The organism is Ligilactobacillus araffinosus DSM 20653, assembly GCF_001435375.1.
Classification (GTDB): Bacteria; Bacillota; Bacilli; order Lactobacillales; family Lactobacillaceae; genus Ligilactobacillus; species Ligilactobacillus araffinosus.
Genome location: NZ_AYYZ01000002.1, coordinates 1 through 57,671, shown reverse-complemented (window position 1 = coordinate 57,671; position 57,671 = coordinate 1). Strand labels below are relative to the sequence as shown.

Sequence of the window (57,671 nt, the reverse complement as noted above, 5' to 3'; positions counted from 1 at the left end):
GACCGTTGCCCACATTGCTCCATTAAGTCCCCAAAAATCAATAAAAATAAAGTTTGCTACAAAGTTAAAAACAGCGCCTAAGACAATTGAAGTTGTAAATTTCTTTACTTGATTAGTTGGAACAAGATACTGTCTTCCAATTGTATTACTCCAAGCAATTAAAATAATAACTAGTGATTCGATCATCATTGCAGGACCAACCGGCCAGAACCCTTTCCCATAGAAAAAGGGGGCTAGATTCGTTGAAATTGCTGCAATTCCAAACGTCATTGCAAATGCTAAAATTGAAAGAATATCAAATGATTTATATAACATTTGATGCATCTTTTCTTTATCGCCTTTCACAAACGCCGCCGACATATGCGGTAACATTACTGTACCTAAAGACGTAGCTAGTGATAAAACCATTTTAACTAAGTTATCAGAATTTTGATAAAATCCGGAATATTTAGTTCCCATCATAACCCCAAGCATTGTTTTATTCAGTTGCAAATAAACTGACGTTGCAATCTGCGGAATAAATAAACCAATTGTCGGCCATAAATGATGCCAAATATGAATTGACGTGAACTTTATTGGAACAAGCATTTTTCGCAAATGTGGCCATAAAGTTAAGTTTCCTAGCACATTAGAAAATGCATTAATAAAAATATAAAGGCCTACATCGCTTGGCTTTTTAATTAAAATAAAAATTAATGCTAACGTCAATAATCTAACTAATGTATTTCGTAATACGGTTCGTTTAAAGTCCTCAACCCCTTGATATAACCATGATACGTCAAGAGCGGCTCCAATAACATTCAATGATTGAATCCATAAAAAAATCGTATAACGATCATAAACATGCAGAAAAATTACGAATACAAAATACGCAAATGTCGTTGTAAAGAACTTCAAGCATTGAATTTCCCAGAACGTTTGCGACATTTTCTTCGGATCTTCACGCACATAGGCAATTTCCCGTTGACCATACATCGCAATCCCTAAATCAGCCATCAATACGAAATACTGAATAATTGAGTTGGTATATGCATTGTACCCAACCCCCGCCGGATGAAGAACACGGCTGATGTACGGTGCCGTAATCAACGGTACAATCAAGGCCAAAATCTGGTACCCAGCATTATATAAGTAATTCTTTAAAACTTTCATCTAATCACCTATAAAAGAAGAGAGCGCGGTAAGCCCACCTACTCTCTTCCTTAATTTTATTTTCAAATCAATTATTTTCCAAATTCTTGTTCGACAGTTACTAAAGCAGCACCAATAACTTGGTCCATATTGTAGTAACGGTATTGACCTAACCGACCGCCAAAGATGACATTGTCAGCTTCGTTTTGAGCAAGTTCAACGTACTTCTTGTACAATGCGTTGTTCTTGGAATCATTGATTGGGTAGTATGGCTCGTCACCACGGTGCCATGTTGCAGGGTATTCCTTGGTAATGACTGTCTTACCCTTGTCACCCCTCCCAAATTCAAAGTGCTTGTGTTCAATGATCCGAGTGTAAGGCGTTTCCTTATCTGTATAGTTAACAACGGCATTTCCTTGATAATTGTCAACATCGAGTTCCTCGGTTTCAAATCGCAAGCTCCGGTATTCCAATTCACCTAACTTGTAGTCAAAGAACTGATCGATCATTCCGGTGAAAACGACCTTATCGTAATCCTTCAAGTATTCATTCTTCTTGTCGAAGAAGTCGGTGTTTGTTTCAACCGTGATATTGTCATCATCTAACATCTTCTCAACGATTTGCGTGTAACCGCCGATTGGAATTCCTTGATATGTATCGTTAAAATAATTGTTATCGTATGTAAACCGAACTGGGAGCCGCTTGATGATGAACGGTGGTAGTTCCTTTGCATCCCGACCCCATTGTTTTTCAGTATATTCCTTAACAAGCTTCTTGTAAATGTCCGTTCCAACAAGTGAGATAGCTTGTTCTTCCAAGTTTTCTGGCCGCTTGCCGTTCAAGACTGCCCGTTGTTCTTCAATTTTCTTTTCAGCTTCTTCAGGTGTGATTACGCCCCAAAGCTTGTTGAAAGTATTCATGTTAAATGGCATGTTGTAAATTTCGCCATGGAAGTTTGCAATTGGGCTGTTTGTGTAACGGTTAAATTCAGCAAACTGGTTTACATAGTCCCAAATTTCCTTCTTTGAAGTATGGAAAATGTGAGCTCCATATTGATGAACTTGAATTCCATCAACTTCCTTTGTATAAATATTACCTGCGATGTGGTCCCGTTTTTCGATTACGTGAACTTTGTGACCGCGTTTAGCTGCTTCATGAGCAAATGTTGCGCCAAAAAGGCCGGCACCAACAACTAAATAATTTGTCATTGAGTTAAATCTCCTTCGTTATTGTTTTTTCACTTATCAAGACTAATGTAATACTAAGTAATTATTGATAATCTTGCTTGCTTTGTCAAGATTTCTCAAAAAATTTAAAGCTTTTTGGAAATAATTAGAAATTAAGATGCACATTTTTAGGTTGAGTTTCAACTAAAACTTTTCCATTTCGAACTGAATATAAAACTTCAGCATGTTGATTTAGTACATCATAGAAATTTGGACCATTAACGATCAAGAAGTTTGCTGGTTTACCAACTTCAATGCCATAATGATCGGTAATATGCAATGTTTTGGCCGCATTCGTCGTGACAAACTGATAAGCATTTTTCAATTCAGTATAGCCCATCATATGACCAACGACCATTCCCATATATACCGGGTCAAGCATATTGCCGTCACCCATTGGATACCATGGATCTTTAATGTCATCCTCCCCAAACGAAACATTGATTCCAGCATCCCGTAATTCCTTAACGCGGGTCATTCCCCGCCGTTTAGGATATGTATCGAACCGACCGCCTAAATGCGTATTAACCAATGGATTAGCAACAAAATTAATATGCGAAAGTTTAAGCAGCTTAAATAATTTGAACGTATAGGCATCGTTGTATGATCCCATCGCCGTTGTGTGACTGGCAGTTACTTTGTCGCCCAATCCAGTTTCATAGGCCAAAGTTGCTAAGGTTTCCAATCCCCGCGCTTGCGGATCATCAATTTCATCACAGTGAACATCGATCAATAAGTCATTTTTAGCAGCCAAATCAGCAATAAAATGCAATGATTCAACCCCGTATTCACGGGTAAATTCATAATGAGGAATACCGCCTAGCGCATCCACGCCCATCTTAACGGCTTCTTCCATCAACTCTTTTCCATGCGGAAATGATAAAATTCCTTCTTGCGGAAAGGCAACCAATTGCAATTCTACAATATCCTGCATTTCTTCCTTAACTTCAAGCAATGCCTTTAAAGCCGTTAATTGCGGATCGGTTACATCCACATGACTTCGCACAATCTGAATTCCATTTGCAACTTGCCGCCGAATTGCCTTTTTAGCCCGTTCCTTAACATCTTCAATTGATAACGTTTCTTTGCGTTCAGACCAAATGTTGATCCCTTCAAATAACGTCCCAGTCTCGTTCCAACGTGGCTGACCAGCCGTCATAGTTGTATCCAAGTGAACGTGTGAGTCTATGTACGGAGGTAAAACTAAGTTTCCATTTCCGTCAATCACCTGTTCATTTTCATTCGGTTTTAATTCCGCTTGAATCGCGATAAATTTTCCATCTTCGATTCGCAAATCGACATTCTCATTTTTTTCCGCTAACTTAACGTTTTTAATTAACATCGATCATTATCCTCTTTTCTTTAAAATCCACTGCTGTCCAATTCCATATAAAAGTCCACTAATGATCATTGCAATAAAGGTTGCCCCCGTAACATTCATGATCACTGGCACATGTTGAAGAAAATTGTAAATTACAATTCCTATAATCCATACCGCAAAGGCAAAGTAATTAACTCCGCCATGATACCAATTCTTCCCGTTAACCTTTGTTAATTCATCAATTTCGTATTGTTGATGGTGAACTACATAGAAATCGGTAATCATAATGCCAATCATCGGTCCTAAGATCATGCCAATGTAATTCAAGAACGCCTCAAATGTATCCAAGAAACTGCCAACAATCAACGGAATAAACGTTACAAAGGTAGCAAGAATCGTAACGATCCATAATGCCTTGCGTAATTTGATTTTATGGAAAAGGTTATTTAACGCCGAGGCCGCTGCCATCAAGTTGGCTGCATTTGCTGTCATACTTGTTAAAACAATGACGATCATCGCTAATATCCCTAATCCAAGCTTATTTGCAATCGTACTTGGATCAGAATTATTCGGATTGAATTGACCTGATGTAATCGCAATGCTGATCGTGGAAACGACCCCGATCAATGCAAACCACAGAACGCCAATCAGGGCACCCCAGAATGAAGCGTGCGTTGCTGCCCCTTTCTTGGCCGTAAACCGGGTAAAATCAGCACCGGCTGTGACCCAGGCAAGGTTAAAGGCCGCTAAAATATCCATTGCATGCCCAGTTTTCAATTGTTCTGAATGCGGAACAACCCAGGTTACCAGTTGGTGAAATGAAACCGTCCGGAAAACAACGATCGATTCCCAGATCACAAAACCGATTACAAAGATGATTCCAATCCGTTCGATAATTTGGACTGAGCGTTCTCCCATTGAAACACTGATCAGGTGCAAGACACTCATTACTAACACTCCGACAATCACGCCGAAAATTCCCGTATTTGAAGTTGCATTATACGTCTTCCAGCCAAAGAAATCATGGAAGAGAATACTTAACGATGTTGCCGCAATAAAAGTATTTACCGCTGTCCAACCGACAAACTGAATCACATTGATCACCGATGGCACGTAACTGCCACGAATTCCAAATGAACTGCGGGTCAATGCCATTGTGCTAATGCCGGTAATGTATCCCATTAAACCAACAAGCGAAAGTAAAATATATGACAACACAGAGGATGCAATTAAAACTTTCGTTGCAAGCACAAGGCCGCACGCAGCAACAACCCCGCCAATGTACCACGTGCCATTATTTGCATTCGCACCGATCCACGTTGCAAACATATCCCAGCATGACATATGCCGGTTCTCAATCGGAATCTGTTCAATCGGATACACCTTCTGTTTTTTCATTAATTAACCATCCTTTCTCATTAAAAAATCGGACTACTGGCATTCAAATCCAATAGTCCGATTAATTAGCTAAATATTTATTATTCGTCTATGTTGTAAAATGAATGCTCACTGACATCCTTTATTTTGCTTTACGAATTATTATTTCATTTTTTATTTTAAAATTCAATTATTATTTTCGTTTCTTTGAAAAGAATGCTCTTCCTGAAACGATCATAATTGCTAACCCCACTAGACTGTATACCCAAGTATACGAATCCATCCGGGTTGCTGGTAAAATACCTTGAATCGGTAATGTGATCCGGCGAACATTTGAACCCGGATGAGCCGCATTCCAATGTTTCAGCGTCAATCCTTGCTTTGAATTGTTTGGAGTTGCCGCTGATCCATGGATTGTCCCATGAAGCGCTGATGTATCCAACTTCTTTACAGCCTCAGCTGCTTTTGAATTTGAAAAATGCATCTCATGCTTTAATGATCGAATCTGTTGTGGATTCAAATGAAGACTGCCATTTTGCTGTGAAACCTGCCAAACAGCACTCTTGGTTGCTTGTTTCTTTGGCAAACCAGCAACGCTTTCCTTCCACGCCAAATGCGATTCAACCTTGACATTCGTTTTAACTGCTTTGACTGTTTTGGCCTTTGCAGGCTCATCTTTTGTCTTAGTATTCTTGTGCGCTGGTTTTACCTTTTTGGAAACATTTGGCAATTTCTTTGAAGAATGATCGATCTTTGCCGGAACCTTTAACATTGATGAAGAATGATTTAAATTAATTGAAAGCGAGTTTTCCTTTACCGGTCCTGGTTCAGGAACCGGAACAACGATAATGATACTTCTGCGCGAATGGTGCCCATTTTCCCTCACTGAAGATGAACAATTACTCCGACTGGTTGATTTTTCTGAACACCAGCCCGAATGACGATGAGGATCTTTATCCGTACTTGATGCAGAAATAAGTGATGAACTCGGACTTGACTTCGAGTTTACTGAAGAGGAAGACTCTTGTCCCGGCCCGTAATCAATGATAATTTCTTTTCCATGAGATGATGAGCTCGAAGACCGTGAAGAGCGATTCGCTGTTGAACTCAAAGATGAAAAACTCCGGGTAACGACTTTTCCATCTTCTTCATCTGATAAACTTGAAGAAGATGATCTTAAGTTTAATGACGAGGTTGCCTTAATTGATGACGAGTGGGTGTCAATCGATAAACTTCCAAGGTTGTTATCATTTCGGTTTGATAATGAACTTGAGAAACTGATACCCGGTGCAACTGGAGCCTTTGATGCGGTGTTCCCGATGCATCCGCCTGTCATTCCGCCACCAATATCGATTGCGTCGCCAGCACTGACTGCTCCAAAGTCCATGCTACCAACGTCAGCAATAATTTGGGCAACTTGACCGCTATTGGCATCGGCCATAAACGTAATTATTCCGTAATCGCAACCACACTCGACAGTTAAGGTTGCGATTTCTTCTTCATGGTCAACGATCTTGATGGTCAACGTTTTTCCAGTGTATTTTCCATTTGGAAGAAGAATCTTGACCTGATCACCTTTCTTAAAGTTACGAATCCGAGGTGACCACAGAATACATTTCCCACTCTCTGAATTTTCAATATTAGCTTCGTTTAACGATGAATTTTGAATTAATTGACTAGCTGTAGAAGGCATTAAGTCAGCGTTTCTACTTGAACTATTTACACTTGCAGCATTTGTGCTACCAACGACCCCAATGATTGATAGTAGCAAGGTAAAAAGAACAATTTTAGTTTTTTTCATTCTAACCATCCTTTTTTACCGTTCAACTCTCTATCATCATTTTACCCATATTTGTTGATTTTGGAAACTTAAAATTCGAGTTTATATTTTTCTTAAGAAATTTTACCGATTAGAAACGATTTCTTCACTTTGTTTGTAAGTCGCATATTCATATAATCCTCACCCAACTAAGCCAAAGAAAATTGGCCCGAATGCTGTCCACAAGGCAGTTGAATAATCATGTTGCAAAATCAGCTCAATACATGTAAAGATAATACTTACCACAATTACGATTCACACGATAATTAAAACGATCCATGTTGTTGATTGCTTTTTACAGAAAACAAACGGACCGTTGATGTCCTTCTTCATCTTAAAGAACGGGAAAGCTCCCATCAAGAAGGGGTGATGAAATATTCATCATGTCTGTCAAAAAAGTAAAAAGTGTACTGGCTGCATCTCCACCAAAGGTAACAAATAAAATGATGTCAATTACCACAACGGCTTGCAACCACATGTCGTTTAATCTTGTCAATTTTTCAGCAATAAATACGTATCGCAACCGAGAACAAATGACTTGATTGGTGAATAAGTCATCATAAATGCTCCGCGATTCCAACTAAAACATCAGTTAATCTGGCAAAGTAAGCAAACGCTAAGCCAATTCCTTGAATTCCGCTGGCTGACATTCCAAATGCTTCGCCAAATTCAATCCCCTAAGTTGTTAATAAAGATTGCATATACAAAAAATGAAATGATTGTTGCAATTGGGCTTTGGAAACTGGCATTCGATGAACGCAAAAGGTTATTCGTCCCCGGAATGCTTTAAGCCTATAACCCTTGGATCAGCACAAAAATACTTAATAGACTAAATAAAATCGAAATCGCAAATGCAACAATCCCACCAATACTTGCAACCTTGGCAATCTTGTCAATCCCGCGGCTAGCCGCAAACGTAACAACTAAAATGAGCATCCCCACCACTTCGGTTGATGAAACCAGCCAAATAACCCATGAGGCAAGCCAAATAAACGCCCCAATAAAGACAAATTTTTCATTTGTTAAGCTGCTTAACCATGAGTAGATTTCACCTTTTGCTTCCAGAAATGAAGCGCCATATTTAACAAACATCAACGCTGACGGCAGGAAAAATAAAAGCTCTGCTAAAATATACTAGATCCCACTGGAATATCCCATCTGGTAAAACGCCGTGAGCGAATTACTGAATCCAAAAATTGCTGAGAAAATTATTAAAAAAGCTGCCATACTTAATTTTATTCTGTCCGGAATTGTCGACTATTAAAATCATTTCCTACTTGACTAAATTTTTTATATTACGGTTGTAATCTGTTTTTAATCTTTTTGAATATTTATCTAAATTTATTGCAACTTGCTTCAAAATCAAATAGTAATTCAATTTTACTTGTGCTAAAATCGCTTTATGACTTAAAGGAATAAAGAGGGATCCCTTATGCAAGCTGTCTTAATTTTAGCTCATAAGAATTTTGATCAAGTTGCTCAGCTTTCAAAACTATTGCAACAGAAATTTGAAATTTATATTCATTTTGATAAAAAATACAAACTGACTGCTCAGCAGGTTGAGTGGCTGCAAAAAAATTCGATTCATTATATTTCAGAAATTGAAGTCCACTGGGGCGGATGGTCGATTGGCGAAGCTGCTTTTCGGTTAATGAGACTTGCTTTAAGCAATCCACAAATTACTCATGTTCATTTAATCTCCGGACAAGACTGGCCAGTAATGAATATTGATGACCTATATAACTTCTACGAAAATAATGACCATATTTACTGTGTCTATCACAAAGCCAGTGAATATCGGATCACCAACGAGCTACCTGAATGGTGGCAAAAGTTCTACTTTAACTACGACACCGTGAACCGGCGAACATTCTTCGGCAAATTTTACCATCGTTTCTTACTATATGGTCAAATGTTGTTCCATATTAATAAACTCAAGAAGCTTGGAATCAACTTAGAACTTTATCACGGCGCTAACTGGTGCGACTTGCCCCGTGATGCGGCTCAGTATTGTATTGATTATATGGATAACCATCCTGAATTTATTAAAATGCTTAAAACTGGTGCATTTTCAGATGAATTCTGGGTCCAAACAATTTTGTGTAATAGTTCTCAATTTCAACCGCGAATCGTAAATGACTTCCATCGGTATGTTAAATGGGAGCATCAAAATGGCGGTTGGCCGGCAAATCTTGATAACCGTGATTTTGAATTGATTATCCAAAATCCTGATTACCAGTTCGCCCGTAAATTTGAACCAGAATATTCAACCGAGTTGATTCAAAAACTAAATCATTACTATCATAACGACTAAAAAATGATGTTGGACATTTCCAACATCATTTTTTAATTATTTTGGTGTGCTAAATCTTCAACCTTACGTAAAGCCGTCTTCGTATAAAAGCCATCACGTAATTTAGTTGCTAAGTTTTCAGCATTATACTTCAATTCTAAATACTGATCTTTCGTTACGTTTGCCAGCACATCATCGATCTGATTCAAATCATCAATTACAATTCCAACATTGTGCTGTTTAATAAAATCAGCAATTGCGGCCTGACTCCATGTAATGACTGGAATCCCTGAACTCAAATAAAGCGATGTTTTATGTGGATTATTATACCGCATATAATTTCCATCGATTCCAGAACATTCAGTCAGTGATTCACCATCCCAAACAAGGCCAAAGTCTTCATTTAAGAAAGCAGGAATCTCTTCAGGAGTCTTACTACCGCGATATTCAATCGAATCACCGTATTCTAATGGATTAACCCCGTAAACAACAAACTTGGTCTTCGTATTCAACTTTGTCAAAAAGACCGGTTTATATAAATTACCTGCAAAGTTAACATTCTTATCAAAGTTCTGCATTTCATTGATTGGTTGTGGGTTAACGTAGTCAAAGATTTCAAGGGAAATCATTGGAACTTTGACACCATTATCTTGCAGCCACTTTTTCATTTTTTCGTTATGAACGATCAACCCATCAAACTTATTAAAGAGAGTGATTTCATTCTTTGAAAAATCTCCCTGATTTAATTTAGCCGTTTCATTTGTCCGCAAGGTCTTAACATCGTGAACCAATAAATAAAACGGACAATTATTGTATTTTTTCAGTTCGTGCAGTGCAATGTAACTCATAAACCGATTATATCCAGAATACTGAAAGACAATTAATTCCGGATCAAGTTGGTAAAATGACTTTAGCTGCCCACTGATTGCTCTAAAAAGGTATGACAACCGCGCCTTCTTCCCTTGAGGATTTTCAACCACGATACTTTGGTAGCCTTGATCTTGCGCAATCGTAATAATGTCATCTTTGGCCTTTGAGCCTGCTGTATTAGCCTGGTTCGTTTGTTCTTGAACTGTTACTAAAATCTTCGTCATTTTACATTCTCCTTAATATCAGCTTTTTTAATTATAGTTAATTATTTAGCAAAAGAAAAGAGGTGCAACATAATGTCACACCTCATTTTTATTCAAATTAAATCAAATTTCCAACCCGATCAAAGGTATATTTCTTATCATCGATCGTAATTGTTGTGTTTTTAACTTGTGCACCCGTTACCGGATCAAAGTATTGTTTATGGCCATCAATTACTTGCCAACCATAAACCATGTTACCAACGCCATTGTAGTAAACTTCTTTATTTTGATTGGCAATCCAAACATATTGGTTCTTGGCTTGCGCACCGGTGACTGGATCGAAGTATTGCCACTTACCATTGATCTTTTGTTGGCCGTAGACCATGTTGCCTAAACCATCATAGTAGACTTCCTTGTGTTGGTTACCGATCCAGACATATTGGTTCTTGGCTTGTGCACCAGTGATTGGATCGAAGTATTGCCACTTGCCGTTGATCTTTTGTTGACCATAAACCATATTACCTAAGCCATCGTAGTAGACTTCCTTGTGTTGGTTACCGATCCAGACATATTGGTTCTTGGCTTGCGCACCCGTTACCGTGTCAAAGTATTGCCACTTGCCGTTGATCTTTTGTTGACCATAAGCCATGTTACCTAAGCCGTCATAGTAGACTTCCTTATTTTGATTTGCAATCCAAACATATTGGTTCTTAGCTTGGGCACCCGTTACCGTGTCAAAGTATTGCCATTTACCGTTGATCTTTTGTTGACCATAGACCATATTGCCATTGCCATCATAATAGACTTCTTTATTTTGGTTACCGATCCAAACGTATTGGTTTCTTACAGCCTGACCGTTTTTATAGAATTGCCAATGACCATTTACAAATTGTTGACCATTCAATGCTGCTTGACCGCCACGCGCAAAAATACTTGGATTATAGCAGTGACTTAAATCAAATGTATAATCAATTCCTGGGCAATGACCATTATCGCTATATTGCCATGCTCCATATTGACTATTCCAATAGTTCGTTGGTGCATACGGGTACTGCGCCATCCAAATCTTATTATGTGCAATTGTATTTAATACTTGCGGATACTGACTTGCATAGCTTTGATAGGTATAAAGAACCTGATTCGTATAACCGCGGTTACCCAATTCTTTCCAGAAAGCACTCAATGATGAACCAACTTGGTCATTCTTCGTGTAGCCTGATTCCAAGTCACAAATAACGGCCATGTCCTTTGGAACATTTAATTTTTGAAGAACACCTGCTAAATAGTCAGCTTCTTGAGTTGCCTGGTCCGGGTTAGCAAAACCGGCATAATGGTAAACTGCAACATTTAATCCAGCCGCTTCAGCATTTTGAATCTGCTGAGTAGCATATGGATTAATGTAATTACTGTATTGTGATGTCTTAACAATTACATTTTTAATACCATATTTTTTTAACTGCTGGAAATCACTAACTGACATATTTGGCTGATAACTTGAAATATCAACCGTATCAGGAGTTACGTAACCTTGATTTTTGCTAATATCGATGGACAGTGTACCCGATGCAGCGAATGAAACTGGCATAACCTGTTGAGTTTGCGTTGCTGCCTGAGTCGTACTTGTTGAATTCGTTGTTGCCTTTACATTTGAAACTTCAGTCGATGTACTCCGTTTCAATTGAGCATCATTTGCAGGAGTCAAGTTGACTGGAGTTGCTTGACTAACCTTCATGTTTGAATCATTTGAAACTGAAGTTGAATTCTTAACGGCTGAATTTTCACTTTGAATTGACTTTTCAACCGGTGTATTTGAAACTGATTGCGAACTGCTCTTGGCATCCTTTACTAAAGATGATTGCGCAACCTTTGGAGTTCCTTTTGAGCCATTCTTAACCGCTTGGCTGCTTGCCTTTGAAACTTGAGTTGTTGACTGTGTCGGTTGAACCGCAAAATTCATTACTTGAACCTTTGAAGGTGATGAACTAACACTTGTCTTTGCTTGAGAACTTGAAGATTCCCGATTTGCTGATTGATCATTTTCAATTGGAATTGAAGTCTTAGCTGAAGTTAAGGTTGTTGAAGTTTGATTTTTAACATTTGAAACTTCATTACTTTTTACGGTTGCAACAGGTTGACTATTACTTGAACTAACCGTCCTTTCTGAATTGCTTGAACTGTTTGTTAATGAAACTGATGATGATTGAATTGCTTGTTGCTTTTCATCATCAATTGATTGAATCTGTTGTTGGCTTGAAGAAGATGGCGTAGCAGATTGAACCGTATCAGCAGATGCAGAAGTTGTTCCAAGGACCGATAATCCGAAGAAAAAGATTGGGGCAAAGACCCACTTCTTCCCTGCTTTATACATTTTAAAACGTTTCTTTTCCATCATGGTCTCCTCTCACTCTTTTTTTACATATCAGTATTTATTATAACAAAAAAAGCCGATTCCTAAATCGACTTTTTTAATCTTTAATGTTTTTTATGACTGGACATCTGATGAAGTTTCTTTAAACCGTAAAACTTAAAAAATTCGAGAATAATCATTGTCAAAATTGCAACTAGGCTTACAATCGTTCCAATTTTCAATCCTGGAACAACATATTTTAATTGAATGTTATGTTTTCCTGGAGTTACTTTAATTGCAATTAATCCATCCAATGCTTTTCTTACCTTGACTGGATAGCCGTCAACCATTGCTTGCCAAGCCTTATCATACGGAACTGAAGCAATTAAAATATGCCGCTTAAACGCTGCCGTCGTATTCATTTTGATTTTCGGACCATCAACGTTAATTTTCCCAATCCCAGTTACTGCATCTTTTCGAATTTGATGCAACATCGGCTGATTTTCAACTGCAACGTAGATTTTATCTTTGGGTAATGTCGGGTCTTTTTCAGCATTTTTAATTTGAATGTTTAAATGATCTCCCTTATTGAAATGGCCAAGGTAAATAACACCATTTTCACCATAAACATTGCGGTTACTGTAACGGGCAACTTTCCGTCCATTAACTTCAATTGGAAGATATTGCTGATTTCCCGGAATCACATTTTGCGGTTTTGTAATGTAACAATAAACTTCCCCACTACTATTTAAATATCCTTGAGCATAAGCCGTTTTCGCATGTTTTCGAGCAATCAACTCAAATCCTGGTTGGATTCCATACAGCCATTGCTTACCGCTTAGCCGTTTAAACATCCATCCATATGCAATAAATGGATTGCTTTCTGGAACATACGCATACTTGCCATTAAATACAGAATCATGGCCATGCCCATCATAGGCACCAAAAACTAGCGGAAAGGCATTGGGGTTTTGATAAACCACCGTATGTTTGTTTTCCAAGACCGGTTTCAAAGCGGGAACGTTCGCCTGGTTATTGTACGTTGGCATCGACTTGATTTGCTCAGTAGCCTTCAAGATCAAATTATCTGACTTAATAATATATTTGATTCCTAACAAATCGTTGAGCATGCCAGTCGAACCATTATTAAATGCACTCCAGCGAATCCATCCTTGTTTTTGATAAAAGCCTAACGCCGATAAATAATCCGTTTCAGAAGTCGGTTGTTGTGACAAATAAGTTTGGACGCCATTATACCCATATAACAGCGGATCGCACTCGTTGATTTGAGCAGTCGTTCCTACCCGATAAAATGAATGATCATACTGTTTCAACGCATTAGAGACTGTTTGGTTTTCACTGACAACTTCTGAATAAGCATTATTTGGAACCGCATTAAAATCTTGAGTTTGAATCTGTGAGTTATAGGCCAGAATATTTACCAAACTGACACCCATTGCAAGCCACATTCCGGCCGAAATTTGTTTCATCATCAAGCTGAATCCAATTCCAAAAATCATAAGGATCAGGATAATTTGAAGTGCTTGATTGCATTTAAATAATCCAGGTTCCATTCCTTGCAAGCTAAGAATCAGTACTGCCATTGCAGCAATAATTGGTAACAATACCTTTAGCGGTGAATGATTTTCAAAAACCAGCAACCCACGGTACGCAACACAAATCATAAAAAAGGTCAGCACAAATGACTCCCGTTGTGCATAGCCGTTCGGCATTGATAATGAGTGCCAGATCATATAAAAATACAGGAAGTAACTTGAGGCGATCAGTGCCGCCGTTAAAATTCCAGTCAATACTTTCTCACGAATTGTGACTTTTTGAGCAAAAAAGAAGCTGAAAAAAAGAACAACTACCAGTAACCCTGTAAAAATTAATGGGGCTAACTTTCCATCCGGCGCAAGATTTCCGGCTAATAACGAACTCCAAAACGATTGAAATTGATAAACCGGTTTAAATAAATTCTTAGTTGGCATTTGGGCCTGCGCAACATTTTGCTGGGCCAAGAAACTTGGCCACATGACAACTCCTGCTCCTAAAATCGATCCGACCGTCAATCCCAGGACCGTAAGTCCCTTTTTCAAAATTTTCATCCAATTCAACTGACAAAGCTGGTCGATCACCCAAAATAGGGTTAGCAAAAACAGGAAGATCAAAACAATTACTCCGATATAGTAATTGGAAATTAGAAGATACGTTAAGCCTCCCCAATAAAGCCAAGTTGAATTTCGATTACCGTATAAGATTCGATCCAAGCCTAAAACAACCAGCGGCATCAGCACAATTGCATCCGACCACATGACACAGTGCATGTAGTTCGCAAAGAAGGCCGAAAATGGAAAAAGAGTTGCCAAGAAGAGACGCCACTTTTCCACCGTTCCCGTTTGCGGCAATTTTTGATTAAGAAAAACCGACTTCTTTAAATACGTGTACGTTGTGAGTCCAATCAAACCAACATTCACAATCGTATTAATTGCATAAAACAACGGAATATATTTCTCGGGAAATAAAAGCGTAAGAAAATTAAATGGACACATTAAATAATATGCCAGTACTGAGAAAAAATTGCCTCCAATTGAGACTTGATACGAATATAAAAAATTTTGCGGATGCAAAATATTATGTTTGAAGTATGTCATAATCGCGAGATACTGATTGGCCATATCTCCCGTTGCAATCGTATGGTTCCCCAACGGGAATACTTGATGGAAAATATAAAGTCCAAGAAGTAACATACTTGGAAAGATAAAACTTAATAAATATCCATGTTGTCTTCTTTCCTGTTTTCGATGCATCATAACTCGCCCTTTACTGATTATTAATATTAGTTATTATAACCTATATCTAAAAAAGATTGTGACCAATGTCACAATCTCTCATCATTTATTTTTCTTTTTTGGAACTGCCTTCTGAGTCAAGATCGTCAAATTCACCTAACAGCATTGCAGCCACCGGGATCAAACAGACGATATACTGAAAGACATACTGACTCTTGGTTTCCCACATTAGATGAAAAGCCATTCCTCCCATTAAGTATAGGATCGCAAAGGTAGCATATGGATTTAACTTTGTCTTTTTATATAAAATAAGTCCTGCCGCCAGTACCAAAATCGTAACAACCACAATATTGCACCATGCCGAAATTGGCTTCATGGATTTCTGATACCATTTAACAATGCGCGGATGTTTCAATGAAAAACGATTGCCATAATAAATGTTATTTAAAATTGCCGTTCGCGGTCTTGCAAAGTACGGTGCGATCCACACTGATTCAAAAGTTGGATCGGCCCACGTTGAAACAAATTTATCTTTAAAGAATTGGCCTGCTTCACGAGTGTTGTTTGAATAAGACTTCAGCTCATCTTTAATTTTAGCTTTAGCTGCTTGAATCGTTTTCTTCGAATCAAAATGGTTTGCAACATACAGATTAATCGTATAACCATCGTACCATCCTGCTCCGCGTCCCTGATTATTTTGCGGCTCTAATCCCATTGCTACATACGTGATCATTGGAAGCCCCTTCGAAAGATGAAGTCCTGATTCAGCCTCGTAAGCCGCGGTAACAAGCTTATTTGACCCCAACATCAAGGCAAACGTGATCAACGGCATCGCAATCAACTTGTAACGCCGATACTTAATGGCATGCAAAACAAATACAATTCCTAATGCAAGAACTGCAATTTGATAATTACTCTTTAATTGATATGCAAGCACAAATAACAAGACACACCATAGCCATGTAAAACGTCCATGTGAATCATCCATGATCAGTTTTAATCCAAAATAAACGGCTGCCAAACATGCGCATAAACCAGGAATATTACCATAAATAAACAGGACAAAAAATAATTCTGGTAAGAACGCAAAACTTAAAAGCAGCGTCCAGTTCATAACAAGCCAATTATTTTTAGTAACAAGTTTTACGATCCGATATAAAAGATAATTAATAAGAAGAAATATTAAAACATTTAGCAAGTAAAAGAATCGGATATTCGTACTGAAACATTCTAACAATCGTAAGTAAGTCACGTATCCCAACTGAAATGGATAAATTGCCAAATATCCGCCAAGATTCTTTTCAAACGGTAAAACCGAGGGGTGAAACTTATCTAACTGCAATGAAATGAAGTTTCCATGATTCATCTGATTAGCAGCCTTTAATGTAAATAACTGATCAGCTTCATTTAACTTTGTCGGCATATTGATAACTAAAAAGAGTCCTGCAATCAAAAAGGCGCCCGTAAAAACCAAAAATCCCCGGCGCGGATCAACGTTTTTTAGTAGTTTACGTCCCCAAATAATGATTATGATTGTCACAAGCGTGCAAAGAATAAATCTGAAACTATTCTTGTGAATATACGGCCACTCTGAGTAGGCTGCAATAAATTCTCGTCTTAATAATGTTGTAAGAACTAACAACATAAGTGCTGCAAACCCTAGCGTTATTATTGTGCCTTTTATTACTAAATATAAATAGCCGTTGCCTTTTTTTAAAATACTTGTTTGTAATTCATTTTTCATGTCATTATTCACCTAATTTTAAGACTCAAGTGTTATGTTAGTTTACAATTAAACTTTAGTCAAATTATGAAAGTAAAAGAATTGCTTAAATGTTGATGAAATATCTCCAATACATTTAAAAACTAACAGCATCATAAGAACTGCCAACATTTTAACCCAAAAACGACAAACTCTTTCAGTAAATAATTTAAATACAAATTTCAAAAACGTTGACCTCTTCAAAGAGCGAAGAACATCGCTATATAAATATTTGTGATGAATACTGACAAGACTATAACTTATGAATCAACATAAATTGTTGAACAAAATCTTTGAAAAGTAAAAAAAACGGACTTCTTTCATGAAGCCCGATTTTATATCTTTTTCAACTAACCAACAAGGTTACCTAACTTATCAAATGTATATTTCTTACCATTAATTGTAACCGTTGCATTCTTTATTTGTGCGCCAGTTACTGGATCAAAATATTGCTTCTTACCATTGATTGTTTGCCAACCATAAACCATGTTGCCTAAACCATCATAATAAACTTCTTTATTTTGGTCACCAATCCAGACATATTGATTCTTAGCTTGCGCACCAGTCGTTGGATCAAAGTATTGCCATTTCCCATCGATCTTTTGTTGGCCGTATACCATGTTGCCTAAGCCATCATAGTAAACTTCTTTGTTCTGGTTACCGATCCAAACGTATTGGTTCTTAGCTTGCGCACCAGTTGTTGGATCAAAATATTGCCATTTGCCATCGATCTTTTGTTGGCCATAAACCATATCACCATTTGCATCATAGTAAACTTCTTTATTTTGATCAGCAATCCAAACATATTGATTCTTAGCCTGTTTTCCAGTAGCTGGATCAAAATATTGCCAGTGACCATTTACAAATTTCTGACCGTCGTCAACTGAAACTAGTTGACCATTTGATGGATCAAAATAGTAATTCAGTCCATTAATCAATTGCTTACCTAAAGCCATTGAACCATTTTGATTAATATAATACTTAGCGTTACCATATGTGTGCCATCCTGGTTGGGCTGAGTCCTGAATCCAATACTGTTCATCCGTCAATGATTTTGGCAATGTTGTAGCGAATGTCGTATTACCATTACTATTTAAATAATCATAGGTCCCATTAGTCTCACGCATTAGCAAACCTGTTCCAAGGTCTTGTAACGTTGCCCCGTTCTCGTATTTAGCTGACCATTGTTTAATTTTAACACTTGGGTCAGGTGCAACACCCGTTGAAATGGCCTTGGTTGTAAACAAATCTGGGTAATCCTTCTTTAATTGATCAAGGAAAGCACCACCGTACTGTTCTTGCCCTTGGCCACCACCAATTGTATACATTTCAATTAGTTGGTTAGTAAGCGTTTTGCCATTCATTGTCATTTGTTTTCCGAAACTATCTGTCCGAGTTCCAGTAATAACTTCTTTTCCTGAAAGACCCACTAATTGATTTGGAACAAAGTCAACTTGACATTTCAAACCTGCTTTGTGTAATGCAGCAACTGCAGCTACTAATTGATCACCTGTACCGTATTTAGTAGGATTCTGATCTGAACCTAAATCGTAGCGATCAGTTACTGAATATCCTTCATTATACCAGCTCATTGAGAAATTCCGATATGGTGGAGCAAACCAAAAATCAGTAATTCCTAAGTCAGCAAACTGTTGTGCATTCTTAGCGATTTGTGCATATGCATCGTCGTTTTGTGATGTTGGCTCAGGCATGTACAAACTAAAGTCTTGATAAATAACATGTGAATCTAAAGCTGCATTTGATTGATATGTGTCACCGGATTTATTAGTTGAAGTTGAAGCAGTCGTTGTAGCATCTTGATCGGCCGCAGCACCTTCAGGAACCCATACACCTAAATATCCGTTCACATATGGATTTGCATATCCTTTAACTGTAACTGTTAAATTACCACTTGCATCAGTTGTAAGAACACCATTTGAATTATAACTCAATCCAGAATCAGTTGTATTAATTACATTAATATATTTTTGGTTAGCATGTTCTTTACCCATGGTAAATGTGATTGTCTTCTGTCCCATTGAAGCGTTATTGCCAACCACAACTGCAATTCCTGAAGTCCGTGCAACTGAATCAGCTGACGTATCATTAGCAGACATTACCCCTTTACCAAAACGTACACTTGAAAGAAGATCGCCACCATCATAAGTTCGCATTTGTTGGCCACCGCTTACATATTTTTTACGTAATTTGAGCAATGTAGAAATTGCATCATAGTACATACTCTTTTCTGACATGTACGGTGCATTTTCAACATACATGTCGCCATAATAAACTGTCGGAATTGTATCTTTATCTGTCAACAAAACTGCATATTCTGACGGCACGTTATAAGGTGCATATTTTTTAACTGTTTGTCCTTCATCCTTAACAAATTGATCCATCGCTTCATTTGCGTATTCTTGTTTGTATCCAGTACTCATTACATTTGGATCATTAGGATGTTCATCAATAATCATTTGTTTAATAGTATCACCACGTTGATCATGGTTCATTACAAATGACCAGTTTGGAACGGCCTGGTTTTCGGTAGTATCATTTGCACGATCAACCACTGAATAACCTGAACAGATCCCACCTTTAACTAATTCTTCCAAATTGCCTCGTTTTCCAGGTTTATTACCAAGTGCATCTTGGTTTTTATAGAACATATATGTATCGTAATAGATGTCTTTTTGACCATGGTCTTTATAAAATTGTGCAACTGTCGGATCCCATGCTTCTGTATATACTAGATGATTATCAGCATTAGCATCACTTTGTTTTGTATGATACATATCATTGAATAGCTGAGCCATTTGATCTAATACATCAGTATCAATATTATCAGGAGCATCTACACGTAAACCATCAAAATTACCATCAGGATTGTTGCTATGAATTGAACCATAATGCATCAGATAATATTCCCAGTTTAATACTTCAGCTTGAACAACGGGATTAGAATTGTCAATATCGTTACCAACAATCATTTCATCATTTTTAGGCTTTGTCGTTCCTTTTTGGTTAGCAAAATTACGATCTAATAATCTCCATGCACTATCTGCGTACGATGTATTTCCTTGCTTTTGATTTTTTGAATCATTATTAACAAATTTAATTTGATCTTTTGCATCGGTTCCCATGTTGGTTACTTTAAACCCTGGTTGATCTTCAACAGGTAACAACGAAGTCCGTGTAAATGCTGGAATTGTAGCTATAAATCCTTTTAACGTGTTTGAAAGGCCAGTTGTTGAATAATTTGCTTTTGTAATTTGCTTTTCAATCGAATCACGCATATTTTTAGCATAATTATTTAAAATATCCACCGGTGTCTTCCCGGACAAGGCTTTAACACTGTCAGGGGTTAACCCAAGTGACTGATCTTCATATCCATGATTTGTGAAGTATTGAATATACTGTGCTTCAATGTCTGTTGACGGCCAAGCGTACATTAAGTATGGGCGCCAATCTGTCACTCCTGACTTAACCCACATTTTACCATCTTGGTGATACTGAACTGGGCGGAACCATCCATCCCAACTTAAGTAACCATTAATTTCATTCATCGAGCTTGAATCGTAAGAAGCAGGAAGTTCATTTCCTTGATACGTTTCAAGAGCACCAGTTACCGTATTGAAGTAATAATTCCCGTTGTTGATTGTTTGCCAACCATAAACCATATTACCAAGACCATCATAATAAACCGTCTTATTTTGGTCTTTGATATCGACAAATTGATTCTTAGCTTGCGCACCAGTTACCGTATCAAACCATTGCCATTTACCATTGATCTTTTGTTGACCATATACCATGTTTCCGAGACCGTCATAGTAAACTTCTTTGTTTTGATCAGCAATCCAAACATATTGATTCTTAGCCTGGGCACCAGTTACCGTATCAAACCACTGCCACTTACCATTGATTTTTTGTTGACCATACACCATGTTACCAAGGCCGTCATAGTAAACTTCTTTATTTTGGTCGGCAATCCAAACATACTTATTCTTAGCTTGCGCACCAGTTACGCCATCAAAGTATTGCCACTTGTCGTCAATCTTTTGTTGGCCGTATACCATATTACCTTTATTTGGATCATAATAAACTTCTTTTTGTTGTTCTGCAATCCAATAATAACCCAGTTTCATAGCACCTGTAATCTTGTCAAAGTAGTACCATTGGTTATTAATCTTTTGTTGACCATAGACCATCGCTGAAGTTTCAGGATTATAATAAACAGTTTTATCCTGATCCTTTATATATTGGAAACCAGTATAATTTTGATGTGTTTTTCTGTTTTGGAGATACCACTGACCATTTTGTTTAATTTGAACAGCATCATCATGTTCTTGAGCCTGTTCGACTTTTTGAGATTTAATACTGCTTGTTAATGAACTTGTACTTGCTGTTGCATTAACTTTTTTATTTGCACTAGCAACGTTACTACTCTGCTTACTACCATTTACATCAGCCTTGGTATTGTTTGTATTAACTGTTGGCTGAGCAGTTTGTTGTTTATCATTTACAGGAGTAGCTGCAAGTTCTTGTTTCTTGTTTGCATCTACTTTAACAGATGAACTTGTTGTAGCCGTTTTGCTACCATTTGAAGATTGTGCTTTGGCTGGTTGAACCGCAAAGTTAGTTGTTTCAACTTTGGGTGTACCAGTATTTGTTGATGAAACGCTGCTCTTCAAAGCAACTGAACTCTGACTGCTTAATGAATTATTTTTCGAATGTTGAGCCGTTTCATTATCAGCTTTTGAAACTGATGAAACGTTATCTGCTTTAACATTAGCTTGGTATCCAAGCCCAGCTGTTAATCCTAGAAAAACAATTGGTGCAATAACCCAGTTTTTACCAGACTTGTACATTTTAAAACGTTTTTTTACTTCTTTATCCATATTAGTAACTCCTTAAAAATAATTGAACAATCACTTATGCTTTTATTATATACCTTCTAATCTGTATTTGAACTTAAATTAAACAAAAATTTATACTATTTATTATAAATTAAAAACAAAGTATAAAAATATAACTTAAGGATAATTATGTGGTCTCCAGTTAAGTTTCAAACAATTTAATTTCATACTGGTATATTATTAATTTGAATCATAGTTATAAACTATCAAAAAGACTGTGATCTTTATCACAGCCATAAATTCAATTATTAACTTCGATGTTGATCGCCTTGACGATATACATAATAGTATGGACAATCGTCTAAGTGCCAGTACCAATTATATGGCAATTCTTGAACAGCTGTTCCTGGTTGACCATTTGTATAGTAACAGGTCGAAATACATTGGGCATCATTTCCACCTTGCGAAATTACAAGCGTATGACCCGCTGCACCACCACTTGCACCTTGACGACCCCAAATAATAACATCTCCACGTTCAGGTGTAAAACTACCATTAGCTGTTACAAGGTAGTACCCATTATTGCGTAAATAACCATGTAATGAATCCGTATTGTACAAATGTGAATATGGTCCCGCACCGGCATCACGAATTGCTTGCGTCATCGAACCTGAGCAGTCAGCCGTTCTGTCCGAACCGTTGCGTGAACCGTACATTGAATATGTTAAATGGTTCTTTCGACTTTCAAACCAATTAATTACCCGTTGATTAAAATCGAGGCAATGTCCTTGATTATCAAAATTGTACCAACGCCCGTCAATGTTATGACTTCCGCCGATGTATTCTGCACCAGTTACATTATCAAAGTAGTAATTATACCGGTCAGTATCTAACCAGCCGTAGTGCATTGTTCCATCTTGGTTGTAGAAGCATTCCTTGTTTTGACCATATGGAGCCAAGCTTTGCCAGCCAGTTAACCGCGCCCCCGTTACCTTGTCAAATAAGTACCAGTGACCGTTAATATTTTGTTGACCATATTCCATTTTGCCATTTGCTGGATTGTAGTAACATACTTTATTTTGACCGTATGGAGCTAAGTTTTGGAAACCAGTTTGCATTGCACCAGAATCCTTATCAAACAAGTACCAATTATTGTCAATTCTTTGTTGACCTGTCTGGACTTGGTTATTGATTACATCATATGTGTTTCCTTGAAATTTAATTAAACCATTTGCCATTAATTGGCCAACAACAAGCTTACCCTTTGAATCTGCAGCTTCTTGTTCCGTCGCAAAATGGTATGTTTGATCACTACTATTATACGAGCCTGTTACTAATTGACCACCATTATCATAGAATTCAAGAGCGTGTCCATGATTATAATCAACATATGTTCCGCGATACATCGCACCCGTTACATCATCAAACAAATAATAATTATCATTGATCCTTTGTTGACCATATTCCATTTGGCCATTTGCTGGATTATAATAACATGTCTTATTTTGACCGTAATTACCAAGCCACTGGAAACCAGTTTGCATCGCGCCCGTTACCTTATCGAATAAGTACCAGTGACCATTGATCTTTTGTTGACCGTAAACCATGTTACCCAAACTATCATAGTAAACAATCTTGTTTTGATCTTTAATATTTACAAATTGGCTCTTCGCTTGCTTACCAGTTTGTAAATCAAACCATTGCCACTTGCCGTTGATCTTTTGTTGACCATAAACTGCATTGCCTAAGCCATCAAAGTAATATTCACCATTTGTATTTTTATCCCAAATGTAACTGTTCTTAGCTTGTGCACCTGTCACTGGGTCAAAGTATTGTTTCTTGCCTTGGATAGTTTGAAGACCATAAACCATATCACCGTTTTGGTCGTAATAAACTTCTTTATTTTGGTTACCAATCCAAACATAACTATTCTTAGCTTGCGCACCTGTAGTTGAATCGAAGTATTGCCAATGACCGTTGATCTTTTGTTGACCATAGACCATGTTACCAACGCCGTCATAGTAAACCCACTTGTTTTGGTTACCGACCCAAACATATTGGTTCTTACTTTGTTTTCCAGTCTTTGAGTCGAAGTATTGCCAATGACCGTTGATTTTTTGTTGACCATACACCATGTTACCTAAACCATCGTAGTAATATTCGGCATTGGCATTTTTATCCCATACATAACTGTTCTTGGCTTGAATACCCGTTACGGGATCAAAGTATTGTTCTTTACCATTGATCTTCTGGTGACCATACACCATGTTGCCTTTATTCAGATCATAGTAAACTTCTTTATTTTGATCACCGATCCATTGATAACCAAATTGTAAAGCTCCAGTTACCTTGTCAAAAAGGTACCATTTGTTATCAATTTTTTGTTGACCATACACCATCGCACCGTTTGATGGATTATAATAACAAATCTTATTTTGGTCAGCAATCTTTTGGAACCCCGTTAAATTTTTGCCGTTTTCTTGCAAGTACCAGTTGTTGTTTTGTCTTACTTGCTTTGCTTCCGGGTGACTTTCAGCAAAAGTATATTTATCAAGTGAGCTCGATTGTTGAGCTTGTGAACTTGATTGTTCTTGAACTGATTGTTGGTTTTTAACTTCTTGTTGATTATTTGCCTTTGATGAAGAAACTGGATTGCTCTTAGGTGCCGTTTGCGTTTGGTTGGTTACCTTGGTTGGTTGAGCCGCAAAGTTCGTTACTTCCGGTTGGCTCTTTTGAACTGTAATTTTAGCTGACTTATTTGTTTGAACGTTTGATTGTTTTTGAACTGGACTAGCTTGTGAACTGCGTGAAGGAACAGCTGCAAAGTTCGTTACTTGAGGTTGTTCCTGGACTGTCGTCTTAGCTGCAACTGAAGATGATTGTGATTTTTGACTGCTCTTTAATACCACCTGCTGTGATGGTTGACTTGATTGTTTTGATTGAACGCTTGATCCATTCTTTGGTTGTGTATTTTGAGAAATTGATTGAACATTATTGGCATGTGTTACTGCTCCCATGTTCAACCCCAGTAAACAGGTCGCAGTTGTGATGGCGCCAAAAGCCCAATTTTTACCACTTTTGTACATCTTATAATGTGTCTTTTCATCAAACATAAAATGAATATCCCTTTCCTTTTTGCTAACGGTTAAAAGTATAACATACAAGTAAAAAATTTAATATTATATTTTTATAGAAAATACCAGTGCTAAGTTGAATTAACACTGGTATTTATCACTTTAATGATATGGTTATGTCATTATCTTTTAATAATTTGAATTTAACACTTTAGCATGAGGATTACTCGACTGCTGATTTTTCCGATGAAAAACAATTCGTACAAAAAGCAGCAACCACGCAATCAGTGCAATTCCTAAACCAATAAAATAAGCCTTAGAAGGCTGATAGCCAACCTCGATCTGATAACTTCCAGGCGCAAGATTCAGCTCGACCGTTCCACGTGAACTCAATTGTGGCGTAACCCTTTGCCCGTTAACCTTCAATGTTGTATGAACGTAACAAATCACTGGTAAATTTACCTTACTTTGATGATGAACCTCAATTCCATATGTTAACCGATTAGGACCAGCAACCGGATCAACGACCAGTGACTTCCCATTGATATATGCTTTCCTCAACAGTAAATCATTTAACGGCTTATCCCGTGTTAAAGCCTGTTGTGGCTGTAAGACCGTATAATCAAAGAAATGGCCGTGGTCCAAAACCGTTGTTGGAAAATAATCCGCCGTTCCAGTTGCTCCCCAATATGCAAACTGATCTTCATAATTTTCATTTGTAACAATCTTATTCATCAATACCTGATGTTGGTCCGGTTTCAGTTTGTTTAATATTAACGGTTTATTAACCTGGCTATTTTGCAATTTAGTCGTCATTGAAAGAATTGAGCCAAAGTAACTCATTGTCCCTACAACCGCTAGAATTATCATCACTAACACAGGAATCCTAACTCTTGTAAAGGTAAAATGCTTATCTAAAATTTTTACAATTCCTTGTGAGCCAACAATAGCAGCAAAAAAAATTGAATAAGACAAATAACGAACTGGTAACTGCATAATCGTTAACGGAGTGTGATTAAAACTTTCCCACGGAAAAACAGATGAGGCTAAGATCAATAAAACAACTGATGCAATATACATTGACATTTCAGGAGTTTTTTGATCAACCCATTTCCATCCTGTTAAAATTACCAATAGTAAAACTAACCCGATACTTCCATTGGTCGCTATGTTTCCAATCGAATCAGTCATAATTGTCCCCAGTTGCTGAACAATTCGCACTCCTGAGTACGTTCCGGTAAGGCCCTTGCCAAAGAAATCCGTAATCAACGGAATAATAATTGGCAAGGCAAGAATCAGGGTAACGATTCCCGCTTTAATCAACGCAATCCATCGTTCAAATTCCATTCCCTTTCCCTTAATAACCCGACAAATTAAAAATGCTACTATAATTTCGCAGGTTAAAAAAACACTCAAAATATGGCAATAGAAAATTAATCCAACTCCACAAGTCAGAACATACCATTGGTGCACATCGCCTATTAGAACTTCGTATATTCCTAAAAAGGCAAGTGGCAAAAACGCATACGCAACAAATTCTCCCAAAGCCCAATTTACTGGGCTTAAATATAAATGGTATGGTGCAACAGTATATAGTATCGCAAAAATGAAACTCCGTAATGGTCGATGAGCATACTTTTGCATGCAAAGGTAACTAATCATTAAGGTCATAAAAAAAATAATTCCAACCCAAACATAATATGCCGTTACCGGTGAACAAACAAAACGTAAAAGTGCCCAGATATACATAAAAGCATCCGGATAAAAAAGAAATGAGCCAGCACCCGTTTTACCAAACGTCGACGTCGCAATATATGTAAATGATACTCCTGCTTTTAAATTACGATAAATTTGTTCAATCCGTGAAGAATGAAACCACCAGTCAATCCCCACCGCAATCTTCCTTGTTCTAATCAAGGGCATGACCATTACAATTGCCATAATGAAGAAAATGATAACCGCAATTAGGTTATTAATTCGATTTGAGTTGTTTTTCTTTGCTTCGTCCATTTTAAATTTCCTACCTAAATAATATTCTGACTTATCGCTTAGAAGTATATCATAAAGAAAATAAGGCAGATACCGCAGATTGTTTTAACATCCAAATTACGTTATATTTTTAATATTAAAAACAAAGGATGGAGAAATGATGAACAATTCAAAAAAGCGCTCTTTTATCGTGACCATTATCACGTTCATTTTGATAATTGGCGGTATTGCATTACAACCAATTCACGCCGAAGATGATGGTCCTGAATATACGATCAGTAAACTTAACATTAATTGTCAAATTGAAAAAAACGGAGCAGTGCGATTAACGCGAACTGTAACCTATCATTTCAATGACTATGCAGATGGCTTGACCTATCAACAAGAACTACCGAAAACCAATTCACCGTATCATGTCGAAAAAGTTGAGGTTGCAGATAACAACGCCAAACTCAAACCAATCCAACAAAATGATTCTGAAAACAATAATACATACACTGTTACCCAGGGAGACAAGGACGATACTTTCTTAATCAAGACGTATCACTCTGTCAAGTGTGATAACAATGTTACGATTCGTTATGTCTTTACAATGGACGATGCCATCACCAATTACGCGGATGCTGCGCGCTTAAATTACAAAGTGATTGGAAATGATACTGATGTAACGCAAAAAAACATCCATATTAAATTTAATTTTGGTCAGAAAAGTCTAACTCCATTTAAGGCCTGGATGCATTGCAATGCATCCCATACCCAAAATATTTCTGCTAAAGATGGAACTTTGAGTCTTGCTATTAAGAAACTTCCAGCTAATACATACGTTGAAACAGATATTCTTTTCCCGAAATCAGTTACCGCCCAAAATCCAAATGTTAAAAACTCGAAAATTATTAGCAAAACGATTGCGCAAGAAAAGAAAATCACCCATGAACGAGAACTTTTATTTTTCCTGAATTACTGTCTGCTTCCGCTCATTATCATCGGATACGCTGTTCTTCGTTTCTTGATCGTTAGACGAAAAGCCCAAAAAGCACGGATTCTTAAAGTTGGTGAAATTCCGCATAACTTTGATATTCCAACAATGCCCGTCGGAATGGCCAATGCCTTATTAAAAGAACGCGGATCTGTTTTCACCGGCGAAACTGTTGATAAATTTAATACTTTTATTGGTGAACTTCTTCAACTTCATAACGAGGGAAAAATTAAAATCGAAAGTATCGTTAACAATTATGAAGTCCTTTTAAAGAAATCCGGTCCCCAAATAAAGGATGATAGTGACTATCAAATAACGCTCAAGGATTCTTCAATTATTAATGGAAAATTTTCTAAAAAAGAAGATATATACAGTCTGCTATTTTACGTTATCGGTGATGGTCATAAATTTACTCTCAATCAATTAAGAAAAATAGCATCAGGAAATCGACAGCGAGCAAAAGAATTCTTAACTGCTCTTGATAATTGGTTTAATGAATATCTTTCAACCGTTGAAAAACAATACACCATTTCATTTGCTGATAAAATTTCCAAAAACAACCGAAAATATTTAATTGCTACTTTAATTATTTTAAGCGTGTGGGTAATCATTGAAGTCTCAATATTCGACAGTGGAAAAATTATCGCCATTGCACTCTTATGTTTAGCTATTTCACTGCTTTCGGTTTTTACTTATCATCGTAATACAAATTTTAATACAGAGGGTTTGGAAAAATATATTAAAATTTCCGGTTTTAAAAAGATGCTTCACGATACAAGTAATTTCAAAAATTCAAAGCTTGATGATTTAACTTTATGGAAAGATATTTTGCCATATGCTGCAGGATTTGGCCTCGCACCGAAAATTCTTGATCGTCTCCATCAAAGTTTTTCGGAGGCAGAATTTATTTCGTCTTTTCATGGTAATGATTTTTATTATGAAAAAACAGACGGAAAATATTTTTACGTCAAAGTTCGCATAACATTCTCTGATGTTAAAAGCTCTGCGTCCGGCGGAGACTCCTCTTCTTCCAGCAGCGGATTTGGAAGTTCTGGTGGCTTTGGCGGTAATTCCGGCGATGGTGCATTTTAAAATAAAACAAAAAGAGGTTGTGACATAGGTCGCAACCTCTTTTACCATATTCGCATAATTGGGTTTCAAAACAAACGGGAGAGTGATGACGTAAAACTAATTCAAAATCTCCGAATCTTTGCTCCGCGATTCGTTCGCTTTTCTGCTTCCACCATGCTCATTTTAATGTCTTATCCCACCTTTTTTATTTAACCTTTGCCAAGAAGTATTTCTTCTTTCCGCGCCGGATAACAACATATTTACCGTCAAAAGCAGCGGTTGGATCAAGTTCATATTCAAGATCTTGAATCCGTTCACCGTTGATCCGGATCGCACCATTTTTAACATCTTCCCGGGCTTGCCGCCGCGATGGTTCAATGCCATTATCAACTAACCAAATTACAAGGTTTTGTTTTTCACGTGAAACTTCAACGGATGGCATTTTACCAAAGACTTGTTCAACTTGTTCAGCTGTCAATTCTTTGATGTCACCGCTGAATAAAATTTCAGAGATTTTTTCGGCCTCATGCATTGCGTCCTCGCCGTGAACAAAAGTCGTTACTTCACGGGCTAATGCGCGTTGCGCTTCCCGCTTTTCGGGTTGCGTCTTTACCTTTTCAGCTAATACATCGATTTCATCATGGCTTAAGAAGGTGAAGTACTTCAAATATTTCACAACATCGCGGTCATCTTGATTTAACCAGAATTGGTAGAATTCATATGGTGATGTCTTCTTTGGATCAAGCCATACAGCGCCGCCAGCAGTCTTTCCGAATTTAGTTCCATCAGCCTTCAGCATCAATGGAATCGTCAGCCCGAAGACTTTTGCATCCTGGCCTTCTTTTTTGTGGATCAAATCAATTCCAGCAGTAATGTTGCCCCATTGATCTGATCCGCCGATTTGTAATTGCACATCGTGATCACGATACAATGTCAAAAAGTCAATCGACTGCAAAATTTGATATGTAAATTCAGTAAATGAAATCCCGTTTTCCAACCGGCTGGCAACAACGTCTTTCCGGATCATGGTATTAACGTTGAATTCTTTCCCATAATCGCGTAAGAAATCTAATAAATTGAATTGTGAAAGCCAATCAAAGTTATTCACAAATGTTACGTGTCCGCTGCCACCAAAAAGCCGGGTAACTTGTTCCGTTAATGCTTGCACGTTGTGTTCAACCTGTTCCTTGGTTTGTAATTGCCGTTCTGTCTTGCGGCCACTTGGATCGCCGATTGAGCCCGTTCCGCCCCCGACTAAAATGTATGGATGGTGCCCGGCCATTTCAAACCGCTTCAACATGATAAACGGAATCAAGTGACCAATGTGTAAGCTATCACCAGTTGGGTCCGTTCCACAGTATAATGAAATTTTCTTTTCGTTTAATAATTCGCGTAAGCCTTCTTCATCAGTTTCCTGATTGATTGCGCCGCGCCATTTTAAATCTTCTAAAATGTCCATGTTTTACCTCCATTACCTCGCATCCAAATAAAAAGTCCCTGGAAATTACTCCAGGGACGAACTCAGTCGTGGTACCACCCAACTTTACACAAACGTGCCTCTTACTGGAAAACGCCAGTCCGGTGCATCACTAAAATGAAAGTGTAATTCGATTCTCACCATGGATTAGCTTCCAGCAACCGCTAACTTTCTGAACCAGTGGGTGATGCTCTACTGAATTTTCGATGCTGATATTCTGCTTTTATTAAAGCATGATTTCATTTAACGGTCAACATCAACAATCGCGATTCTATCAACTATTTTCACATTATGATAGAATTTAGGTATAAGTTCAAAGGAGGAATTATCCATGACTGTAAATATTTATGATTCAGTAAACCAAGTTGCAAGTGACTTACCACAAACTCAACAATTTATGGCTGTTCAAAACGCATTTGCAGCTTTAAAACAAGACCAAGTTGCATTCAGCATGTACAAAGAATTCAGTGAATTACAAGAAGTTTTACGCAACGCTCAATTAAATGGTCAACAACCAAAAGAAGAAGACGTGAAAAAACTTCAAGAATTGGCTAAAAAGATGAACGATATGGACGCCGTTAAGAACTTAATGGCTGCTGAACAATCATTAAATCAATTATTAAACGACATTAATTCAATCATCATTAAACCAATCAATGACGTTTATGATTTAAACGACTAATTAAATTTTTCAAAGGGGACAGCGGTTCAGGCCGCTGTTCCTTTTTTAGTTGAAGTATAGTAAGATTACTGAAGATATTAAAAAGAACGAGGTTTCTTAATTATGGAAAAAATAATCGCAACAATCAGCGAAAGTGCCGTTAACGGAACAAACGCTGGCTCTAAAGCGAAAGACGATATTATTCAGATTTCCCAAAAAGCCGGGTTCAAACCAATGATCATTACTAACCCGCCTTCACATTTAAGCAAACTTGCATTTTTAATTAAATCTTATTGTGGTGGATTGAAAAAGCAATACCAAACTAATGCTGATTTGATTGTTTTCCAATATGCCGGTTACTTTAATTTCACAACCGATATTTCGTTGAAGGAATTACGCAAATATAATCCCAACGCCAAGCTTGTTTTGTTAATTCATGACGTTGCGGCATTGCGTTATCAACAAGCTAAGGATTGGCAACGCGAGTTGAAAATTTTTAATTCCGTTGATGGACTGATCGTTCACAACAACAAAATGAAACAATGGCTTGAAGATCATGGAATCACAACGCCAATGGTCACCCTTGAAATCTTTGATTACTTGACCGCCTTGCCAATCAACGATAATGCCTTTAACCGCAACGTTGTTTTTGCAGGCAACCTGGAAAAATCAACGTTTTTAACGAAATTAACCGTTAACACTCAAATTGATTTGTTTGGTCCGAAACCGGCTGAACATTACCCACAAAATATTACTTACCAAGGAGTTAAAAAGCCTGACGAGCTGGCAAAATTTCTTACTCAAAGTTTCGGACTTGTTTGGGATGGCGATAGTATTCACGAATGCGATGGATTAATGGGAAATTACGAAAAGTACAATGATCCGCATAAAATTTCGTTGTACTTAAGTTCAGGTCTTCCAGTAATCCTATGGAAACAAGCTGCTTTAGCTGATTTCATCATTGAAAATAACCTTGGGATCGTAATTGATGATTTAGCTAATTTAGATAATGAAATTGCTCAAATCACGCCAAAACAATACAATGAAATGAAAAAGAACGTTCATCGAGTTGCGGAAGAGTTAAGAACAGGAAAGCATACATTGGAAGCGTTGAAAAATATATAAAAAGCATAAAAAGTACAGTTTTGAACTAACAAAACTGTACTTTTTATATTCACTCCTTAATAATTCTTAGTTCTAAAATAACTTCGAATCATTAAAACCATTAAGACAAGAAACGAGATGACGGATATCAGCTGTCCCGTTCTTGCAAATTTTGTATATTGACTTGTAATTTCAATCTTTCCATTTTGAGGAACATCTAAAATTTCAATTGTTCCTCTTGATGATTCTTTGACTGAAAGCTCTTTATCGTTAATTGTTACCTTTTCACCTTTATAATATAAAACTGGCGTGTTAATTATCGCTCCTTTATATGAATGTAAATTAATTATGTATTTCGTCGAGGTCTCTGTGTGAGCCAATTTTATTTTTTTGTTATTCCCATTAAAAAATTGGTGCTCGTTTATACTGTGATTATTTACAGCTTTTTGAGGGACATAATCAGAGGTATCATAGGACAAAATATTAGTGATATTTTGGCTTGACGCCTGATCGCTTGCCTTGACTGTATTCTCGACACTGCTTGCACTGAAATAGAAAAACATAATTGAGCAAATAATCAGTCCAACCGATTTAAAGCTCTTCGAACTTAGCATAGCGGAAACACCGTACATCAGTAAGAAAATCGAAGCAGTTTCGAGGAATCTCCACGGAAATTGCAACAACGCAAAATGCTTTTGAAATAAATTCCAGGGAAACAGTTTGGTTGATAAAATCACGCTAATAAGTCCTAACAGGTAAATCATTTTTTCAAATTTTGTATTTTTAGTTTTAACAATTCCAATTATTAAGAAAATCAAACAAACAATTCCCAGCGACGGAATCGTATATAGACTATCGCCCCAAGAATTACTCAAAGAATTATTGAATAAATTTGTTACACCTAAGGCCAGTTTAGACAAATTTTCAGAAGAAGGCGGGTTTATCCCGGATTTCATTTGTTGGAAATATGGGAACAAAAATCCCAAACTTAACAAGCAAACTGCGCCAATACTTTTAATTAACTCAACAATTGTAAATTTCCAATTTTTTTCATAATTCCAAGTCAAGACTAACATTAAGCAGCACATAATAACTGTAATTATCGCTGATAATAAATGGGAATAAATTATCAAAGCCATTCCTAATGATAATGGTATCCATGTCTTCGCTTTCCCCATTATTAACTGATATAAGGTACTAAAGACAACAACCATAAATGTCATTGCGATATACTCTCCAATATCAGCTCTCCGGTATAAATCCAATCCACGATAAAATAAGAAGAGATACAAAATTGAAAAAGTTAAAGATTTCAAATTATTTTTATATATTGGTTTTATAGAATAGTACGCGATAACTCCCGTTATTGTATTAAATAATACCAGAAATAACATATAACCAACTGCAATCGAATGCGTCAGTTTCATTAGCCAAATAATTGGTAAAATCGTTAACCATGGATAAAAATAATTTACTCCTAATCCTAGCTGGTGAAACACTGTATAATTTATCGGATGAGTGAGAACATTTTCTGTTCCAATTATTCGATTAAGGTGAAAAGCTAAGTCTGAATTATAAAGGGTTAAACATCGCCGGCCGCCGCCAACGATTATAAAGATTACTGAAAATACCGCCATAATTAACAATACTTTAATAAAACTAACGATTTTTCCTTTTCTTTCCATATCAATTCTATATCTCCTTAAAAATATATCCATCTTTACCAAAATCAACGGTAATAAAAAATCAATTGTAATTCATCTCCAAAGTGAATTACAACTGATTTCTATTCATCTGATTTAATTTCTAAATAGTTTGACCATAATAATATTAACATTAAAATTAACCATCCATAAAGAATCACACTTGAAATTGGGACAACCTTTTTATTTTGGAAGAAATTATAACATAAATAATTTTCTTTACTTCCAGATATTGGATTTCCTAAAACATCCAACGGTGAACTTTTTAGAATTCCAATTTTAATCGGTTTCGTCCCATTATTTTTTATGACCACATTATAAGTCCCCGCAGGAAAATAATGTTTTGCTATCCCATTTTTTACCTTTACATCTGATGAATTTTTTCGTTGAATAGCCATTTCTAATTTCTTATCATTAGGAACATTAAGATTAACCTGATTAAACCAAGTATTCACGGTATTGGATTCCGTTATTCTTTCTCCCGGCTTCAGCTCAATTGAATCTGTTGGGAAATTGTGGCCATAAACAATCTCTGTACTTTGAGTATTATTTGTTAATGGAAAAGAATTAATTGTCCCTAATACTAATCCAATCAATATCATTCCAGTACTTGGAAGCAAAACATGTTGTTTTACTGAAACTTTTCCCATTGAAATCTTTTCTAGTCCTAAGCACGCCATAATAATTAATGGTAATAACGCAATGAAACCGTATCTTTGTTGAACTTCCCACATACAAATATGAAAACAGAAAATTCCAATAATAAAAAGACTTAATATAAGTGAAGATATACCATCTTCATTTAAGTTTCTGACCAAAAAAACAGTTTCAATAATAAATCCAACCAGAAAAATCAACCAAATAATCTGATCAATAAAGAACAAAAAATCTCTTTTGTTACCATACAAATACTCATAGATCGGGAAATAGTTACTTCGAGTCGAATAACTTTTTGTTTCTACTCCATTTGTTCCCATTGAATATTGCTCATTAACTTTTTTTGAATACAAACCAAGGATGCCACGAATTCCCATTTCATGTATTTCTTTTTTTATTAAGTAAACATCATGGAGATTTTTCTCTTCTTTTGTTGCAAAGCGAGCAGTATCACTATTCGGATCTGGAATCGACGGTGAATTAGGTTTCCATGTTCCATTTGTCCCTGGGTTTAATCCCAAGGCTATCCAATATGTATATGGGAAATTCATTGATTTTATCATTTGAAAGTTATCAGCTTTTTTTAAAGTTTGCTGTGTTGCCGAAGTAACCCCAAAAACACTCAAAAATATTCCTAACGTAATAATGGCTTTTTTAGGTTTAAGCGCCAATAAGATCGTTAATATCGATGCAATTAATAAAATAATTGCATTTTCTTTAGTAAAGGAGGCCCACGCAATAAAGAAAGCTGATAAACCAAGCCATAAATACTTTATTTTCCTTTTTTCCTTCAAATAAAAAATAAACAATGTGATTCCTAAGATACAAAACATAGCTGAAGGAACATCTGCATACATAATAAATGCCATTAAGACAAGGGGGCTAAAACAATTTACCAATACAAAATAGATATCCGCAGCTTTAATATGCTTTAATTTCCTTAAAATTATCCACCCACATACAATTGCAATGTCGATGCAAACCAAATTGAAAATATTAATGGCGACACCTGTGGAAAATCCTAATAACTTAATAAATCGAACACACCAGGTTGCAAAAATAACCACTCCAATATTATTGGGAGCATACGAAAAATAGGGCAACCATGAATACTTATTTTGAAGAAGTTTTCCTATTTGTAATCGTACATGAATGTCATCAGTTCCCAGTACTCCAATCATATGAAAAGCCAAATAACCTTGAATAGTAACTTGTAAAGCAACAACTATTCCATAAATAACTTTTCGATACTTGAATTTATTGAAAAAATTTGAAAAACGTAAGATTGAAATAAAAAGAACAATTGCAGAACAAATTATTAATAAAACATCTGGTAAACTGCGATTATCCCCATAAATTTGGCCTGGATAAAAACAAACATTGTAAAAAATAATCACGCCAATAACAAATGCTAGTATATAAATTATTCTTTGAATTTGGTTCTTTATTTTCATTATTTTCTCCTATCCCAACTCAACAAAATAAACCCGATACTTGATACCAACATTAACAAACAGTACCAGCTATACGGCACAATCTGCATTGGTGAGATCTTCGCCAACCCTGCAGCGACTAGTAATTGCCCACCATACGGAATCAATCCGTTAAAGGCACATGAAAAGGTAACCAGGTCACTTGCAATCCGCGGAGCCGAAATTCCAAATCGATTACCAATATCTCTAGCTAATGGTCCAGCTGTAATAATCGAAACAGTATTATTTGTAGTAATAATATCCAGTAAACTTACCAATCCAGCAATTGCAAATTCGCCGCCTTTAGCAGACTTAATTCTGCTGGTCAAAACATCAATGATCCAATCAATTCCGCCGAGATAATCCATTAAGGCAACTAAACCGCCAACTAAAATCGCAATTAGGGCCATGTCTTCCATGCTTATCATCCCGTTATGAATAACCGTCATTGATTTTACAAGTGAGAAGTCGCCATGAAAAACACCAATTATAACTCCTGTTAGAATCCCGATAGTTAAAACTAAGATAACGTGCATCCCCGTAAATGAAAGAATAATAACTAAAATATATGGCAAAAGATTCAATAGATCGTACGGATGACTACCACTTAAATGGGCTCCTTGACCGATAGGCTGAATTGATAATAAAATCAAATTCGCAATGATTGCTGGCAATAGCATTACAATATTAGTTTTAAACTTCTTCATCGTACTTACATCTTGAGTACGTGTTGCTGCAATAACTGAAGCAGAAATCATTGACAAATTATCGCCAAACATTGCACTTCCAACGACCGTACCGCAAAATAATGCCATGTTTCCATGAACTTTTAATGCCAGCGATACTCCAATCGGCATTAATGCCGCAACAGTCCCCATGGATGTCCCCATCGCAAAACTAATGATACAACCAATTAAAAATAACCCGGGTAATATTAATTTCACGGGTAAAATATCTAGCCCTAGATTCGTAACTGCATCAACGGCATGCATACCCTTGGAGACCCCATAAAACCCGCCGGCAAGCAAAAAAACAATCACCATTAGAATCAGGCCGTCATCGCCCCCACCAACGCAATATTTAGTTACTCGCTCGGCAAACGTCGTTCGATTAACTTCACCCTTTTTATGCATTATTAAGGCCACTGCTGACGCAATTAAAATTCCAATCATTAATGGCATACTATTAAAATTATGCGTTGAAACACCGGTAATGATGTACAACACCAAAAATGTAAGCAATGGAACAAGTCCCCAAAAACTTCCTTTATTACGTTTCGGTTCCATAATATTACCTCTTTGCTTTTTAAATCACCTTTCTTATTATCGCCTAAAGCATAATAAAAAAACAAGACCTGTCAGCAAGTATTCAATTAATACTTACCACCAGATCTTGTGAAAAGGAAGTATATTTAGGATATTATTTTAGGATTGTAATTTCATCTTCCATCGTTTCAAGAGGGATAGAAATCAATGGAATATATTTATGAATTACTATGCCTATAATACTAAAGATGACCTATGAATTATCTGTGAACGTTTTGCTATGAAACCATAACTTTTTCTTGGAATTCAATAAATATAGCTTTCACAATTAATTATTAAATTCAAGCTATGGGTCAATGTCCTAATCTCTCAACCCGCTTAATTCCGCTTTTTTTCGTGGGTTATCTAACGAACTCATCATTTCATCCTTTAATGCGGCATAAATTGGCCGACCACCAAGCCAATCATTAATCACGTAAGCAATTAAGGTAACAACTAATAATGGCATCATATGCTTAATACTTCCAACCATCTCAGAAATAAGTACTACCGCTGTGAAAGGCGCTTTTTCAATTGCACCAAAGTACGCTGCCATGGCATAAATTACAATGTTCAGGAAATATCCCTTTGCCAGTAAGCCGGCATGAATCATTATACTTGCATATAGTGCACCGCTCGTCGCTCCTAAAACTAAAATCGGCATAAAGATCCCGCCAGGTGTTGATGCCCCATATGATATCATCGAAAATACAAACCGAATAAGAAGCAATAGCGCTACAAAAATAATTGCAGACATGTGTCCGCCAATTGTTGTCATATGGCCATTACTTGTAGGCATATGACCGCTTAAGTAATTAATAAAATGCGGACTTGTTAAGTCTAAAATAAAATCATGACTTCCACCTAAAATTTTAACGTAATACAATCCAATTGGAATAACTAATAGTAACGGTACAATACTATGCCAAGCTTTAGGAATAATCTTTAATTTTCCATACCATTTTGGCAAGCTTAAAATTACGCGTTGATATAAATTACCAAACAATCCAAGAATGATTCCTAAAATAATTAGTTGCCAGTAATCTTTAACTGGAACACTATAATCATAAATAAAATGTAAACTTGGAGTTAACCCAAAAAATAAAAGCGTAACTAAATCAGATGCTACTGCTGCGGCCAAGGCAGCTAACCAAACAGTCGCTGAGGCAAATCCAAGGGTAATTTCTTCAACCAAAAACAGTGCTCCTGCAACTGGAGCGCTAAAAGCTGCTGATAGTCCTGCAGCAATTCCGCAAGCAAGCATAACATTCCGATCTTGCTTATCACCATGAAAAACTTCTTCGGAAAGCCCTTGCCCTATGCAAGCTCCCATTTGGATACACGGACCCTCTCGGCCAAGGAATAACCCTGGACAAATCGCAAGTAAACCACCAACAAATTTACGCCATAATACAGCCCACCAATGCATTTCAAGTTGATCATCCATTACCGCTTCAATTTGTGGTACTCCAGATCCTTTTACATAAAACAACTGGGGACGAATGATAAATCCAAGAATAATACATAAAATAATCGTTGCAATTACATATAGGATAATTGTCTTTGGATGATTTACCATATAAGGATAAACAAAATATAATCCCTTCATCGTTTTATCTATAATCAGCCTAAAAACACTTACAACTACTCCTGTTATTAAACCAACGAGAATTCCTTTAAACACATACAGTAAGTTGCGACTTGTAAAAGGCTTGTGTAAAATTTCCGTTACACTTAATTTACCCATAACTGATCCATTCCTTTTCCTATAGCATCCATTCTCTATTCTAAAAGATATACCAAAATATTTAAAATATTTGTCTATCACTTTGCATAATAATTTTTAATCTGTCATTATTGACCAATAAAAAATAAGAATACGGATAATTCCGTATTCTTTCTAAAGTTTAATTTCTTTTTTGGATAAATTGTAATTTATTTTTAATTGTGGTTTTCAAATTTAAATTTGCTCCATGGCTTGATGTAATCAAGCATAAAAATTTCATTTTCAGAAATTCGTCCGACCAAATTTTTCCGCGAATCTTGGTGAGGTTCAAGGACAATCTGCAATTCATTTTTATACCTCCCGAACTCATCATTACCGACAACAATATCCCCGCGTTTGAATGGGTATTCGTTATCATGCGGTGGGTTTGATTGGTCAGCATATTTCACCCGAACTTGCGTTGACCGGATCGTCATTGCCGTAATGTCACCCCGACGAAAATGCAAATTATCTTCCAAAATCTTCTTTTCAATTGGATTGACTTCCGGAACATAATCAACATCCAAAGTAATACAATAGCGGTCAAGCGCTGCTAAACTTTCAAGTTCCTCATCTGAAGCATAGCAGTTACCAATGATGACCGTATCGATTAGTCCCGTTGCAAACAAATGATTTGCTTGAACTGCTAATGGTAAATGACGGTGCATTTCAAGAGTTGGCAATCCATCATTTACGTTCCACGGACCGCCTTGAGTCAAAGCGTCCTGGCTTGTAATAAATGCCGATGTCTTGATTCCGTGTTTTTTGAACCGTTGACTGCATTCAACGAAGAAGTCATATGGCAATCCGCTGCCTTCTTGCGGATAAAAGTTATGGCAACCATAAATGTACGGGACGTTTGCTTCATACGATAAAATATTATCCAAGTAAGCAACGTTATTGCTCATGTTCAATTCAATGTTTAACCCATATGGATTATATGAAATCAGTGATTCCTTTAAGCCATCAAAACCTTCATCAAGCCGGATTCCACTGGCGCCAAGATCAGCAAAAAACTTTAAATCATCATATGAAATTCCAAGTTGCTCAAAAATTCCCGGATTAATATCCAAAATGACTTCAAATCCTAAATCACGAGCAAAACCAATAATATTTTTGAATCTGGCTGCCGTTGCTTCTTCTCCCCCTTGAACTTCAAGCATACTCATAAATAACCGCGTAAATCCTAAGTCAGCTGCCTTTTTAATATATACCTTATCCTTTTCCGGATCACTATGATCGGGATAAACTGAAATCCCCAATTCGCGTTTCATGCGAAAACTCATCCTTTCTTAACGAAAAAGGTGCAGTTACCCTTTATCCCTGCACCTTTTTGTGATTTTTATTTTTCTAATTTTGCAATTCGTTCATACATGTCAACCATTTCACCAGCAAGATCCCGGAATGTGATGGCATTCATCAAATGATCTTGGGCATGTACTGTTAACAATGTAACTGGTTGGTGATTGCCTTGAGCTTCCTTAGTTAACATATCCGTTTGCGAATTGTGAGCTTCATTCAAAGCTTGATCTGCTGCATCTAATTTTTTATGTGCCTCTTCAAAGTCACCTTTTTTGGCAGCTCGAATCGCTTCAAAAGCGAATCCTTTAGCGTTCCCACCATTCATAATCAAGCCCATCGTTGCTTCTAAATTTGGTTGTTCTTCAGCCATTTATCATCTCTCCTAATGTTAAATCAACCCTCAATCAAACTAATTGCTTGATTTAAAACTTTCTCGCCATCCATCATACCGTATGCCTGCATATCAATGACCGCTAACGGAATATCATTGCCCAAACTATTTTTTCGACCTTCAAGCATACTCTTAAAATCATCCTGCATATAACTAACTTGCGGTCCAAGCAAAACACAATCAATTGTCTTTGAATCTAATTGAGCTCGTGCATCACTTGCGGCCGTTGCAAAGATGTCAACATCAATGCCCTTGTCCTTAGCGGCTGCTTGCATCTTTGTTACTAATAAACTTGTACTCATTCCTGCTGAGCAATTTAACATTATTGTGTATTTAGCCATTTTATCCACCTCATCACTGTTTTTGAAAACGTTTTCTTTGACTGTTCTAGTATAACATGTTCTTTATAATCCGAAAATAGTCATTAAATTATTTATTTTCCATTGCTAATCCTGCTTGGATCTTCTTTTTATCAGCTTTCTTAAAGAATCCAACATAGATCAAAGCATCAACTACCAAACAGACAATTTGCGTAACTGCTCCTGAAATATGACCAGTTGCTAAATAACCTGAAATCACAACTGGCGTCGTCCATGGAACCATGACCCCGATTGTTTTAGCACATAACCCTGTTGCCATAGCACCATATGTAATTAGAACGTTAGCTAACGGTGCAATGATAAATGGTAATGCAATGTAAATATTCATAACAATTGGGAACCCAAATATTAACGGTTCGTTAATATTAAAAAATGCTGGCGCAATTTCCAATTTTGCCAATGTTTTGTACTCATCACTCCGTGCAAACATAATCATTATAATTGCCAGTCCCAAGGTAGCTCCTGCACCACCGATGTGAACAAAATTATCAAAAAATTGTTGAGTAACAATATGCGGTAATGACTTATGAGCAGCAAAAGCAGCCGCATTTTGCTGCATGGCTTGCAACCAAAAAGCCATCATAATTCCGGAAACGACATTGGCACCGTGAACCCCAAACAACCATAAAAATGAAATCAAAAACTCACAGAGCAATGCCCCTGGTAAACTTGTTCCAACAGCTGAAATTGGCTTAAAAATGAATTGCATCAAGTTTGGAATCGTTTCAATTGGAGTAAATGAAATTATCAACCGAACAATCCATACTAACAACAAACAGAAGAAACCTGGAAACAAAGCTGCAAACGAGTTGCTTACAGCTGGTGGTACACTAGCTGGCATCTTAATTGTAATATGCTTATGAATCATCCATACGTAAAAATCAGTTAAGAATAGCCCAATAATAATTGCAATAAATAAGCCAGTTGAACCTAACTGAGCTAATGGAATCCAAAATGTTCCGTCTTTATGCATTGCGAATGGAATGGTTAAGAAGAATCCACACATTGCAACTAAACTTGCTGGTAATGGATCGATGTCCTTGTAACTTTTCGCTAAGTTATATGAAATTCCGATAACCGCAACTAGCCCCATCAAGTCAAATGACGCAAATGTAATTTGTTGGATCACAATGTTCCAATGCGGCCCAAATGTGTGCGCCATGAACTTCAAATAAGCTTGAATCGGGAATTGCCCGATAATCATGAAGACTGATCCGATAATGATCAACGGAACAGCTTGTGCGATTCCATCACGCAAAGCAACCATGTGCCGTGATGATGAAATTTTACCGACAACCTTTAACAGGCGATTTTTAAATCCTTGTTTTCCTGTAGCCATCCTAATCACTCCTTAAACTTAACTACTAAAATAGCCAATAACTTAATTTATGTCATTTTAAAATCAAATTTTGAGTTGTTTTGTGTAAACGCTTACTACAAAAATTAGTATAGACCAATTTTGTAAATATGTAAATCCCATATTTGTAAATATTAGTTTGTTCTATCTTTAACGATTAAAAAAGCATTAAATTAATGTCATTAATATTCCTTAGAAATTTAAAATTGATTTTTAAAAGTATTTATAAATCTTTATTAATTTTTTACTGTCACCCACATCAAAGAATTTTTGCATTCTAGCAGTTACATTTGTCCTTAATTGTCAAATGAACTAGTACAGAATAGGAAGGGGGTTACCCCTTTAAATTTAATAGGAGGAGTTATTATGGATAAAACACAAACCAAAAAGCCTCAAAAATATTACATGTCAACCTTAGCATTGACAATGCTAAACGTTGTTATGATTGCGGGCCTTGGAAATGATCCGCAACAAGCTTTTTATGGCTTATCGTCAGTTACTTACTTTGCAATTGGATTTATTCTGTTTTTTGTTCCCACCGCTTTAGTTTCGGCAGAGCTTGCAAGTGGTTGGCCCCAACGCGGCGGAATTTTTCGTTGGGTTGGTGAAGGACTGGGAAAAGGTTGGGCATTTACCTGCTTAATCATTCTTTGGTTCCAGTCAACGTTTAACTTAGGTGCCGGAATGCCCAACTTTGCGGCAACAGTTATGTTTTTCACACCACACTATCACCGTGCCATTCAATTCTTACAACACCCACAACACGAAATTTTAATTATGTGTGGTTTCATCGCGTTATTCTGGTTTGTAACATGGTTAGCCGCTCGCGGAACCAAGACATTTTCAAACGTTGCTAAATATGGAGTTATTATCGGGACGTTTATTCCGCTTGCAATTATGGTTATTTTACTAATTGTTTGGCTATGTCAAGGACATAAACCTGCAATGCCAATGCATGTTAAAAACTTAATTCCGCAGTGGAATGGAATGGGAACACTTGCTTTGGTTGCCGGTGTACTTTTTTCTTGGGCAGGAATTGATATGAATGCTGCTCATATTAAAGAATTAAAACATCCTTCAAAGCAATATCCGATTTCAATTTTCTTTGCTGGAATTTTAGCATTGTTGATTTTTGTTGTTGGAGCTTTAATTATTGCGTCAGTTATTCCCGCAAATAAAATCAATATTTTAGATGCATTATTTGTAACTTTTCATGACCTTGGTGCAACGATTCATGCTCCTTGGTTATATATGTTATTTATTTATGCAAATTCGTTGGTATTGTTAGCCATGTGGATCACGAACTTGGCGGGACCTTCATTCATGTTAGGACAAGCTGGTCAGAGTGGTTTACTGCCTAAATGGCTTCAAAATTATAATAAGCATGGCATGCCATCGAAGATGATGTATTTCCAAGCATTTTGTGTTACTGTAATTGCCTTTCTCGTTAAATTACTGCCAAACGTTGAAGGATTCTTTATTATGATTACCCAAACAGTGACAATTTTATATTTGCTTTACTACATTATTATGTTTGTTTCCTTCATCCGATTACGTTATACCCAAGCTAACCGTCCGCGTTCCTTTAAAGTCCCAGGGGGAAAGTTTGGTGCCTGGTTAGTTACAATTATTGGAATCGCAGCTTCAACATTTGGAATCATCCTTGCATTTTATCCACCAACTCAGGTTAAAAAAGAAGTAGGTTCGGGAACCGTTTATGACGTCACAATTGCTTGCTTAGTCGGTATTGTCCTTTTAGTTGCATTTGGGCTATATCTGCTTTCAAAACATCATAATGCAAAGCATAACAATGACTGGGTAAACTCAAATAATAAATTTGCACCATACACTTGGGAAATTGAAGGATTGAAAAAACCACAAAAAGTTCAGTCAAATATTCCAACAAGTATCATGACCCAAGACCAACACCCAATGGGCGTTCCAATTAAGCATCACTTTGATCCGAACGCGCACATCAAAGTTCCTCAAGATTGGGCTAAAGCTGACGCCCCTCTTGAAAAATATGCCAAAGAAACCCAAAATACTTCACATCCTAATCATTGATTTGCGATATTATTAAATTCTAATTAAAATAAAATTAAATATAATTTTTAAACATCTACTGAAAGGGGTTTGCTTTATGAAAAATGTTCAATTTGTTCTTGGAGGTGCTCCCACAACTGAAGGGTGCCGCGCATCTGTAAAAGATAACTTATATATGCACGTTAATTACGATTGGCTTAACAAAACTAAGGTTCCAGCTGATAAACCAGCAGCGGGAAGTTTTCAAGATATGGATGAGGCAGTTCATAAAAAACTAATGGACGATTTTGATCGCTACCACCAAGGAAAATTATCGGCTCCCAATCCAATGTTTGCCGAAGCAATGAAATTTCATCAACTTGCACTTGACTTCAAGCAACGTGAACAAGAAGGTGTTGCTCCACTATTAGCGTTTATTAAACCGATTCAAAAATTAGCATTATTAACCGATTTAGATCATCAACTTACAAGTTGGATTCAAAACGGACTACCTCTCCCATTCATGATCGATGTCGAACCTGATTGGAAAAATACTGCGCAAAATGCAGTTTTTATGTACGCTCCTGATTTGATTTTGCCAGACAAAACTTACTATGAAAAACCCGAAAGTGATGAACTGCTTCATGTATGGGCAGAAATGTCTACCCAACTACTCCAAGCCGTTGGGTATCCTAAAGATCAAGCTACTAAGATTGTTAATCAAGCCTTAGCCTTCGATAAGTCACTTGTACCACACGTATTACCTGCGGATGAACTTGCAGATTATCCTAAACAATATAATCCGCGAACGCTTAAAGAGGTCAAGAATTACAGTCAAAGTTTCAACTTTGCATCCACGATTTCTGAATTAATTGATGACCATCCTGAAAAAGTTATCGTTACCCAACCTACATTTTTCGAACATTTTGATCAAATTGTTAATGACGCAACCTTTAAAAACTTAAAGAGTTGGATTTTAACTAGAACGATCAATTCACTTGCCAAGTTATTAACCGATGATCTTCGGCAAACAGCCGATCAATTCCATCAAAAATTGGCAGGAACTCAAAAAGCAGTTTCACAACGAAAATTTGCATATCAAATCGTTGATGATACTTTCACATATGTAATTGGCGATTTTTATGGCAAAAAATACTTTGGTGAAAAAGCAAAGGCCGATGCAACAAAAATGATTCAACAAATGATTCAAATATATAAACATCGCCTTGAAAAAAATGATTGGCTTGGAGATCAAACTCGTGCAAAAGCAATTACTAAGCTTGATCATATTGCCATTAAAGTTGGATTCCCTGAAAAAATTAAACCAGTTTACTCCAAAATGAAGATCATTCCAGCTGAAGACGGCGGAACACTATTCAGCAATTATCTAAATATTAAACGCATTAAAATTACAGATAACTTTGAAAGTTTTCACCGGCCGGTTGATCGGACCGAATGGGACATGCCTTCCCAACTGGTTAATGCATGTTATGACCCGTCACGAAATGATATCACTTTTCCGGCCGCAATTCTTGAGAAACCATTTTATGACCTCCATCAATCACATAGCAAGAACTTTGGTGGAATTGGTTGTGTAATGGGACATGAAATTTCTCACGCATTTGATAATAACGGTGCCCATTTCGATGAATACGGCAATATGACTAACTGGTGGACAAAGGAAGACTTCGCCCACTTTGAAAAGTTAACCCGGGAAATGATCAATGAATTCGATGGGATCCCATTTGCTGGTGGAAAAGTAAATGGGAAGTTGGTCGTATCAGAGAATATTGCGGATAACGGTGGAATGAGTTGCGCCCTCGAAGCTCTTAAACAATCTGAAAACGCCAATTTACGCGAATTCTTCACCAATTGGGCAACAATTTGGCGAATGAAGGCTAGTCAAGCATATGAAAAAATGTTACTTGCAACCGATGTCCATGCTCCTGAGATGTTACGAGGAAATGTCCAACCGCAAAACTTTGATGATTTCTATCAAGCATTTGATATTCATCAAGGTGATGGAATGTGGCTTGCGCCGGATAAACGGGTTCAAATTTGGTAAAAGTGAATAAGTAAAAAAGATTGCAACATAAACGTTGCAATCTTTTTTGATTTACATTCCCTTTTTAATTCCCAATTTCACCAGCAACAAATTCATTGGGTATGCCGTCACAAACCCGCATGCCATTCCAATTGCCATCATTAACCAAAACGCAGGCATTGTCGGTGTGAAATGCAAATGCAAGCCAAAGTTGACAATCGCTGACCAGCCGTACATGCCAACTTGCCATGCCGTTAGTGACCAAAAATCGATCTTAAATGCCTGAAACAGCTTATGGCCAATTGAACCATTCATCATTGGAGCAATCGCTGCATATTGGAATAAAACGCCAATAATCAACGCTAAAACATAGTCAAAGAGCCATTCGCCAAACAATTTTTGATTTAAAATACTAAAACTCAATAAATAATAAAAAATCCATGAACCAGCTAAATCAGATAAACTGCATCCGGCACCGCAGTGAAGCGCGTCCACCACAATTCCTTGCCAAAACTTATCATATTTGTGATTAGCCATTGGCATTTTCATTGATGCATCCATCCTCATCGATTTCATCGGCATTGACATCTTCATTTTACGATGTTTTCCAAGGGTAAAATAGGCCCACAAAATTAACGGTCCACCCCACAGCGCATTGATTGACCAAACCACATCCATAATTTTCATTGCTTGCGGATGACGGATTACATCAATCAAAATAATGACCGCCGATAAAATTCCAATCACGATCCATCCAATTGCAACTTGATTTAATAACTCCATTTATCTCACCTTCCATTTTCTATTATAGTCAGTTGACAAACGGAATCACGATATTTGTTTACGTTTGTAAACGATAACGCTATAATGAATTTGAAATCATAAAGAAAGGACTGACTTAAGATGATTAACGCAATCGTTTTTGGCCTCGCCGTCGCATTGATCAGTTTCATTTGTTATTGGTTTTTCGGCAACCATCATGAGCAAGCCAGCAGTTCAACTGTTCAAAATAACGAACAGCATGCCACGATCGTTGTAAAAGGCGGTTATTCACCAAGCACCCTTATTCTGAAACAAGGAGTGCCTGCAAAGGTCTACTTTGACATGCAAGATTCAACCGCTTGTTTAGCCCACGTTGTTTTTGAAAAACTGGGAGTTGATAAGGACTTAACAAAACAAAAAATTACAACGATCGAAATTCCGACCGATCAAAAAGGCGAAATTGATTACGCCTGCGGCATGGACATGTTCCATGGCAAAATCATCATTAAGTAAAAAAAGGAAAATCATCATGGGATTAAAAGACTTATTTCACAAAAAAAATCAAGCAACAATGAAGGATGGCAACCAAGTTATTAAAGTCAACGTTGCCAACGGTTATGAACCGGAAGTCGTTGAGTTCAAACAAGGTACTCCGGCCAAAATCATTTTTAACCGTTCAAACGATTCAACTTGTCTTGCCCGCGTTCAATCTGATGAAATGCAGTTCAACGCCGATCTTCCTTTGAACCAAGACGTTGAAGTTGCAATCAATACGAATCAAAAAGGCGAATTCAACTATGCATGCGGAATGAATATGTTTCACGGAAAGGTTGTTATTAAATAATGAAGCTTTCAAATCTGCAGCGATTTTGGATCTCCTTCATTTTAGCAATTCCAATGCTGATCCAAATGCTGGCAATGCCATTTGACTGGCACCTGCCAGAATACCGTTGGATGGCATTTATTACGACAACAATTATCATGTTGATTGCAGCCATCCCATATTGGAAAAGTGCGTGGGCCGCTTTTAAGTACCATAATGCCAATATGAATACCCTCGTTGCTGTCGGAACGATCGTTGCATATTTTTATTCAATTTTTGCTCTTTTCACGGGCCGCGATGTTTACTTTGAAAGTGCCGCGTACATTACGATTTTTGTTCTGCTTGGCGATGCAATGGAAGAACGCATGCATAATAATGCCTCGAACGCTCTGGGAAAATTATTGGAACTTCAAGTCAAACGGGCTGAGGTTTTGAAAGATGGAAAGTATGACGATGTTCCGCTTGATCAAGTCAAGGTTGGCGATATCATTCGAGTTCGTCCTGGGCAAAAAATCGCCGTTGATGGTGTCATTACAAAAGGATCAACGACCGTCGATGAATCAATGATCACTGGCGAAAGCATGCCCGTTGAAAAAACGGTCGGCGATCCGGTTGTGGGTTCAACGATCAATAACAACGGCTCAATTTTGTTCAAAGCAACTAAAATCGGAAAAGATACGATGCTTTCCCAAATCGTTGAGATGGTCAAAAAAGCTCAAACCAGTCACGCACCGATTCAAAATTTAACTGATAAGATCGCAGAAATCTTTGTTCCGGCTGTTTTGATCATTGCCATCATCACGTTTACCGTTTGGTTCGTCTTCTTCCATGCAACGACCGTTCAGGCAATGCTGTTTGCCGTTTCAGTCGTCGTGATTGCGTGCCCGTGTGCGCTTGGCCTTGCTACCCCGACTGCGTTAATGGTGGGAACTGCCCAGGCAGCCAAAATGGGAGTTTTGATCAAAAATGGTGAGGCGTTAGAAGAAGTCAATGACCTTCAAACCATCGTCTTTGATAAAACCGGAACCATTACTAACGGGAAACCGGTCGTCACCGATCTTATTGGTGATCCGCAACAGGTGCTTACAATCGCCGGGAGTTTGGAAGAAAATTCCGAGCACCCGCTTGCCCATGCAATCATGACCAAAGTGAAAGAAAACCAAATTCAATTTCCTTCTGCCCAAAACTTTAACGACCTCCGGGGGAAAGGAGTTCAAGCCTTGGTTAACGGCCAACCTGCCTTTATTGGAAACGCGAAAATGGCAGCTGCCGGTCAGCTTTCTGCCGAATTGCAAAAGCAAATGACCGTTCTTCAAAATGAAGCCAAAACGGTTGTTTTAGTTGGAATCGCCGACCAAGTAATCGGCCTCATTGCAATCCAAGACACCCCGAAACCAACATCAGCTGAAGCAATTGCAAAATTAAAAGCGCGAGGGCTAAAAACCGTTATGTTGACGGGCGATAACCAACATGTTGCACAAGCCATTGCCAATCAAGTCGGCATTGATCAGGTAATTGCTGAAGTTCTTCCAGGAGAAAAAGCAGCCTACATCAAAAAGATTCAACAATCAACATCAGGAAAAGTCGCTTTTGTTGGCGATGGGATAAATGATGCCCCTGCTCTTTCGACCGCTGATATCGGAATCGCAATGGGTTCCGGTACAGATATCGCAATTGAGTCCGGTAAGATCGTGCTTGTTCAAAATGATCTGCGCGAAGTTGTTTGTGCCCTTGATATTTCAAGAAAAACATTTAACCGAATCAAACTTAATCTATTTTGGGCATTGATTTACAACGTGATTGGAATCCCAATTGCTGCCGGTCTGTTTGCTCACTTGGGGCTTGAACTTAGTCCGGAGTTGGCCGGCCTGGCAATGGCCTTTTCATCAGTCACGGTCGTTAGCTCATCGTTACTTCTTAACAAGGCTAAAATTGAAGACTGCTCTCAATAAAGAATGCAAAGAGGTTGAGACAATATGCCTCAACCTCTTTTTACTGCATCTAAATTCAATAATTAAAAGCTATGCCAACATAAAGTTAACTCGAATTTTCTCCCAATCTATAGCTTCGTTATACTTTTCTAATTCATTCTTAACATTTTACTATTCAATGGTTATAGTATTCCAAAATACTCTTTAAAACAAAATTACCATAAAACTTAAGACCGTCCTCGTTGGGATGAACATTATCCGCATAAAACCAATCTGAATGGTGATTTGAATAACCATACCAGTTAATAATATGCAAGTTATGATATTGCTTCTGGGCTTGATTTAATGTGTTATTAACGTCATTTTGCCATGGTTTTGTCGGGACATGGACATTTAACCAGAAAACCGTTCGTTGTGGCCCCAAAATATCCATAATTTGGTTTAGGGTATCCTGCGAGATCGTTCCGTTTGTTCCTAAGCTAATTAAAACGGTATTGGCCAATTGATGGTTCACGTCCATCTGTTTCAAAACTGCCGGTGCGGCATTTGCTTGGCGGCCAACTTGCGCATTGATAATCATCTTCGGAAATTCGCCCTGTAACGTTGCAGATGCATCAGCCATTACCGAATCTCCAATTCCACTAATTTGAAGGTTGCTTGCAAATTTTTTGCCCTTATCCGTTACGTTGCCATTTTTTACTAAAATATCCTTATCGGAAGCCTTCGTCGGTTTTTGCACATTGGTATATTTAATATGCTTATTGTGATTTTCGGCCTTTTTCTGGTTAGCAGCAATTTGATGTTGGAGTTTTGAGCTGTCCTTTTGAAAAACACCACTCGTTTCTGGTTTGCAGAAGAATATTCCGTAAAATGCAATTCCAAAAATTACCGTTCCAACCGCAATCACAAGGTCGTTTAATAATTGTTTCTTCTTGAATCCTAAGTTTTGCTTTAATGCGGTAAACGTCTTCTTAAAGTTGAACCGCCGCAATGGGACTTCAATTAACCGGTAAGATAAGTCACTAATCACTAAAATAATTACAATTTCGAGCAACGCATTCAACAATGGATGACTGCCAACTTTGACTTTTGCTTCATAAAAGACCATTACGGGATATTGGTAAATGTAAATCCCATAACTGCGCTTTCCAAGCCAGGTAAAGACCTTATTCGTTAATACGCGGTTTAAATCGGCTCCTGGGTGAGCAACGATTCCAACCAGGATCATTGAAACGATTGAGAAGAGGAACATCCCGCCGCGATAAACAAATGTCCCTTCGCCATTCATCATAAAGAACATGATAATGACTGCAATCAAAGCAATCGCACCTAAGACATCAAGAGTAACGCGGTGCGACTTATCAAGATCCTTCTTCAACCGGGTACTTGGCCAAATACATGCAAGACTAGCGCCCATCAAAATCGAAAACATCCGCGTATCGGTCCCATAGTACACCCGCGAAGGATCATTCCCCGGGTGATATAAAACTCCCATTAAAATTGCTGAAAAGATGGCAACACCAAAGACACCCAAACCGATCTTCAAATAATTCTTTTTATTATGTAAAAGCCGTAAAAATAGCACTAAAACAACCGGCCAAATCAAATAAAACTGACCTTCAATTGATAACGACCATAAGTGCGTCCACGGTGACTGTGCTCCAAAATTATTAAAATACGATTGATGCTGCGCAATTTCAACCCAATTATAAACATATGTTAAGTTGGCAAGAATCGTCGTTTTGATTCCCTTTAACAATGACCGTTGAAATATGGTAATATAAGCGGTCGTTCCCAAAACCATTGTTACCAAGCCGGGATATAACCGGTGGATCCTCCGACTATAAAAATTTTTGATACTGATACCATCTGACCGTTCCCATTCTTGAAAAAGTAGATCAGTGATTAGGTATCCTGATAATACAAAAAAGATGGGCACCCCTAAAAAACCGCCCTTCATACTTCCGGGTAAAATGTGATACAGAATAACTGCAACAACTGCAAGAGTGCGAATTCCGTCAAATCCAGTAATATACCTACCTTTTTTTAACCTTTTCTCCATTACAAAATACTCCGCTCTATCCTTAATAATACTCGTTAAATTATACTCCCTTTTATTTAAGTTGTTGATACTGAAAAAGAGCAAAATATTCACCCGTTATCAGTTAAAAAATTTCTATCATGATATCATAATATTTTTTACCCATGGACCACTTAATCTTAACTATCGAGTCTATTAACAATTTGTTCTAAAGGAACTTTCTTATTAGAAAAGACCGAAACCTTTCTTTGAAAAGCAATATCTAATTCTTTGGTTTCCAAAATATTTTCGCTATCTTTAATTTTATTGACTGCCAGTGATTTAGGCAAAATAGTAATGTAATCCGAATTTTTAATAAATGAGATTATTGATTCACTGTAGTTCACTTCATAAATTGGTGGTAACTTTAATTTTAATTCTTTATAAATTTGAGCAATCCGATTATGAATTGGACAATATTTTGGATACAGCAGCAACTGATATCTCTGCAAATCCTTTGCTGAAATCTTTTCTTTTTTCAAATTAAACAAATTCTGATTATTTTTTGAATAAACAATATAATACGGTTCCTCATATAGGACTTCTTCGTCAAAATCACATGTAAGAGTATTTTTAAATTGTGAATCCATCAAAATAACATCTAAATCCCCGTTGTTAAATGGGGCTATTAAGTCTGAAATTTTATTAGTAAGAACAACTTCTTTAATGGTACCCAAAGCATTAATGAAAAAATGAGGATATTTGAAAGATGAAATACTATCAAGCGAACCAATTCTTAATGAATTAAAAGAGTTATAATCTTGCTCATTCTTTAGATAATGCAGTGAATCAAATTCACGAATTATCTTCTTCGCTTTTTGGTAAAAAATTTCTCCCTCTGGAGTAAGCGATACTCCCTTTGATGATCGAATTAATAGTTTTTGTCCGAAATATTCTTCTAGTTGTTTGATTTTCTTACTGATCGCAGGCTGTGATAGCAATAAAACATCACTACTTTTGTTAATACTTTTTAATTCACTTACAGTAATGAACACATATAACAAATCAATGTTTATAGAATCAAACAACATTGTCACTCCCTTAACATATAACGACTCACTATAACAGGTATTATATATTGATTATTCTCATAGGTAAATAATTGGCTTAATCTAAAACCGTTGAAAGGAAGAGGCGATGCTTATGAACTAAGTTTTCCAAATTTATAAAAAATTATTAATTAGTGAGGTAAAGAGATGAAAAGAAAAGGAATTTTAGGCTTAGTAATGTGTTTGATTGCTGTTTTATTTTGGGGCGGAATGTTTCCGATTATGACACCCGCTCTAAAGATTATGGATCCATTTTACTTTACACTATTCCGTTATGGCTCAGTAGCAATCATCTTTGCGATTTTACTGCTCTTCATTGAAGGGCCAAAAGCATTTAATCCTGAAGGTCACTTTAAAAAGTTGTGGCTTCTTGGAACTTCTGCTTTTGCGGGATTTAGTTTTTTAGTATTTTTAGGCCAAAAAATTGCCGGACCGTCCGGATCAATCATTGCTTCAGTAATGATGGCTATTCAACCATTACTTGGGGTTTTAGTTGCTTGGGTTTGGCGTAAACAAAAGCCAACTAAATTCTCATTACTTTCAATGATTGTTGCAATCATTGGGGTTTTCATGGTTGTCACTAAAGGACATCTTTCTGTTCTACTTAGCGGTAACAACACTTTCTTAGCAACGATCCTTATCTTACTTGGAGCGTTATGTTGGGTAATTTATACCTCTGGAGTTCCTGATTTCTCAGGGTGGTCAATTTTACGCTACACTGCATTAACAACCATTTATGGCATGATTTCCGTAAGTGTGATCATTGCAGCTGCAACAATGCTAGGTTGGTTAAAAATGCCGACAATGCACGCCATCCAAGGTGTCAGTGGAGCTTTAGTATATATGGTACTTCTCGCAGGTGTAGTTGCCGTATTTGCATGGAACTTTGGAAACAAAATTGTTGGACCAATCAACGGAATTCTTTTTATGAACTTAGTTCCAGTAACTTCTTTCGTAATTACCGTAATTGGTGGTTATCATATTTCAGCATTCGAATTAGTAGGGTGCTTGCTTGTAATCATCGCATTAATTGCAAATAACTTATATAACAGATACAAATCAAATAAAAAACAAGTGGAGGCTGATTAATTATGACAGTAAAAATTGGTATTAATGGTTTTGGTAGAATTGGACGTTTAGCTTTACGGAGAATTTTAAGTTTAAAAGACACTGAATTAGAAGTCGTAGCTATCAATGACTTATGTGCTCCACAACAATTAGCACATTTATTCAAATATGATACAATTCATGGCACATTTGATGGTGATGTAAGTGCCGATGATAAAGCACTTTATATCAACGGAAAACAAATCAATGTGTACGCTTTTCCTGACGCTAAAGAAATTCCTTGGGTAAAGAACGATGGAATTGACATCGTCCTTGAATGCTCTGGATTCTATACTTCAGGCGAAAAGGCTCAAGCACACATTGAAGCGGGTGCTAAGAAGGTCTTAATTTCTGCCCCTGCTGGTAAAATCAAGACCGTTGTTTACAATGTTAACCATGATATCTTAAAAAAAGATGACCAAATTGTTTCAGCGGGATCATGCACAACTAATAGTCTTGCCCCATTAGCATATGCTTTGAACCAAGAATTTGGAATTAAAGCCGGAACCATGACAACTGTTCACGCATATACAGCTACTCAAAAAATTCAAGACGGTCCTAATAAGGATGTCCGTTCGGCCCGTGCAGCTGCTGAAAATACAATCCCTCATTCAACAGGAGCTGCTAAAGCAATCGGTTTAGTAATTCCTGAATTAGATGGTAAATTAAAGGGACACGCCCAACGGGTCCCAGTAATTGACGGATCAATCACAGAATTAGTTACTGTTTTAAATAAAAAGGTAACTGAAGAAGAAGTTAATGAAGCCCTTAAAAAACACACTGAAAATAACCCATCATTTGGCTACAATGATGACTCAATCGTTTCGTTAGACGTAATTGATACAACTTTTGGTGGAATTTTTGATCCTACTCAAACAGAAATTACGACTGTTGATGACTTACAACTTGTTAAGACAGTTTCATGGTACGACAATGAATACGGATTTGTATCACAAATGATTCGGACATTAACAACTCTTTCAAAATTGATTTGAAAGTATTTTAATAATATTACTTTGTGATTGCAAAGAACCTTTGTTTGAAACCTTTTTCGAAAAAACATAGACTGGAGGTAGTTGGTCATTTGGAAGTTTGATCAACTACCTCAATTTCGCTTTACACAGGTATATGAAATTCCATCCTATTAGTTGGAATACGCCCTTCGTATTCGAAGCTTATTTTGTTTCGGCCTTACTATCAGTTTGATAGTAAGGTTTTTTGAATTCAATTATCTAAATATATAAAATTCATAGATTAAAACTCGATTGAAAATATTTCATTTCGACTACATTAGTAAACTTTTATCTAAATTACTCCTATAATAAAGAACAAGGAGGTAATTGCATGCATATTGGATTACTTATTCTATACGGTTTTCTAATTGGCTTTATTTTAATCTTTCTTGGAATGGGCGCTGCGCTTTACATTGGATGTCTCATCACATTCTTTCATCTCAGCGCTAAAACGGCGGCGGCAAGTGCATTGGTCGTTACGCTTCCCGCGTTGATCGTTGGAACATTAATCAATCATCGAACTCACACGATCGCCTATCATCACGGAAACTTTCTCCTTAAATGGGCAATATTAGGAACGGTTGGTGGAAGTCTGATTATTCCGTTCACTAATCATAGCGTATATCAATTAATTATCAGCATTATTCTGATTGTTTTGGCATCCACGATTTTATGGAACTCAATTTTACATTCTCGTAAAAAAAATTCTTCAAGACTTACTAAAAAGTATTTTCCCTCTTTTGCTAGTACTATTAGCGGCATTATGACCGGACTTGCCGGAATGTCTGGCGGCGGTCCCTTAGTTGCCGGAATGCTCCTCCTTGATGTCCCAGTTACTCAGGCAGCTGCAACTTCTTCATATATCCGAATTTGGACAACCCTTTTAGGAATCGGCCTCCATTGGCACACAATGACAATTGCCTGGCACCTGGTAGTTTTTATGGCATTTGGAACAGTTTTAGGAGCCGCCTGCGCACCATTAATGATGCATCTTATCAGTCAACGAAACCGGGATTCTATTTCCCGGGTGATGAAACCTCTTATTGCAATTATCCTTTTATATATGGGAATTAAACCATTTATTTAAAAGTCATGAATTTTTTGCCATAATTCGCACAATTTACTTAGATAGTGATAAACTAAGCTCAACAAATATTTTGAGGAGCGACGTACGTGATAAAAATAATTATTGGAATTTTAATTTTATGTATCTTCTACTTGGCCCTGATTATCATCCGCCAAGTCAAACGGAATCATGAGAAATTTAATCTTAAAGATAATCTTTTAGGAATGGGAATTGCTGGGATTGCTGATTTTGGTGATACCCTTGGAATTGGCAGCTTTATCACAACAACAACGATGTTTCAAATGACCCATTATTTGAAAGATGAACGTGATCTACCAGGAACATTAAACATTGCTCATGGAATTCCAACAATTGTTGAAGCCCTCTTTTTTGTAACCGCGGTTCCTGTCCAACCCTTAACTTTAATTTCAATGGTCTTGGCAGCCGTGGTTGGCGCAACTCTTGGTAGCTTTTTAGTTGTTAAAATGAGTACTGTGATCGTTCAGCGTTTCATGGCAATTGCCTTAATTTTAACTTCCCTGTTAATGGTTGCCAATAAGATGGGATGGATCAATATTCTTGCCGTTGGAAACAACGCCAACGGCTTACATGGTTGGGCATTAGTTATCGGTGTAATCGGAAATTTCATCTTGGGAGGTCTAATGGCCGCCGGAGTGGGGCTTTACGCCCCGTGTATGGTAATGATTTATTTACTCGGGTTAAAACCAATTGCCGCTTTTCCAATTATGATGCTTTCATGTGCATTATTAATGCCAGGAACAAGTTTCAGTTTTGTTAAAAGCAACCGATTTGCTACTCGCGGAATTTTTGGATTCGTTATCGGCGGCGTAATTGGCGTAATTATTGCCGCAACCCTTGTTAAATCAATGTCATTTACCATCTTAAGTTGGCTGATTGTAATTGTAAGCATTCTGACCGCCATTTCACTATGGAGCAGCTCAGTGCGTGCTAAGAAAGAAGCCAACTATAACCAACTGAAAAATTAAATGTAATTATATAAATAAAGAGGCCGTAATATTTGATATGCACCCCAAATTTTGGACAAAATAAATCTAAAATTTTGGGGTGTTTTT

At 37.1% G+C, this 57,671-nt stretch carries 38 protein-coding genes (1 of these 38 running past the window's edge); 13 read left to right on the top strand and 25 right to left on the bottom strand.

Features of this window, described 5'->3' with window-relative positions; genetic code table 11:
- The 6 genes from FC64_RS00200 to FC64_RS07535 all read right to left on the bottom strand — a co-directional run.
- Positions 1-1,152, bottom strand: the 5' portion of a protein-coding gene (locus FC64_RS00200; RefSeq protein ID WP_057906000.1) for a flippase. 267 nt of this gene lie to the left of the window's left edge; only the first 1,152 of its 1,419 coding nucleotides appear in the window; the start codon lies at positions 1,150-1,152; its stop codon lies off the left edge, out of view.
- A gap of 71 nt (positions 1,153-1,223) precedes the next feature.
- Positions 1,224-2,339: a UDP-galactopyranose mutase gene (gene glf / locus FC64_RS00195; RefSeq protein WP_057905999.1), complete on the bottom strand. Its 1,116-nt coding sequence runs from the start codon at positions 2,337-2,339 to the stop codon at positions 1,224-1,226.
- Positions 2,340-2,463: 124 nt separating this feature from the next.
- Entirely contained in the window at positions 2,464-3,699 is a 1,236-nt protein-coding gene (gene codA / locus FC64_RS00190; protein ID WP_057905998.1) for a cytosine deaminase, read from the bottom strand.
- 6 nt (positions 3,700-3,705) lie between these two features.
- Positions 3,706-5,076 carry a cytosine permease gene (locus FC64_RS00185; RefSeq protein ID WP_057905997.1) on the bottom strand — a complete coding sequence of 457 codons (1,371 nt, stop codon included), beginning with the start codon at positions 5,074-5,076 and terminating at the stop codon, positions 3,706-3,708.
- A gap of 172 nt (positions 5,077-5,248) precedes the next feature.
- Entirely contained in the window at positions 5,249-6,856 is a 1,608-nt protein-coding gene (locus tag FC64_RS00180) for a hypothetical protein (RefSeq protein ID WP_057905996.1), read from the bottom strand.
- Positions 6,857-7,666: 810 nt separating this feature from the next.
- Positions 7,667-7,966: a hypothetical protein gene (locus tag FC64_RS07535; protein WP_420805052.1), complete on the bottom strand. Its 300-nt coding sequence runs from the start codon at positions 7,964-7,966 to the stop codon at positions 7,667-7,669.
- A gap of 340 nt (positions 7,967-8,306) precedes the next feature.
- Here FC64_RS07535 and FC64_RS00170 point away from each other — a divergent pair, with 340 nt between their 5' ends.
- The gene (locus FC64_RS00170) at positions 8,307-9,188 is read left to right on the top strand and encodes a beta-1,6-N-acetylglucosaminyltransferase (protein WP_057905995.1); all 882 of its coding nucleotides are present in this window, start codon (positions 8,307-8,309) and stop codon (positions 9,186-9,188) included.
- A 32-nt stretch (positions 9,189-9,220) separates the two neighbouring features.
- Here FC64_RS00170 and FC64_RS00165 read toward each other — a convergent pair whose 3' ends face one another.
- From FC64_RS00165 to FC64_RS00135, 7 genes are all read right to left on the bottom strand, one after another.
- A complete protein-coding gene (locus FC64_RS00165; protein WP_057905994.1) occupies positions 9,221-10,261 on the bottom strand; it encodes a glycosyltransferase in 1,041 nt (346 codons plus the stop codon).
- Between the two features lie 97 nt (positions 10,262-10,358).
- Positions 10,359-12,629: a GH25 family lysozyme gene (locus tag FC64_RS00160; protein WP_057905993.1), complete on the bottom strand. Its 2,271-nt coding sequence runs from the start codon at positions 12,627-12,629 to the stop codon at positions 10,359-10,361.
- 83 nt (positions 12,630-12,712) lie between these two features.
- Positions 12,713-15,400 (bottom strand): YfhO family protein, encoded by a 2,688-nt coding sequence (locus FC64_RS00155; RefSeq protein WP_057905992.1) that lies wholly within the window; start codon positions 15,398-15,400, stop codon positions 12,713-12,715.
- A gap of 85 nt (positions 15,401-15,485) precedes the next feature.
- Positions 15,486-17,123, bottom strand: coding sequence for a hypothetical protein (locus FC64_RS00150; RefSeq protein ID WP_202987223.1), 1,638 nt, complete (start codon positions 17,121-17,123; stop codon positions 15,486-15,488).
- A 368-nt stretch (positions 17,124-17,491) separates the two neighbouring features.
- Positions 17,492-22,039: a glycoside hydrolase family 70 protein gene (locus FC64_RS07265; protein WP_081035579.1), complete on the bottom strand. Its 4,548-nt coding sequence runs from the start codon at positions 22,037-22,039 to the stop codon at positions 17,492-17,494.
- 266 nt (positions 22,040-22,305) lie between these two features.
- Positions 22,306-25,110, bottom strand: coding sequence for a peptidoglycan amidohydrolase family protein (locus FC64_RS00140; RefSeq protein ID WP_057905990.1), 2,805 nt, complete (start codon positions 25,108-25,110; stop codon positions 22,306-22,308).
- A gap of 150 nt (positions 25,111-25,260) precedes the next feature.
- Complete coding sequence (locus FC64_RS00135; RefSeq protein WP_057905989.1) at positions 25,261-27,081, bottom strand: hypothetical protein; 1,821 nt, start codon at positions 27,079-27,081, stop codon at positions 25,261-25,263.
- 139 nt (positions 27,082-27,220) lie between these two features.
- Between FC64_RS00135 and FC64_RS00130 the strand changes: the two genes are divergently transcribed.
- Positions 27,221-29,128: a DUF2207 domain-containing protein gene (locus FC64_RS00130; protein WP_202987222.1), complete on the top strand. Its 1,908-nt coding sequence runs from the start codon at positions 27,221-27,223 to the stop codon at positions 29,126-29,128.
- Positions 29,129-29,312: 184 nt separating this feature from the next.
- On the opposite strand, the gene tyrS is transcribed toward FC64_RS00130, so the two are convergent.
- On the bottom strand, positions 29,313-30,566 hold the full coding sequence (gene tyrS / locus FC64_RS00125; protein ID WP_057905987.1) for a tyrosine--tRNA ligase: 1,254 nt from the start codon (positions 30,564-30,566) through the stop codon (positions 29,313-29,315).
- Between the two features lie 349 nt (positions 30,567-30,915).
- On the opposite strand from tyrS, the gene FC64_RS00120 reads away from it, so the two are divergent.
- Together FC64_RS00120 and FC64_RS00115 are read left to right on the top strand one after the other, a co-directional pair.
- Complete coding sequence (locus FC64_RS00120; RefSeq protein WP_057827108.1) at positions 30,916-31,266, top strand: YlbF family regulator; 351 nt, start codon at positions 30,916-30,918, stop codon at positions 31,264-31,266.
- A gap of 102 nt (positions 31,267-31,368) precedes the next feature.
- Positions 31,369-32,370 (top strand): glycosyltransferase, encoded by a 1,002-nt coding sequence (locus tag FC64_RS00115; protein ID WP_057905986.1) that lies wholly within the window; start codon positions 31,369-31,371, stop codon positions 32,368-32,370.
- Between the two features lie 56 nt (positions 32,371-32,426).
- Here FC64_RS00115 and FC64_RS00110 read toward each other — a convergent pair whose 3' ends face one another.
- The 8 genes from FC64_RS00110 to FC64_RS00075 all read right to left on the bottom strand — a co-directional run bounded on the left by FC64_RS00110 (position 32,427) and on the right by FC64_RS00075 (position 42,662).
- Positions 32,427-34,067, bottom strand: coding sequence for a 6-pyruvoyl-tetrahydropterin synthase-related protein (locus FC64_RS00110; RefSeq protein WP_202987221.1), 1,641 nt, complete (start codon positions 34,065-34,067; stop codon positions 32,427-32,429).
- Positions 34,068-34,135: 68 nt separating this feature from the next.
- On the bottom strand, positions 34,136-36,163 hold the full coding sequence (locus FC64_RS00105; protein ID WP_057905984.1) for a glycosyltransferase family 39 protein: 2,028 nt from the start codon (positions 36,161-36,163) through the stop codon (positions 34,136-34,138).
- Positions 36,163-37,467: a Na+/H+ antiporter NhaC family protein gene (locus tag FC64_RS00100; protein WP_057905983.1), complete on the bottom strand. Its 1,305-nt coding sequence runs from the start codon at positions 37,465-37,467 to the stop codon at positions 36,163-36,165. Before FC64_RS00100 ends, FC64_RS00105 begins: the two co-directional genes overlap by 1 nt.
- A gap of 340 nt (positions 37,468-37,807) precedes the next feature.
- Positions 37,808-39,232 carry a ClC family H(+)/Cl(-) exchange transporter gene (locus FC64_RS00095; RefSeq protein WP_057905982.1) on the bottom strand — a complete coding sequence of 475 codons (1,425 nt, stop codon included), beginning with the start codon at positions 39,230-39,232 and terminating at the stop codon, positions 37,808-37,810.
- Between the two features lie 194 nt (positions 39,233-39,426).
- Entirely contained in the window at positions 39,427-40,524 is a 1,098-nt protein-coding gene (locus FC64_RS00090; RefSeq protein ID WP_057905981.1) for a DUF871 domain-containing protein, read from the bottom strand.
- 68 nt (positions 40,525-40,592) lie between these two features.
- Positions 40,593-40,922, bottom strand: a complete 330-nt coding sequence (locus tag FC64_RS00085) for a PTS lactose/cellobiose transporter subunit IIA (RefSeq protein WP_057905980.1) — start codon at positions 40,920-40,922, stop codon at positions 40,593-40,595.
- A gap of 23 nt (positions 40,923-40,945) precedes the next feature.
- On the bottom strand, positions 40,946-41,284 hold the full coding sequence (locus FC64_RS00080; protein ID WP_057905979.1) for a PTS sugar transporter subunit IIB: 339 nt from the start codon (positions 41,282-41,284) through the stop codon (positions 40,946-40,948).
- 88 nt (positions 41,285-41,372) lie between these two features.
- A complete protein-coding gene (locus FC64_RS00075; protein ID WP_057905978.1) occupies positions 41,373-42,662 on the bottom strand; it encodes a PTS sugar transporter subunit IIC in 1,290 nt (429 codons plus the stop codon).
- Between the two features lie 384 nt (positions 42,663-43,046).
- Here FC64_RS00075 and FC64_RS00070 point away from each other — a divergent pair, with 384 nt between their 5' ends.
- Together FC64_RS00070 and FC64_RS00065 are read left to right on the top strand one after the other, a co-directional pair.
- Positions 43,047-44,744, top strand: coding sequence for an APC family permease (locus FC64_RS00070; RefSeq protein ID WP_057905977.1), 1,698 nt, complete (start codon positions 43,047-43,049; stop codon positions 44,742-44,744).
- A gap of 76 nt (positions 44,745-44,820) precedes the next feature.
- Positions 44,821-46,767: a M13 family metallopeptidase gene (locus FC64_RS00065; protein WP_057905976.1), complete on the top strand. Its 1,947-nt coding sequence runs from the start codon at positions 44,821-44,823 to the stop codon at positions 46,765-46,767.
- Between the two features lie 51 nt (positions 46,768-46,818).
- Here the strand turns inward: FC64_RS00065 and FC64_RS00060 are convergent, their stop codons facing one another.
- Positions 46,819-47,529: a DUF4396 domain-containing protein gene (locus FC64_RS00060; protein ID WP_057905975.1), complete on the bottom strand. Its 711-nt coding sequence runs from the start codon at positions 47,527-47,529 to the stop codon at positions 46,819-46,821.
- A 120-nt stretch (positions 47,530-47,649) separates the two neighbouring features.
- On the opposite strand from FC64_RS00060, the gene FC64_RS00055 reads away from it, so the two are divergent.
- From FC64_RS00055 to FC64_RS00045, 3 genes are read left to right on the top strand one after another with little or no spacing between them, the layout of a single operon-like run.
- Positions 47,650-48,021, top strand: coding sequence for a cupredoxin domain-containing protein (locus tag FC64_RS00055; RefSeq protein ID WP_057905974.1), 372 nt, complete (start codon positions 47,650-47,652; stop codon positions 48,019-48,021).
- Positions 47,999-48,352: a cupredoxin domain-containing protein gene (locus tag FC64_RS00050; RefSeq protein ID WP_235804817.1), complete on the top strand. Its 354-nt coding sequence runs from the start codon at positions 47,999-48,001 to the stop codon at positions 48,350-48,352. The genes FC64_RS00055 and FC64_RS00050 overlap by 23 nt, the downstream gene beginning before the upstream one ends.
- Complete coding sequence (locus FC64_RS00045) at positions 48,352-50,283, top strand: copper-translocating P-type ATPase (RefSeq protein ID WP_057905973.1); 1,932 nt, start codon at positions 48,352-48,354, stop codon at positions 50,281-50,283. Before FC64_RS00050 ends, FC64_RS00045 begins: the two co-directional genes overlap by 1 nt.
- 154 nt (positions 50,284-50,437) lie before the next feature.
- Here FC64_RS00045 and FC64_RS00040 read toward each other — a convergent pair whose 3' ends face one another.
- Together FC64_RS00040 and FC64_RS00035 are read right to left on the bottom strand one after the other, a co-directional pair.
- Positions 50,438-52,324: an acyltransferase family protein gene (locus FC64_RS00040; protein WP_057905972.1), complete on the bottom strand. Its 1,887-nt coding sequence runs from the start codon at positions 52,322-52,324 to the stop codon at positions 50,438-50,440.
- 158 nt (positions 52,325-52,482) lie between these two features.
- The gene (locus FC64_RS00035; RefSeq protein WP_057905971.1) at positions 52,483-53,373 is read right to left on the bottom strand and encodes a LysR family transcriptional regulator; all 891 of its coding nucleotides are present in this window, start codon (positions 53,371-53,373) and stop codon (positions 52,483-52,485) included.
- 165 nt (positions 53,374-53,538) lie between these two features.
- On the opposite strand from FC64_RS00035, the gene FC64_RS00030 reads away from it, so the two are divergent.
- The 4 genes from FC64_RS00030 (at position 53,539) to FC64_RS00015 (ending at position 57,584) form a co-directional block, all read left to right on the top strand.
- Positions 53,539-54,480: a DMT family transporter gene (locus tag FC64_RS00030; RefSeq protein WP_057905970.1), complete on the top strand. Its 942-nt coding sequence runs from the start codon at positions 53,539-53,541 to the stop codon at positions 54,478-54,480.
- A 2-nt stretch (positions 54,481-54,482) separates the two neighbouring features.
- Positions 54,483-55,493, top strand: coding sequence for a type I glyceraldehyde-3-phosphate dehydrogenase (gene gap, locus FC64_RS00025; protein WP_057905969.1), 1,011 nt, complete (start codon positions 54,483-54,485; stop codon positions 55,491-55,493).
- A gap of 349 nt (positions 55,494-55,842) precedes the next feature.
- A complete protein-coding gene (locus tag FC64_RS00020) occupies positions 55,843-56,598 on the top strand; it encodes a sulfite exporter TauE/SafE family protein (RefSeq protein ID WP_057905968.1) in 756 nt (251 codons plus the stop codon).
- A gap of 86 nt (positions 56,599-56,684) precedes the next feature.
- Positions 56,685-57,584: a TSUP family transporter gene (locus FC64_RS00015; protein ID WP_057905967.1), complete on the top strand. Its 900-nt coding sequence runs from the start codon at positions 56,685-56,687 to the stop codon at positions 57,582-57,584.
- The last annotated feature ends 87 nt before the right edge of the window (positions 57,585-57,671 follow it).

Excerpts from the sequence above, each read along its gene's own strand:
- glf (WP_057905999.1), bottom strand. The coding sequence starts at position 2,339 with ATGACAAATTATTTAGTTGTTGGTGCCGGCCTTTTTGGCGCAACATTT.
- codA (WP_057905998.1), bottom strand. The coding sequence starts at position 3,699 with ATGTTAATTAAAAACGTTAAGTTAGCGGAAAAAAATGAGAATGTCGAT.
- FC64_RS00185 (WP_057905997.1), bottom strand. The coding sequence starts at position 5,076 with ATGAAAAAACAGAAGGTGTATCCGATTGAACAGATTCCGATTGAGAAC.
- FC64_RS00180 (WP_057905996.1), bottom strand. The coding sequence starts at position 6,856 with ATGAAAAAAACTAAAATTGTTCTTTTTACCTTGCTACTATCAATCATT.
- FC64_RS07535 (WP_420805052.1), bottom strand. The coding sequence starts at position 7,966 with ATGTTTGTTAAATATGGCGCTTCATTTCTGGAAGCAAAAGGTGAAATC.
- FC64_RS00170 (WP_057905995.1), top strand. The coding sequence starts at position 8,307 with ATGCAAGCTGTCTTAATTTTAGCTCATAAGAATTTTGATCAAGTTGCT.
- FC64_RS00165 (WP_057905994.1), bottom strand. The coding sequence starts at position 10,261 with ATGACGAAGATTTTAGTAACAGTTCAAGAACAAACGAACCAGGCTAAT.
- FC64_RS00160 (WP_057905993.1), bottom strand. The coding sequence starts at position 12,629 with ATGGAAAAGAAACGTTTTAAAATGTATAAAGCAGGGAAGAAGTGGGTC.
- FC64_RS00155 (WP_057905992.1), bottom strand. The coding sequence starts at position 15,400 with ATGATGCATCGAAAACAGGAAAGAAGACAACATGGATATTTATTAAGT.
- FC64_RS00150 (WP_202987223.1), bottom strand. The coding sequence starts at position 17,123 with ATGAAAAATGAATTACAAACAAGTATTTTAAAAAAAGGCAACGGCTAT.
- FC64_RS07265 (WP_081035579.1), bottom strand. The coding sequence starts at position 22,039 with ATGGATAAAGAAGTAAAAAAACGTTTTAAAATGTACAAGTCTGGTAAA.
- FC64_RS00140 (WP_057905990.1), bottom strand. The coding sequence starts at position 25,110 with ATGTTTGATGAAAAGACACATTATAAGATGTACAAAAGTGGTAAAAAT.
- FC64_RS00135 (WP_057905989.1), bottom strand. The coding sequence starts at position 27,081 with ATGGACGAAGCAAAGAAAAACAACTCAAATCGAATTAATAACCTAATT.
- FC64_RS00130 (WP_202987222.1), top strand. The coding sequence starts at position 27,221 with ATGAACAATTCAAAAAAGCGCTCTTTTATCGTGACCATTATCACGTTC.
- tyrS (WP_057905987.1), bottom strand. The coding sequence starts at position 30,566 with ATGGACATTTTAGAAGATTTAAAATGGCGCGGCGCAATCAATCAGGAA.
- FC64_RS00120 (WP_057827108.1), top strand. The coding sequence starts at position 30,916 with ATGACTGTAAATATTTATGATTCAGTAAACCAAGTTGCAAGTGACTTA.
- FC64_RS00115 (WP_057905986.1), top strand. The coding sequence starts at position 31,369 with ATGGAAAAAATAATCGCAACAATCAGCGAAAGTGCCGTTAACGGAACA.
- FC64_RS00110 (WP_202987221.1), bottom strand. The coding sequence starts at position 34,067 with ATGGATATATTTTTAAGGAGATATAGAATTGATATGGAAAGAAAAGGA.
- FC64_RS00105 (WP_057905984.1), bottom strand. The coding sequence starts at position 36,163 with ATGAAAATAAAGAACCAAATTCAAAGAATAATTTATATACTAGCATTT.
- FC64_RS00100 (WP_057905983.1), bottom strand. The coding sequence starts at position 37,467 with ATGGAACCGAAACGTAATAAAGGAAGTTTTTGGGGACTTGTTCCATTG.
- FC64_RS00095 (WP_057905982.1), bottom strand. The coding sequence starts at position 39,232 with ATGGGTAAATTAAGTGTAACGGAAATTTTACACAAGCCTTTTACAAGT.
- FC64_RS00090 (WP_057905981.1), bottom strand. The coding sequence starts at position 40,524 with ATGAAACGCGAATTGGGGATTTCAGTTTATCCCGATCATAGTGATCCG.
- FC64_RS00085 (WP_057905980.1), bottom strand. The coding sequence starts at position 40,922 with ATGGCTGAAGAACAACCAAATTTAGAAGCAACGATGGGCTTGATTATG.
- FC64_RS00080 (WP_057905979.1), bottom strand. The coding sequence starts at position 41,284 with ATGGCTAAATACACAATAATGTTAAATTGCTCAGCAGGAATGAGTACA.
- FC64_RS00075 (WP_057905978.1), bottom strand. The coding sequence starts at position 42,662 with ATGGCTACAGGAAAACAAGGATTTAAAAATCGCCTGTTAAAGGTTGTC.
- FC64_RS00070 (WP_057905977.1), top strand. The coding sequence starts at position 43,047 with ATGGATAAAACACAAACCAAAAAGCCTCAAAAATATTACATGTCAACC.
- FC64_RS00065 (WP_057905976.1), top strand. The coding sequence starts at position 44,821 with ATGAAAAATGTTCAATTTGTTCTTGGAGGTGCTCCCACAACTGAAGGG.
- FC64_RS00060 (WP_057905975.1), bottom strand. The coding sequence starts at position 47,529 with ATGGAGTTATTAAATCAAGTTGCAATTGGATGGATCGTGATTGGAATT.
- FC64_RS00055 (WP_057905974.1), top strand. The coding sequence starts at position 47,650 with ATGATTAACGCAATCGTTTTTGGCCTCGCCGTCGCATTGATCAGTTTC.
- FC64_RS00050 (WP_235804817.1), top strand. The coding sequence starts at position 47,999 with ATGGCAAAATCATCATTAAGTAAAAAAAGGAAAATCATCATGGGATTA.
- FC64_RS00045 (WP_057905973.1), top strand. The coding sequence starts at position 48,352 with ATGAAGCTTTCAAATCTGCAGCGATTTTGGATCTCCTTCATTTTAGCA.
- FC64_RS00040 (WP_057905972.1), bottom strand. The coding sequence starts at position 52,324 with ATGGAGAAAAGGTTAAAAAAAGGTAGGTATATTACTGGATTTGACGGA.
- FC64_RS00035 (WP_057905971.1), bottom strand. The coding sequence starts at position 53,373 with ATGTTGTTTGATTCTATAAACATTGATTTGTTATATGTGTTCATTACT.
- FC64_RS00030 (WP_057905970.1), top strand. The coding sequence starts at position 53,539 with ATGAAAAGAAAAGGAATTTTAGGCTTAGTAATGTGTTTGATTGCTGTT.
- gap (WP_057905969.1), top strand. The coding sequence starts at position 54,483 with ATGACAGTAAAAATTGGTATTAATGGTTTTGGTAGAATTGGACGTTTA.
- FC64_RS00020 (WP_057905968.1), top strand. The coding sequence starts at position 55,843 with ATGCATATTGGATTACTTATTCTATACGGTTTTCTAATTGGCTTTATT.